44 protein-coding genes (2 of these 44 cut by a window edge) are annotated in these 57671 nt (G+C 51.7%); 18 read left to right on the forward strand and 26 right to left on the reverse strand.

Features of this window, described 5'->3' with window-relative positions:
* Nucleotides 1-875, forward strand: partial view of a DUF1559 domain-containing protein gene (locus tag Pan161_RS00445; protein ID WP_145223650.1) — the 3' portion only. It extends 40 nt beyond the left edge of the window; only the last 875 of its 915 coding nucleotides appear in the window; its start codon lies off the left edge, out of view; the stop codon is at nt 873-875.
* Here the strand turns inward: Pan161_RS00445 and xerD are convergent, their stop codons facing one another.
* The gene (gene xerD / locus Pan161_RS00450) at nt 876-1826 is read right to left on the reverse strand and encodes a site-specific tyrosine recombinase XerD (RefSeq protein ID WP_145223651.1); all 951 of its coding nucleotides are present in this window, start codon (nt 1824-1826) and stop codon (nt 876-878) included.
* Nucleotides 1827-1966: 140 nt separating this feature from the next.
* Entirely contained in the window at nt 1967-4234 is a 2268-nt protein-coding gene (locus Pan161_RS00455) for an ATP-dependent helicase (protein ID WP_145223652.1), read from the reverse strand.
* 667 nt (nt 4235-4901) lie between these two features.
* Between Pan161_RS00455 and Pan161_RS00460 the strand changes: the two genes are divergently transcribed.
* A complete protein-coding gene (locus Pan161_RS00460) occupies nt 4902-7229 on the forward strand; it encodes a coiled-coil domain-containing protein (RefSeq protein WP_145223653.1) in 2328 nt (775 codons plus the stop codon).
* Nucleotides 7230-7317: 88 nt separating this feature from the next.
* On the opposite strand, the gene Pan161_RS00465 is transcribed toward Pan161_RS00460, so the two are convergent.
* Both Pan161_RS00465 and Pan161_RS00470 read right to left on the reverse strand, forming a co-directional pair.
* Complete coding sequence (locus Pan161_RS00465) at nt 7318-9249, reverse strand: DNA gyrase/topoisomerase IV subunit B (RefSeq protein WP_145223654.1); 1932 nt, start codon at nt 9247-9249, stop codon at nt 7318-7320.
* Between the two features lie 93 nt (nt 9250-9342).
* Nucleotides 9343-11751 carry a DNA gyrase/topoisomerase IV subunit A gene (locus Pan161_RS00470; protein ID WP_145223655.1) on the reverse strand — a complete coding sequence of 803 codons (2409 nt, stop codon included), beginning with the start codon at nt 11749-11751 and terminating at the stop codon, nt 9343-9345.
* A 558-nt stretch (nt 11752-12309) separates the two neighbouring features.
* Here Pan161_RS00470 and Pan161_RS00475 point away from each other — a divergent pair.
* The 4 genes from Pan161_RS00475 to Pan161_RS00490 all read left to right on the forward strand — a co-directional run bounded on the left by Pan161_RS00475 (nt 12310) and on the right by Pan161_RS00490 (nt 18242).
* Nucleotides 12310-13083 (forward strand): hypothetical protein, encoded by a 774-nt coding sequence (locus tag Pan161_RS00475; protein ID WP_145223656.1) that lies wholly within the window; start codon nt 12310-12312, stop codon nt 13081-13083.
* An 87-nt stretch (nt 13084-13170) separates the two neighbouring features.
* Nucleotides 13171-13728: a hypothetical protein gene (locus Pan161_RS00480; protein ID WP_145223657.1), complete on the forward strand. Its 558-nt coding sequence runs from the start codon at nt 13171-13173 to the stop codon at nt 13726-13728.
* A gap of 42 nt (nt 13729-13770) precedes the next feature.
* Nucleotides 13771-14460 (forward strand): hypothetical protein, encoded by a 690-nt coding sequence (locus Pan161_RS00485; protein ID WP_145223658.1) that lies wholly within the window; start codon nt 13771-13773, stop codon nt 14458-14460.
* A gap of 749 nt (nt 14461-15209) precedes the next feature.
* Complete coding sequence (locus Pan161_RS00490) at nt 15210-18242, forward strand: hypothetical protein (RefSeq protein ID WP_145223659.1); 3033 nt, start codon at nt 15210-15212, stop codon at nt 18240-18242.
* A gap of 67 nt (nt 18243-18309) precedes the next feature.
* Here Pan161_RS00490 and Pan161_RS00495 read toward each other — a convergent pair whose 3' ends face one another.
* The gene (locus Pan161_RS00495; RefSeq protein ID WP_145223660.1) at nt 18310-19608 is read right to left on the reverse strand and encodes a glycosyltransferase family 87 protein; all 1299 of its coding nucleotides are present in this window, start codon (nt 19606-19608) and stop codon (nt 18310-18312) included.
* A 289-nt stretch (nt 19609-19897) separates the two neighbouring features.
* Here Pan161_RS00495 and Pan161_RS00500 point away from each other — a divergent pair, with 289 nt between their 5' ends.
* Nucleotides 19898-20308, forward strand: coding sequence for a hypothetical protein (locus tag Pan161_RS00500; RefSeq protein WP_145223661.1), 411 nt, complete (start codon nt 19898-19900; stop codon nt 20306-20308).
* A 6-nt stretch (nt 20309-20314) separates the two neighbouring features.
* On the opposite strand, the gene Pan161_RS00505 is transcribed toward Pan161_RS00500, so the two are convergent.
* Complete coding sequence (locus Pan161_RS00505; RefSeq protein ID WP_145223662.1) at nt 20315-20707, reverse strand: hypothetical protein; 393 nt, start codon at nt 20705-20707, stop codon at nt 20315-20317.
* Nucleotides 20708-21184: 477 nt separating this feature from the next.
* On the opposite strand from Pan161_RS00505, the gene Pan161_RS00510 reads away from it, so the two are divergent.
* Complete coding sequence (locus Pan161_RS00510) at nt 21185-23281, forward strand: hypothetical protein (RefSeq protein ID WP_145223663.1); 2097 nt, start codon at nt 21185-21187, stop codon at nt 23279-23281.
* 93 nt (nt 23282-23374) lie between these two features.
* Here Pan161_RS00510 and Pan161_RS00515 read toward each other — a convergent pair whose 3' ends face one another.
* From Pan161_RS00515 to Pan161_RS00550, 8 genes are all read right to left on the reverse strand, one after another.
* Entirely contained in the window at nt 23375-25774 is a 2400-nt protein-coding gene (locus tag Pan161_RS00515) for a DUF4159 domain-containing protein (RefSeq protein ID WP_145223664.1), read from the reverse strand.
* 288 nt (nt 25775-26062) lie between these two features.
* Complete coding sequence (locus Pan161_RS00520; protein ID WP_145223665.1) at nt 26063-26863, reverse strand: DUF4198 domain-containing protein; 801 nt, start codon at nt 26861-26863, stop codon at nt 26063-26065.
* A gap of 65 nt (nt 26864-26928) precedes the next feature.
* On the reverse strand, nt 26929-27927 hold the full coding sequence (locus Pan161_RS00525; RefSeq protein WP_145223666.1) for a DUF1559 domain-containing protein: 999 nt from the start codon (nt 27925-27927) through the stop codon (nt 26929-26931).
* Nucleotides 27928-28006: 79 nt separating this feature from the next.
* Nucleotides 28007-28504, reverse strand: coding sequence for a hypothetical protein (locus Pan161_RS00530; RefSeq protein ID WP_145223667.1), 498 nt, complete (start codon nt 28502-28504; stop codon nt 28007-28009).
* Nucleotides 28505-28671: 167 nt separating this feature from the next.
* A complete protein-coding gene (locus Pan161_RS00535; protein ID WP_145223668.1) occupies nt 28672-29082 on the reverse strand; it encodes a carboxypeptidase regulatory-like domain-containing protein in 411 nt (136 codons plus the stop codon).
* Between the two features lie 177 nt (nt 29083-29259).
* Nucleotides 29260-30195, reverse strand: a complete 936-nt coding sequence (locus tag Pan161_RS00540; protein ID WP_232103573.1) for a DUF1559 domain-containing protein — start codon at nt 30193-30195, stop codon at nt 29260-29262.
* Nucleotides 30196-30448: 253 nt separating this feature from the next.
* On the reverse strand, nt 30449-31831 hold the full coding sequence (locus Pan161_RS00545; protein ID WP_145223669.1) for a tetratricopeptide repeat protein: 1383 nt from the start codon (nt 31829-31831) through the stop codon (nt 30449-30451).
* On the reverse strand, nt 31828-33177 hold the full coding sequence (locus tag Pan161_RS00550; RefSeq protein WP_145223670.1) for an FG-GAP repeat domain-containing protein: 1350 nt from the start codon (nt 33175-33177) through the stop codon (nt 31828-31830). Before Pan161_RS00550 ends, Pan161_RS00545 begins: the two co-directional genes overlap by 4 nt.
* A 369-nt stretch (nt 33178-33546) precedes the next feature.
* Between Pan161_RS00550 and Pan161_RS00555 the strand changes: the two genes are divergently transcribed.
* From Pan161_RS00555 to Pan161_RS00565, 3 genes are read left to right on the forward strand one after another with little or no spacing between them, the layout of a single operon-like run.
* On the forward strand, nt 33547-34251 hold the full coding sequence (locus tag Pan161_RS00555) for a hypothetical protein (protein WP_145223671.1): 705 nt from the start codon (nt 33547-33549) through the stop codon (nt 34249-34251).
* Entirely contained in the window at nt 34241-35302 is a 1062-nt protein-coding gene (locus tag Pan161_RS00560) for a DUF1559 family PulG-like putative transporter (RefSeq protein ID WP_145223672.1), read from the forward strand. The genes Pan161_RS00555 and Pan161_RS00560 overlap by 11 nt, the downstream gene beginning before the upstream one ends.
* Nucleotides 35303-35330: 28 nt before the next feature.
* Nucleotides 35331-36419 (forward strand): DUF1559 domain-containing protein, encoded by a 1089-nt coding sequence (locus tag Pan161_RS00565; RefSeq protein ID WP_197995618.1) that lies wholly within the window; start codon nt 35331-35333, stop codon nt 36417-36419.
* Here the strand turns inward: Pan161_RS00565 and Pan161_RS00570 are convergent.
* Nucleotides 36416-36934, reverse strand: coding sequence for an SRPBCC family protein (locus Pan161_RS00570; protein ID WP_145223674.1), 519 nt, complete (start codon nt 36932-36934; stop codon nt 36416-36418). The genes Pan161_RS00565 and Pan161_RS00570 overlap by 4 nt on opposite strands.
* 171 nt (nt 36935-37105) lie before the next feature.
* Here Pan161_RS00570 and Pan161_RS00575 point away from each other — a divergent pair, with 171 nt between their 5' ends.
* Nucleotides 37106-37879 (forward strand): SDR family NAD(P)-dependent oxidoreductase, encoded by a 774-nt coding sequence (locus Pan161_RS00575; protein ID WP_145223675.1) that lies wholly within the window; start codon nt 37106-37108, stop codon nt 37877-37879.
* Nucleotides 37880-37883: 4 nt separating this feature from the next.
* Here Pan161_RS00575 and Pan161_RS00580 read toward each other — a convergent pair whose 3' ends face one another.
* The 6 genes from Pan161_RS00580 to Pan161_RS00605 form a co-directional block, all read right to left on the reverse strand.
* Entirely contained in the window at nt 37884-38591 is a 708-nt protein-coding gene (locus tag Pan161_RS00580) for a class I SAM-dependent methyltransferase (protein WP_145223676.1), read from the reverse strand.
* A 43-nt stretch (nt 38592-38634) separates the two neighbouring features.
* Nucleotides 38635-38979 (reverse strand): hypothetical protein, encoded by a 345-nt coding sequence (locus Pan161_RS00585; protein WP_145223677.1) that lies wholly within the window; start codon nt 38977-38979, stop codon nt 38635-38637.
* Between the two features lie 36 nt (nt 38980-39015).
* The gene (locus Pan161_RS00590; protein WP_145223678.1) at nt 39016-39225 is read right to left on the reverse strand and encodes a hypothetical protein; all 210 of its coding nucleotides are present in this window, start codon (nt 39223-39225) and stop codon (nt 39016-39018) included.
* Between the two features lie 198 nt (nt 39226-39423).
* On the reverse strand, nt 39424-42051 hold the full coding sequence (locus tag Pan161_RS00595; protein ID WP_145223679.1) for a tetratricopeptide repeat protein: 2628 nt from the start codon (nt 42049-42051) through the stop codon (nt 39424-39426).
* A 150-nt stretch (nt 42052-42201) separates the two neighbouring features.
* A complete protein-coding gene (locus tag Pan161_RS00600) occupies nt 42202-45177 on the reverse strand; it encodes a serine/threonine-protein kinase (protein ID WP_145223680.1) in 2976 nt (991 codons plus the stop codon).
* A gap of 493 nt (nt 45178-45670) precedes the next feature.
* Nucleotides 45671-46507 carry a FliM/FliN family flagellar motor switch protein gene (locus Pan161_RS00605; RefSeq protein ID WP_232103574.1) on the reverse strand — a complete coding sequence of 279 codons (837 nt, stop codon included), beginning with the start codon at nt 46505-46507 and terminating at the stop codon, nt 45671-45673.
* A gap of 419 nt (nt 46508-46926) precedes the next feature.
* On the opposite strand from Pan161_RS00605, the gene Pan161_RS00610 reads away from it, so the two are divergent.
* The 3 genes from Pan161_RS00610 to Pan161_RS00620 all read left to right on the forward strand — a co-directional run bounded on the left by Pan161_RS00610 (nt 46927) and on the right by Pan161_RS00620 (nt 49475).
* Nucleotides 46927-47715, forward strand: coding sequence for a TIGR00266 family protein (locus Pan161_RS00610; RefSeq protein ID WP_145223682.1), 789 nt, complete (start codon nt 46927-46929; stop codon nt 47713-47715).
* Nucleotides 47716-47772: 57 nt separating this feature from the next.
* Complete coding sequence (locus Pan161_RS00615) at nt 47773-48330, forward strand: DUF3592 domain-containing protein (RefSeq protein ID WP_197995619.1); 558 nt, start codon at nt 47773-47775, stop codon at nt 48328-48330.
* Nucleotides 48331-48434: 104 nt separating this feature from the next.
* Complete coding sequence (locus Pan161_RS00620) at nt 48435-49475, forward strand: hypothetical protein (RefSeq protein ID WP_145223684.1); 1041 nt, start codon at nt 48435-48437, stop codon at nt 49473-49475.
* 6 nt (nt 49476-49481) lie between these two features.
* Here the strand turns inward: Pan161_RS00620 and Pan161_RS00625 are convergent, their stop codons facing one another.
* A complete protein-coding gene (locus Pan161_RS00625) occupies nt 49482-49955 on the reverse strand; it encodes an RrF2 family transcriptional regulator (RefSeq protein ID WP_145223685.1) in 474 nt (157 codons plus the stop codon).
* 109 nt (nt 49956-50064) lie between these two features.
* Between Pan161_RS00625 and Pan161_RS00630 the strand changes: the two genes are divergently transcribed.
* Nucleotides 50065-50637 (forward strand): protoglobin family protein, encoded by a 573-nt coding sequence (locus Pan161_RS00630; RefSeq protein WP_145223686.1) that lies wholly within the window; start codon nt 50065-50067, stop codon nt 50635-50637.
* Here the strand turns inward: Pan161_RS00630 and Pan161_RS00635 are convergent, their stop codons facing one another.
* From Pan161_RS00635 to Pan161_RS00645, 3 genes are all read right to left on the reverse strand, one after another.
* Nucleotides 50638-51984: an outer membrane protein assembly factor BamB family protein gene (locus tag Pan161_RS00635; protein WP_145223687.1), complete on the reverse strand. Its 1347-nt coding sequence runs from the start codon at nt 51982-51984 to the stop codon at nt 50638-50640. It abuts the gene before it with no gap.
* Between the two features lie 45 nt (nt 51985-52029).
* Entirely contained in the window at nt 52030-53793 is a 1764-nt protein-coding gene (gene aspS, locus Pan161_RS00640) for an aspartate--tRNA ligase (RefSeq protein ID WP_145223688.1), read from the reverse strand.
* Between the two features lie 355 nt (nt 53794-54148).
* On the reverse strand, nt 54149-55297 hold the full coding sequence (locus Pan161_RS00645) for a DUF6807 domain-containing protein (protein WP_197995620.1): 1149 nt from the start codon (nt 55295-55297) through the stop codon (nt 54149-54151).
* A 225-nt stretch (nt 55298-55522) separates the two neighbouring features.
* Between Pan161_RS00645 and Pan161_RS00650 the strand changes: the two genes are divergently transcribed.
* Entirely contained in the window at nt 55523-56146 is a 624-nt protein-coding gene (locus tag Pan161_RS00650; protein ID WP_145223690.1) for a ClpP family protease, read from the forward strand.
* Nucleotides 56147-56299: 153 nt separating this feature from the next.
* Nucleotides 56300-57013 carry a hypothetical protein gene (locus tag Pan161_RS00655; protein ID WP_145223691.1) on the forward strand — a complete coding sequence of 238 codons (714 nt, stop codon included), beginning with the start codon at nt 56300-56302 and terminating at the stop codon, nt 57011-57013.
* A gap of 21 nt (nt 57014-57034) precedes the next feature.
* Here the strand turns inward: Pan161_RS00655 and Pan161_RS00660 are convergent, their stop codons facing one another.
* Nucleotides 57035-57671: the 3' portion of a thiazole synthase gene (locus Pan161_RS00660; RefSeq protein WP_145223692.1), read on the reverse strand. The gene runs 194 nt beyond the window's last position; only the last 637 of its 831 coding nucleotides appear in the window; its start codon lies beyond the right edge, outside the window; it ends in the stop codon at nt 57035-57037.

Genomic DNA, 57671 nt, shown 5'->3' on the forward strand with positions numbered 1-57671 from the left:
GTAGTGGTTTCACACTGATTGAACTACTGGTCGTGATTGCGATCATCGCGATTCTGATTGCACTCCTGCTGCCTGCAGTACAGCAGGCGCGCGAGGCGGCCCGACGTACGCAGTGCAAAAACAATCTGATGCAGATCAACCTCGCGCTGCAGAACTATGAAATGGCGTTCGAAGTCCTGCCTGCGGGTGTTTATAACCAGACCGGGCCGATCAAAAACGAACCCAAAGGTTATGACATGGGCTGGTTCGGCGGACTCACGCCGTTTGTGGATCAGGCGATTGTTTATCGGCATATTGACTTTAAACAAAGCGTATATGCCGAAGCCAATTATGAAGTGCGCAAAAGACCGATTTCGTTTCTAAGCTGCCCTTCTGATCCCAAAGAGGCTGTTCTAATGGTGCCCATCGACAATAATCTCTCCTTGTTTCAGACAAACTACGCGGCCTGTTATAACGCCAATGAAGCGCCGATTGACGCCAATAATTCCGGGGTCATGTTTTTAAACAGCAGTATCAGCTACGATCAAATCACAGATGGCAGCAGCAATACAATTTTTATCGGCGAGCATCTCTACGACGATACGAACCTGGGCTGGCTGTCTGGTACCCGCGCCACTTTGCGGAATACCGGTTCCATTAACCGAGATCTTCCAAAATTTACAGGTTCCTGGGGAAGCAATAATAATCCCGACCCTGTAGAAGAGCATCCCGTCGACCCGCTGTTAAACGTCGGCGGGTTTGGCAGCTACCATGTCGGAGGTGCCCACATCGGACTGGGCGATGGTTCCGTTCGCTTCCTTTCCGAGAATATCGATCCCGGCTTGCTTGAGCAATTGGGGAATCGCAGCGATGGCAAGCTGATGGACCCGTATTAATCAGCCACGCGGATGATACATCTGATGCACGGCTTTCAGGCGGCTGTGATCGACGTGCGTGTAAATTTGAGTCGTGCGGATATTTGCATGCCCCAGCAGTTCCTGCAACGCTCTGATCTCAGCTCCACCAGCCATCATGTGGGTCGCAAAGCTGTGACGCAGCGTATGCGGACTGACCTCTTTACTGCAGCCCACGCGGGCCGCATTTTTCTTGACGATGTTCCAGACCATGACCCGCGATAACTGCTTGCCTCCCCGGTTCAGAAATAACGCCTGTTCTGCGGTATTACGTCGCGTCATGTCGGGCCGTTCGTGTCGCAGGTAGGCTTCCACCGCGGCGACCGCGACCGGATTCAATGACACCATGCGTTCCTTGTTCCCTTTACCCACACAACGGGCATAGCCTTCCGTCAGCTTCACCGCATTCAAAGGCAGGGTCACAATCTCTGTCACGCGGCAGCCCGTCGCGTACATCATTGCCAGAATCGCCCGATCGCGGAGCGGATAACGATCCTGGCGGCAGGGAGCGGAGAGCAACTGGTTGACTTTTTCCGGGCTGAGGACTTTCGGTAGATATTTCCAGAGCTTGGGCGAATTCAACAGGTCGGCGATACTTTCTGCGAGCACGCCTTCCAGTACCAGGTAGCGGAAGAAGAGCTTGATCGTGACCAGATGCCGCGAAACAGTCGTCGCCGCCAGTTTGCGCCGATTGAGATGCTGCAGGTAGCCGGAGAGAAAAGCGAGATCCACTTCACTCAATGGAACCGGTTTCTGTGCGCGGTACCAGTCCAGAAACTGCACGATATCCGAGCGATACGCGGAAACGGTATTCGCTGCCATCCCGCATTCTGCTTCCAGATAATGCAGGAATGGCTCCAGATGCACACCAGGGTCCGCCGGTTTGCGGACCTGGAATCTGGAATTCGCCGGTGGTCGTTTACGTGGCGGCATGAGAGAACCCGAAGTCGGTTAAGTGAATCAGACCTGCTGAAAGACTGCGATACTACCAGTTTATTCTTCAGTAGAATTAATGGCAGGCGCCAATCAGTTTTATCGGCATGCAGCCATGATCCCCTTGAACCAGCGTCGGGTTATCGCAGTCCTAGCGGTTGCAGGGGGCAGTGCGCGGCGACAAAGGTTTGCGGTTCGTCTGCATCGTCAAACAGGACATTCACCATCCGTTTGCGGGCATAACCGCTGATACTCATCACCGTTCCTACGCCATAGCGCGGATGTCTGACCCGCATGCCGACCGAGAAACCCTGCGGAATCTCAGCGGCCTGTGGTGAATCCTTGAGGAGGTCCGCGCCGGTCATCAACAGAGGACGCTTTGGATTGGCTGCCTTCAAAGCGGCGGTGTCAATCTCGCCTCGCTTGACGGATTCCACAAATTCATCAAAGTGCGAGCGGGATTCAAACAGTTCATCAGTCGTCTGATCGTTGAGCTTTACATCGATTTCTTTGAGGAAGTCACTGGTGATGGTTCTCCACGGACGACCGCGCATTGAACGTTCACGTGTCTGGGTCAGATACAGGCACTGTTCCGCCCGGGTGATTCCCACAAAAAACAGGCGGCGTTCTTCTTCCAGTCCGTCGCGCAGTTCTTCACGCAGCACCCGTTCGTGCGGAATCAGGTTCTGTTCGACACCGATAATAAACACCACCGGATATTCCAGTCCTTTCGCCGCATGCAGCGTCATCAGGGTCACACGCCCCGCGTCCGCATCCAGCTGGTCCGTCGCGCTGGCCAGCGTACTGACTTCCAGAAAACCTTCCAGTGTCGTTTCTTCACCGTAGATGTCATCATACTTTTTGGCAGTGGAGAGCAGTTCGTTGACGTTCGCAATCCGTTGCTGATCATCTTCGTCCGGACTTTCTTTCCAGCTGTCGACCAACCGCGTACTATCGATGATATTTTCCATCAGATGCGCGACGGCTCCCGAATCGGCCATCGAAAATCCGTTGATCATCTTGGCAAACCGCGCCAGCATGGTCGCTGCCCGTTTGGAAAGTTTCGGGCAGTCTGCTGCCTGATGGGCGGCTTCCAGCAGACTGATCCCGCGCTCGTCGGCCCAGCGAATCAGTTTATTCTGCGTTGTTTTGCCGATGCCTCGGAGGGGCTTATTGACAATACGTGAGAACGCGATGCGATCGTCGGGGTTGTTGACCAGTTTCAAGTAGGAGAGCAGGTCTTTGACTTCCGTGCGTTCATAAAAGGCGACACTGCCCGCCAGCTGGTAGGGTATTTTATGCCGGGCCAGCGCCAGCTCCAGTTCACGCGAAAGCGAGTTGACCCGGTAAAAAATGGCGAAATCTGTGTATGCATGGTCTCCCTGATCGATGGCATTGCGAATGCGTCTCGCGATATCGTCTGCTTCGTGCCTTTCATCCTGAAAACAGAGCAGCTCGACCGGAGAACCGTCCTGGTTTTCCGTAAACAGCGACTTGGCTTTGCGGCGTTGATTGTGAGAAATCAGATCGTCGGCGACGCGGAGAATTTCTTTCGTACTGCGAAAATTCTGTTCGAGTCGAATCGTTTTACAGTCGGGAAAATCCCGTTCGAACTGTAGAATGTTTTCAATTTTCGCACCGCGCCAGCCATAAATTGACTGGTCCGGGTCACCAGTGACGCACAGGTTGCGCGTGTTGAGCGAGAGTCCCATTACGATCTGATACTGGGCCAGGTTCGTATCCTGATATTCATCTACGAGAATATATTGATAACGTTCATCGAGTGTCGCCCGTAACTCGGGGGAGCCTTTGAGCAGGCTGGCGACATGCAGTAATAAGTCGTCAAAGTCAACGGCATTGGATTCGAGCAGCAGTTTCTGATACATCGGATATACGCGGGCCGCGACGGCCTGCAGGTGATCGCCCACCGATTCCTGATAGATTTCGACGAATCGCTCAACGGTGATCAGGTCATTTTTGGCACGGCTGATCATTGATGCGATGGTCGATGGATTATAGGCCACGGTATCGATGTCTAATTCATTCAGTACGAAACGAATTAACTGATGTTGATCGGTCGTGTCAAAAATCGAGAAGTTACTGTCCAACCCCACGCCGCGTCCGTAACGTCTCAAGATTTTGACGCAGAACTTATGAAAGGTGGAAATCTCCACGCGCGAATCGGGAATCAGCTGCCTGACCCGTTCGCCCATTTCATCCGCCGCCTTGTTGGTGAAAGTAATTCCCAGAATCTGATGAGCGGGTACGTGCGCATGAATCAGCGAGGCGATCCGGTGGGTAATCACACGGGTTTTTCCTGAGCCCGGTCCCGCCAGGACCAGTAATGGTCCCTGGTGATGCGAGACGGCAGCGAATTGAGGTGGAGTCAGGACCTGCTGAAAATCCAAGTGAAAATCCTTTTAAACTGTGTCCAGTTTTACTGTAGCGGCTCCAGAGCCATTTGGACCGAGTATCATAGATTGAGTGACGCTATGGTTAAATGTGATGCGCTCTAAACATTGAAATGGATTTATTGTCTGAAACCACCAATGTACGTTCCCGCTCCCCAAATTCCAAATCGAACCCCGCGATTATTCAGCCCGAATCTGTATCTGAATCACTTAACAGAAACCAGCAGGGGATATCACAGGCAGCAACAGGGCGAAAAGCAGACTCAGGGCACTGTAATAGTGAACATTCGCATGTTTTGGTAATGTTGCGAATCCAAGCCGCTTTGGTTGATTGCACAATATTTGTGGGTCCACTAAACTGCGCAGAGATGATGTGATGATGTGCTTGAGAAATTGGCTGCCCGACTTTAACGATTTCGGGGCATGGGATGCCTGGCCAGAATCTCCAGCCCTGATTTTCGCCATCAAAAACAGTGGGAATTCTGCAATCTTAAAATATTGTTTTTGAAAGATCCCTGTGGACAGGGTTTTGCAGATATTGATGCTTGAATAGTTGATTGGGAGCAGGGATGTATGAATTCAACACACATTTCCTGCTGCTAAATGACGATAAATTATTTTACAACGGTAGTTTCCACCCCTACTACCATTAATGAGGGCCTTGGTGTCCCGCGTTCTTGTGAATGGTGGCGACCGTTATTCGAATCCCTTTGTCGACGGAGTGAGATCAGATATGCTTCTCAAGGAATCAAACCGAACCAGAAAGAACCAAAAATATTTTGGTGTGCTCGGCGTGGCAGTTTTAGGATTAGCCAGCCTGGCATTGGTTGTCACAACCACAATGGCTGTGGAAGACAAGAAGCCGGAAAAAGCAGACGTGGGTCTGCAGGGCATTTTACCACCCGAAGTTCCAGAAGATCTTTCCGAAGCACCGGAAGGACTTGAAGGCAAGTGGGCAACATGGGATCAGCAGGTGAGTGATCTGCTGGCCAAGCTCTACGAATCAGACCTGACTCTGAAACAGCAGAAGCAGACACTGGCAGCATTACAGACGAAGATCCAGGATGCACAAGGCCAGGCAGTTCTCGCTGATTACACCGGTCGTTTACAGCGTCGCGTGGAAATTGCGGATGCCGTTTTGAAAACACTGCAGGTCGATGTTGCTGCCGTCAAAGCAGCCCAGTTGAAAGCCCAGCAGAATAAATTGGCGAAGGCCACTGCTGCTCTTAAAAAATACCTGGCTACCATGGATAATGGAAACGGCTGGGTCGACTACCTGCAGTTGAATTCATTGCAGAAAGAATTGAAAAACAGCTATTCCGAAGTGGAACTGATGGATCTGCTGAAATCGCTCCAAAAGAAATTTGAAGAGCGGGGTGCTTTAACCGATGCAGAACAGCGAAAATTCTTCAACCGTCCTCAGTTCAAGAACCTGGAAAAATCAGTACGGGCGTTCCTGGCTGATTCGAAGCCAGGTGCGACCAAGATTGATGCTGGTAAAGTTCGCAAGCAGCTGACGACTCTGGTCAGTAACCTTGAAGAATATGAAGCATCAGAAAGCAACAAGAACTCATTTGAAGCACGTAAAGCATATGCTTTGTTGCGTCAGGAACTTTCAGGCGGCCTGGAACCACTGACCACAGCTCTGCGAAACAATTATTTCAACTATAACCTGCGTGTGATGGTTGCTGAAGACTTCATCAACCGTTTGATCAATGACAGTACCTGTGAAACCGGACCTGTCGTCGACTGCATCCTGGGTGCATATGTGACCGGAAATCAGGCCACCACTACAGAAATTGGCGTCGATTTCAAACCCAGCGATTCAACCCTGCGATTTGATTTAACCCTGAACGGTTTCACTAACAGCGAAACTTCCGGTACAACCAGCCAGGCCACGATTTACACATCAGGCCATCATCAGATCTGGGGTACCAAAGAAATTAACTTTGATGGCGATCTGTTCGAAACTCAGCCTGCCTGGGTCGAAGTCGCCGCCAATAACACCACCGTCGGTGCCAGCACCAAACTGGATCGTATTCCTCTGCTGGCTGGCATTGGTCGCAACATGGCTTACCGTCGCACTGCAGAACTGAAAGGCGAAGCAGAAGCGATCGCCGCACAACGCGTGCGAGATCGGGTTCGTCCCCGTTTCGATGAAGAAGTTGACGAACGCATCGGCCGCGCCAATGAAGAAGTCGATGGCAAGTTGAATAAGCGTCTGCGTGATAATGGTCTGTTTCCATCCGCCCGCAGCTACGCTTCGACTGATACCCATCTTTACATTCGAACCCGGTTGATGGATACCGGTGAACTGGCTGCCAATTCGCCACCACTGACCATCTCTGCCGACGAAAGCGTTGTCCTGCAGCTGCATGAATCGGTTATGAATAACAGCCTCTCCCGGATGAACCTGGAAGGCCGTAAAATTACCGATCAGGACCTGATCACCGAATTTGAAAAATCGATTGAAGATGTTCTGGGACGTAAATTTAAACTGGAACGACCTCCCGTTGATCCAGATAAAGGACCCAATATCCTGGCCTTCGATGATCACGATCCCATTCGCGTACAGATTACAGACAATACACTGAATCTGATCCTGCGTTGTGGATTTGAACAGCAGGGCGAAACCGCTGTGCCGACTCAGGTCATCACAGTTCCTCTGCACTTCAATGTCGACGGTGATAAAATTCATATCACCCGCGGAGATGTTAAATCATCGCCCGTCGTTCGACCAGAACGGATTGCTTCTCAGATTGCTCGTGCCGGCGTGGTTCGCAACAAAATGGAAAAAGCATTTCCAGATCGTGTTGAAGATTCACAGGTCAAAGCCAAACTGGAAAACCGCACCGTCTATCTGGACATCACTGGCATCAAAGCCAACGATGGCTGGTTGACGATCACCGTCGGTAACGACACGACAGTCGAAAAGAATGAAAGCAAGCTGCCTCTGCCACCCGAACCGGCAGAAACCGCTTCGGTGAAATAGTCAGACATTCCAGATCTGACCAGAAATAAAAAGAGGCGAATCGAATAGATTCGCCTCTTTTTTTACATAGACTGGGCTGTGGACGATATCAATAATCGATGTCGTCTGCTTCAATCGCTTCCTGCATGATCAGGTCGTAACGCAGGCTGGCATCTTTGCCGAACAGTTGTGCGAATGTGGCGTCCGCATCCAGTTGGCTGTCGATATCCACTTTCAGCAAGACGCGGTGTTTGGGGTCCAGCGTAGTCTCTTTGAGTTCGCTGGCCGTCATTTCACCCAGGCCTTTAAAGCGACCAATCTCGAACTTGCGGTTGGCCCCCAGCGATTCGACGATCTCTTCCTTCTGGACATCATCCTGAGCATAATGCTTCTCGCTGCCCACTTTGATGCAGTACAGAGGCGGCTGTGCCAGAAACAGCTTGCCCTGACGAATCAGTTCCCGCATATGCCGGAAGAAAAATGTCAGCAGCAGCGTGCTGATATGGTAACCATCGCTGTCGGCATCCATCAGCAGGATGATGCGGTTGTAGCGCAGATTCATAATCTCAAAGTTCGGGCCAATCCCGGTTCCCAGTGTTTCCACCAGATCCTTGATTTCCTGGTTCCCCATGATTTTGGAGATGGCCAGCGATTCGGTATTCAACACTTTACCTCGCAGTGGCAGCACAGCCTGAATGCGACTGTCGCGCCCCATCGCCGCGGTCCCACCCGCTGACAGACCTTCGACCAGAAACAGTTCTGATTCTTCCGGTTTATTGGAGCGGCAGTCCAGCAATTTGCCGGGCAGCGTCGATTTGCGGTTCGTGACCGATTTCCGCCGTACTTCTTTCTGGGCATCGCGACTGGCCATCCGCGCCCGTGCTGCCAGCACGATGCGACCTACGACGGCATCCGCAATGCTCGGGTTCTGATTCAACCAGGTTTCCAGCAACGGACGGACGATCCCTTCGACAAAGCCAGCGACTTCAGGGTTATTCAGCTTTTCTTTCGTCTGACCCTGAAACATCGGATCATTATGGAACACCGAAATCAGACAGAGCACGCCTTCGCGAATGTCATCGGTGGTAATCGCCAATCCTTTGTGCTTGATATTGTGCACGTCCATATAATTCTTGACCGCTTTGGCAATCCCCGAGCGCAGTCCGCTTTCGTGCGTTCCACCGGCATGAGTGCGGATCCCGTTCACATAACTGCGGATCTGCTCATCCGTGGCATCGGTCCATCTTAAGACGACTTCCACGCGGATGTTCTTATCTTCTTTCTCCGCGAAGAACAGCTGTTCGTGCACCGGTTTTTTCTGTTGTTCCTGGGTCAGTTTTTCCAGGTAGCCACGAATTCCTTCCGGATGCGAGAGTTCATGCGTCTCTTTTTTGACTTCATCGCGGAAGGTGATTTTCAAGCCGCCATGAATAAAGGCGACGTCTTCCAGGTGCTGGCGGATCGTGTCGGCGTTGAAATGCACGCGGCGGAAAATATCATCATCCGGTCGAAAATAAATTTCGGTTCCATGACCGCGGAATGGTTTCACTTTTTTAACGGGTGTCGTCGGTTTTCCTTTTTTATACCGTTGCATGTATTGGTGGCCATCGCGTACGACTGTCGCAATCATCTCGGAAGACAAAGCATTCACCACGGACGAGCCGACGCCGTGCAAACCACCGCTGCGGGCGTAGTTTTTATCGGAAAACTTACCGCCGGCATGCAGCGTGGTCAGAATCAGTTCCAGAGCAGACTTTTTGGTTTTGGAATGCTTGTCGACGGGAATTCCACGACCATTGTCTTTCACACTGCAGGATGCACCATCTTTATGCAGGGTGACAATGATGGTATCGGCTTCTTTGGCCAGATATTCGTCGACCGAGTTGTCAACAATTTCCCAGAGCAGATGATGCAGCCCTCGGATATCAACGCCACCGATATACATTGAAGGACGACGCCGGACCGCCTCCAGCCCTTCCAGGACTTCAATGTCATCAGCCGAATATTTTTTTGCGCCAGTTGTTTTTGCTGCAGTTGCCATAATACTTTTACTGATATTTCTCTATTGAAAATACGAACGAAAACGAGATTATAGGTGTTGTTCCAGAGATCCGTAAGTCGAGATACGATCAGTTTATGCTTCGTCGTCTCCCAGTTCGTCCCAGTCAACTACTTCGATGGGGGGATAGAGGATTTCTGCAAACCCGCTCCGCTGGCTGGTTTTCACACCTTTACCACCGCGTGAAGTCACACCATATTTCATTTGCCCAAAGGTCATTTTTTTGCCTGCCGTATTGACCACTCGCAGACAGTCGCTTGGACGGTTCAGCTGCAGAGCACCCATGACCTGGTCCCCTTTTTCCAGTCTGATGCCCTTAACCCCTTTGCCTGCATTGGAGAGCAGGGCGGCTTCTTCGATTTCACAATGCAGGACGCGGGCGTCTTTGGTGGCGATGAACATGGTTTCTGCTTCTTCTACCAGACCCGCATACACCACACGGTCATCCTTCCCCAGGCGACAGTATTTGCGGCCTGCTTTGGTCGAAGCCGTCCGGAACAGACTGAAAGAAATCCGCATGATCTGACCCTTTTCGGTGACGATCAATACGTGAGGTGTGGGAATGGGTTGCTTTTTGGTCGCTTTGTCCTCCGGCGTGAAGCGACTGTCTGTCGTTAAAGCCGCCACCAGAAATGCGCCATCGCTCATCCTGGCATGCTTCGACAGTGGCTCACCATAGCCGGAAGAAACAGGCACCTGTTCGATTGGCAGCGTGTAAGCCACACCATCGCTCGAGAAGAATACGACATGGTCCAGCGTGCTTCCCGGAGCGACTGCCAGTACACTGTCCCCTTCGCGGGTTCGGGTTTTGGCCAACTCCTGTGTGCCTTCTTTTGTCTTCAGGCGTCCCACGCGTTTAATCCAGCCTTCCCGCGAGACGACCACGTTCGTATTTTCGCGAACAATATAGGCCTGCGGATCGAATTCGGTAATCTCTTCCGAGGAGCCCAGTTTGGTCTGGCGTTTTTCCGGAAATTCGTCCGCCAGTTCCTTCAACTCATTTTCCACAACTTTCCAGAGTCGTTTATCCGATGCCAGAATCTTACGAATCTTTTCCGCTTCGGCTTCCTTCTCGGCCAGTTCTTCGCGAATCGTATTGATTTCCAGCTTCGAAATACGATAAAGCTGCAATTCAAGGATGGCCATCGTCTGGATCTCATCCAGAGGAAAATTGTCCATCAGCTTTTTGGCCGCATCCTGTTTTCCACTACTGGCACGGATCAGCTTGAGGGCTTTATCCAGATCATTAAAGATGATCTCAAAACCCTTCAGGATATGAATCCGCCGTTCGAGTAGCAGCAGCTGATATTCAAACCGCTTTCGGACCGAGACAAACCGGAAATCCAGAAAGTACTGCAGCATCTCCTTTAAATCACAACGGCGGGGCACGAGCACTTCCGATTCATCGGGTACCAGGCAGGTCATGTTGACCGAGAAGTTCTGCTCCAGATTCGTGTGTTTATACAAAAAGGCCATCACGGTTTCCGGGTCCGCGTCGGGCTTGATTTCCAGCACGACTTTCAAACCATTTTTATCATCGGTTTCATCAGCCACATCTACCAGTTGAGGGAGTTTTCTGGATTCAACAATTCCGCCGATCTCCGACAGCAGTGAACCCGTTTCCACACCATAGGGAACGGAATACACCACCAGCCGCTGCACGCCTTTCGTACTTGTGCCGGGTTCAGGTTTCCATTCACCACGCACTTTGACAGGGCCACGGCCTTCTTTATAGACCGCCGTGAGAGACTTTTTGTCTGTCACAATGCGGCCTCCCATCGGAAAGTCGGGACCTTTGATATGCTTCATTAACTGGGGAATGGTCGCATCGTCATGCTGGATCAGATGCACGCAGGCTTTGATGACTTCACCCAGATTATGAGGTGGAATACTGGTTGCCATCCCCACTGCGATCCCGTGAACTCCGTTGACCAGCAGGTTGGGAAACCGTGCCGGCAGTACGACCGGTTCGTCGCGTGTTCCATCATAATTGGGACGCATTTCCACGGTCTGATAACGCAGTTCGTTCATCAGATGTTCGGCGATTCCCGTTAACCGTGCTTCTGTATACCGGGCAGCCGCAGCGGGCAGGCCCATGATCGAACCGAAATTTCCCTGCCCATTGATCAACGGGCTTCTCAGGTTGAAATCCTGCGCCAGTCTGACCAGCGCATCATAGACTGAGGCATCGCCGTGCGGGTGATAATTGCCCGTCGTGTCCCCGCAGATCTTCGCACACTTACGTGGCTTCGCATTGGCCATCAGTCTTAAGTCGTGATACATCACATACAAAATACGACGTTGTACCGGCTTCAATCCGTCCCGCACATCGGGCAGCGCACGCGAGGTAATCACGGACATAGCATAGTTCAGATAACGACGACGCGTCACATCGCTGATCGGGACATATTCAATGCGGTCTGATTCGGTGCTCGGTTTTCCGTTACCTGCTGTGCCGTTATTGGCTGATTTTCGCTTAGCCAAGGGTCTCTCCAATTAATCTACTAAATGCCCTGAAAAAAACAGTCTGTCTTGGACTGTTTCCTGTCTTCTGAAGGCGGGGGCCATATTCAGAATTCGGGTCAATTCGCGTGGTAGCTTAAGAAAAATATGTCAAATTTATTGTTTATGAAAACATTGAGGATTGTATCTGTTAAAACGATTATTGAACAGATGAGGCCACTCGTAACCCGTTAAATAGACAATAATTCGGGAAAATAGGACGAATCGTCATTGTGCTTACAAAATGACTCATTCCGACGATTCCTGCCAGCCGAAATTTGGACTAGTGGCTTTCTTTTTGAGAGGGTCGCTATCTGGCGATTGAAACATACAAAAAGTACCGGATCTCTGAAAAGTGAAATTCCCAGAATTTCTACCTTTGCTTCGGTCTTTGTAGAGTGGCTTTGCCTCGTTGATGAACCACGACTGGTTCTGACAGAAGACAATTGATCATTATAATTGACTGACGGGGGTTGGACGAGCCTCTGACCTAGTCTCATTGGTGGAAACCCCACAATAAAAATCCAGGGAGGGATTGTTATGGCTCAGGCGAGTCTGAAGGTAACCCTGCTAACCGGACTGTTACCGGCCTTTTTACTGATGGCGCCGGCATTACAGGCTGCTGAACCGGGTGCGGTCAATAATGCGGTTGTCCGGCAGGAATCCGTTTCTAAGTCATCAAAGTATAATCCAATCAGCTGGTTCAAACGTAAGTTTACCAGTGCTGCTGACAAGCAGGACCGGATACAGCAGATCGGTCATACTCAGGAAACGGCTCAAGTGAGAGGCAGGCAGGTTCCTGTTCCCAGAAGGCCCACACTGGGACGTCGCAGTAGCGCTGCTCCTTACTACATCCACCAGGTTAGTAATCAGCCGAATATCATTACATCGACGCCCGCTCCCTTTGAAAACGCTCAGCAGGCACGCCCTATCAGCTATGCTCACGGGCACTTCAAAGATCACAAACAATACAAGGCGGCTCAGCCACTACCCGTGATGGACGGCATGAATGTTCTGCCTGGATATCCTCAGCTGCAGGCACCGCTGTACCCCAGTCCCAAACCGGGAATTCCCGACTATGTAGGACGGACGATTATCACCAACCAGGCACTGGCTCCTCAAGAAATGTTGTATGCCCATGAATACAACGCCATGTATGGTCCTTACTACTACAACGTCAAAGGGGGCTGGATCTGGACACCTTTCGGAATGCGATCTCACGAACGCTGGAAGCTCGAAGGGACACGGGTCAATGTGAAGTATAAAACAGACTTCGGATTCATCCCACGATTCATTCCGCCCCTGGTCAGATAATTAAAATCCAGAGAAACACTGTCTCAAACCCGAACACGTTTATCACACTGAGTCAGGTACTCAGAGAAACGATCAGGAAATATCAAAATGCAGAACTTCACTTATAAATTAGCAGGCCTCGTGGCAGTTGCCGGGATCATGACAGTCCTGTCTGCTTCACAACTGCAGGCTGGCGAACCGGGTAGTCTGAAACTGATTCAGAAACAAGCTTCTCCGATTCAGCAGACAGGATACATCCACGATAAATGTAACTGTAAACAGAATCATGTTTACTCATACTCGGATGGCGCTTCCTATGCCGGAGGAAATTGCCCCCACTGTCGTGCCGGTGGTGCAGGTGGCGGACACAGAACCTCAGCCGGAATCGGAAAACGGGGCTCGTTGCGAGACTTTTTCCGCTGCAAGTTTGGCTACTTCATCCCCACCGGATGTGGTGGAAAAGGTTGTGCTCCCATCGGACACTACAACATGACTTATGCCGTCGATCCTTATCAGTTCGATGCACGCGATGGTCGTCTGTATGGTGCTCAGGGTTATGGTGTTCCCATTGCAGTTCCCCTGGCTCCCAATGTGCGGCATACCTACAACTATGGTTGGGGCGTACCTTCAAGCCGTTTGACTCCGGTCTCTCGCATCGTTCAATAATCTAAAACACTAAAATCCTCAATCGGGTCCAGGAAGATTGATATGAGAATCTTAAACGTGCATATGCTGGCCATTCTCGCAGTGACCGGCGTCATGGCTCACACTGCTCTGATCGCCAGCGCAGATGAGAAAACGGTTGCCAGTGACGGTCAGATCCAGCAGGTCGGTCATCACGTGCGGGGCGGCGGCTACGAATACAACTGCCCTCCCGGATATTCCAACCGCTTTGACGGCGATGGCGTCTATCGCAATTATACATCACGTGAAGGAAGAGCTTTCTTACGAAAGTGTCACACTTCACCCGGACATGGCTGGTGCCCTCCTTCCGCACAGAGGATCCAAAGAACTCCCGTGCAGTACCAGCGGTACTACTCCAGTCAGTATATGGGACAGGCCGGACCTGCGGGACCTGCAAACTACCCGCAGGTTTATATGCCCACCGATACCACTCAACTGGGCTTTTACTACCAGGCGGTACCAACCTGGCAACCACGGGCAGGCATGCTGCCTCCTGCACCCGATCCAAGCATGTATCACACGCGTGACTGCAGTGCCTGCCGTGGACATGGCTGCAAACACTGCCGGGGCGGTCAGCAGTTCAGTGGACCTGTTTACTATTCTACCGGAAGTCCTGTCACGCCGGAGCCGGCAGTCGCACCACAGCCAGAAGAAGCAACACCCGCCGTGCCACCCGCTCCTTCCAAGCTGAACCAGGCTTCCTACGAAAAATAATTCGACTACTCCTCGATAAGATCGTTTCGCAATAACGATTGGTAATCTGACAGGGCCACCTCTGATCAAAGGGTGGCTCTGTTTTTTTATACCCGCTGCAAACGCACCCACCCGTCATTTGCTCTGTACTTTTCACTGATGATCCGCGACCGGTTCGGATTGTTCATCTTGACAAGCCAGCGCCCCTCGCGAAACTCCGTGTTATGCGTCGCGCGCGTGGGGAGAAATTAAGAGGGAACACTTCTCCTCCCCCTGTGAACAAGAGCACTACAAAAGGCTCTGGTTTCAAAGCGTTTTTCCAAAATGGGCCTCTTTGCCGTGTGTTAAGTCGACCTGTTTTGCACCGCATTGCACCCATAACCGCGCCTGTTTGCGCTCTGAATGAGACAACGGCAGGACAGTCTCGCGCTACACTGGAAAACACCCGTGGCGGGTTCCCTCTGAGCAAAACGAGCAGGAAGCCGATAAAATCAGTCATCAAAACCATCATATTGATAGATCACCTCCTCCAGAAAACCATGCCGGTTTTCCCCATGCCAGCACGAATTTTCATTTCAAAACAGAAAAAGTTTGAACCCCTGTATTCTATCCGATATGATCAACAGTGCCGGAGATGAACAGCAGGAAGTGTTTTCAATCACATCCCGATACTGCTCATTCCTCTCTGCAAACAGTTCTCCCAGGACAAGGCACACCTGGAGTCCGTCATCTGAGAAACACTCTTCATTTTTCTCGAAAGCACAGATTCCATGAACCAGCAACAATTCAAATCAAATCATCCGTCTGTCCATGGCAGGAAATGTGCTCGCAGATATTTTGATTACTTCTGTTTCAGCCTGTTGGCACTGAGTGCATTCGCTGTTACAAAAAATGTGCGTGCCGAAGATCCAGAGAAAAAAGAACAGATCACTCTCCAGGGCACGGTCGTCGATGAACAGGACCAACCGGCGCAAGGAGTGAAGGTGTTTGTCGAATGGCAGCATCCGAAACAGGATCGGGCCGAAACCAAAACCGATCAGGAGGGACGATTCACATTACGTGTACCAGCTCAAAGTGTACGGCATCAGGCGATCCTGGCTGTGGGAGATTCACCACAGCAAATGGCGCAGTACACACTCCCCTGGGTCATCAAGGATGAAGATCTGCCTCTGGATAAATTACGATTGCAGTTACAGCCTGCGCAGCGCGTGGAATTGCACGCGGTTGACGGTGCTGGCAAACCAATTGCTAATGCAAAAACCGGCATCATGGGCGATTACCGTGTCTGGGGAACCGACACCACCGATAAAAAAGGCCAGGTCGTCTATCACGTGCCTCACGATGTGAAAGTTCAATACGTGTTTGCAATCAGCGACGGGCATGGTGCAGACTATAAAGCCTTTACACTCTCACGCGAGCAGGTCGGTGACCAACTGGTTAAGCCTCCTGTTGTACCCGAGAGTCCCATTCGCCTGACTCTTGACGGAACGCAGCCGCTGAAGGTCAAAGTCGAAGAGGCCGATGGCACACCGCTGACCGGGTTCCATGTCGTACCCTGGTATCTCAAAAAAGAAGGTGAGCCCCGCGATCTGAATCTTTCTTACTTCTATAGCCTGGTTCAATCCCAAACGGACAAATCGGGAACAGCCAGTTTTGACTGGATTCCGCACTGGCAAAAAACAGCCCTCACCATCTGGCCTCACAATCAGGAATACGAGCATCAGCGTAGCACGTATGATCCGCAAAAGGGCCAGGGCACGCTGACAATGAAACTCGAAAAACTCGTTCCTGTGTCCGGCAAAGTCACCCTGCCCGATGGTTCACCCGCTAAAGGGATCCCGGTTGCCGCGGACGGGGCTGGCTATCAGTTCGATTCCTTTCATAAAACAGTTCAGACAGACGACCAGGGACGCTATTCGTTCAACGCGGAACCCAATCAGGTTTACCTGGTGATTGCCGGAAATGAGAAATGGAGCGCTGCGCCCCACACCGGCTTTGCCGTCTGGCCTGGCAAGCCGATTCAGAATCTGGATTTCAAACTTCAGCCTGCCACACGCATTCACGGTCGTATGACCGTCGGCTCACAAAATGAGCCTGTCGCCGACCAACGGATCATGGCTTTTATCAGAGGCCAGGATGCACATAATCAGAAGGATTTCAAACTGCCGAATCCGACCCACAGCAATCGCTGGGTGCAGCCGCAAATGGTATTTCGAGCTCAGACAGACAAGCAGGGTCACTATGAACTCTTCCTGGGACCCGGCACCTATTCGATTCGGGGCCCCTCCCAGACTCAGCCGCAAAAGTTTGAAATCACCAATGAAACGGAAAAGGAAATCAATTTCCACGCCAGTCGACCAGAAACAGGGGAGTTAACAGGCTCCGTGGTCGCGGGAGATCCACCAAAGCCTGTTCCCGCAGCGAAGATCTCAGGTATCTATCGCAAATCGCTTTCCGTCGGCGATTTAGCAGCCACAGCCGGAAAGCATGGTCAGTTTAAAGTCGAACGCCAGCGCCATCCCGTGGTGCTTTACGCCGAAAGCAAAGACAAAAAAATGGCGGGCGTCGTGGAGATTGGCCCCGATGCCAAAACCGTCACCATTCCTGTTCAACCCTTCGGCTCTGCCCGGGGACAGTTGATTGATGAAGTCACCGAGTCCCCTGTCGAAAATCGGGAACTCAGGTATGGCGTAAAAGTGCATATTGGCGATGACAACGCCCCCTGGCGCACCAGCTTTGGCGGGACCGCGTTTACCGATAAAACGGGTCACTTTGAAATGAAGAATCTGGTCGTGGGTCTGGAGTACGGCCTCTCTCTCGTTAATCGGCCTGAAGAAGGCAAACCCGGCCGTCTCTCCTGGCGCAATGTCAAAAAATTCACGCCGGAAAACAGCCAGCCGGTCGACCTGGGGCAAGTAGAAGCCCCGCGCCCTTCTAAGCCTTATGTCCCGCCCACCATTGATGAACGCATCGCAGCCGCGTTTGCCGTGAAAGGGACTCCCCTGGAACGGTTCGCCAAAGCACAGCAGATCGCCCGTCTGACGGTCCAGTATCCAACGATCCTCTTCGGCGATCCGAAATCTGATGCCGTGCGGGAACTGATGACATTCCGCTTTCAGGACAGCGATGTGCGCAAAGAATTGCCCTCTTTCCTGATCATGGCTATCGACAGTACGGAAGACAATCGCGCGGCTGCGCAGGCATTGGCGAAACAGTTGGGACTGGACTGGAATCCGAAAGAGGGCGCACTAGATCTGTTCGTTTTGGACACCACCGGAAAACAGCGCGCTCATGCTGATCTCGCGGCGCTCTCTAAGAGCGGCTCTGTTAATAAACAGTCATTGACCAAGTTCCTTAAGGCCAATCAGATTCCCCCCAAAGACGCCCGCGAACTGCTGGACGCCGCCCTCAAGCAGGCGAAGGAACAGCACAAACGAGTGATCGTGCAGGAAACGGCAACCTGGTGTGGCCCCTGTCGTTTGCTCTCTCAGTTTCTTGATCGGGAACGCGAACAATGGCAGCGCGATTATATCTGGATCAAAATGGATCATCGCTGGACTGGTGCCGACGAGATCATGAAAACGATGCGCGGCGGAGCACAAGGCGGCATTCCCTGGTGGGCCATTTTAGATCAGGATGGCAAAGTGATGGCCACTTCCAACAATGACGAAGGCGACAACATCGGCTTCCCCAGTACCCGCAGCGATCTCGCCCATGTCCGCAACATGCTGGAAAAAACCGCCATCCGCCTCAATCCGATGGAAATCAACACTCTGGTGGAAGCGTTGAAACAGAAGGAGTAAGACACCAGATACGCTTGATACCCGATCCGGGTGGCCTGGGAGATGCTACAGTCACTCCGGGAACAGGTTAAGTTTCAGGTGTCGACTGATTCTCTTTCAAAGCTTCCCTCCGTGTTACATTTTCGTGACGCTTCAGTAGAAAAAAGATGATGCCGAGAAAGAGAAACGTCGCGATGTGATACGTGCTCATCACCTCACTGTAAAACTTGCCGATAAACGTGCGGTTTAAAATCAGGATCAGAAACACAAACAGCCCGATCCCGAGTTTCAAAGGCTGTGTAAAGTTCTGACGACTGGTGGCACAACGGATCAGCAGGTACACACCCGGAAAAATTCCGACACAATGCTGTCCCCAGGTGACGGGAGAATACAGCAGAATCATAATCGAGATGATGGCGCACTCCCATAGAATGCGTTCGTCGTCACGGTCTTCGTAATGCCTGCGAAATTTCCACCCTATAAAGATCAGGAAACAGAGCAGCATAACTTTAATGACTCGACCTGTGGTTTGTGGCGAAAGATCCAGGAAATCAATATACAGGGGAGAATCCAGACGGGCTTCGTGCCCCTCGGGAAAATGCATCAGATAACGGGACAGTGAGGGTTTGAACGACATGTTGGCCAGTGGAATCTCTCCCCCCATCCAGCGGGAAGGATCGGATTCTTCCATGCTTTTCGCGACGGTATTCCCCCAGTACTCAAATGATTTACGAAACTCTGTATAACCCAGTTTGAACATGGGGGAGAGTGTGAAAAAAGCAGCCGCCAGAAAGGTGTAGCTGGCCATCTTCCATTCCCGTTTGAGAATGAAATAGACCCAGAACAGGCTAGGCGTGCACTTGAGCGCCATGGCAAAGCCCAGTGGGAGACTGCCCCACAATTCTTTTTTCCTGCTCCAGAAGTAAACACCCAGCCACGAGAGCGCGACTAAGGCCAGGTTCACCCCACATTCCAGCATGTCCCTGATCAGGTAGCGGCTACACAGAAAAATTGCCGCGGTGACGACCCAGAACAGGTGGTTCCGCATTAGAGGAAAATGAGTTTCGCTCAAGCGATTTAACACCCAGATCAACAGAAACAAAGAGATAAAAAAAATCGGGTAGATCAGCAGATAAGCCGTCTGCATCGAGAAGCTGGCCAGCGGCGCATGCACGAATCCCCAGAAGGGAGGGTAGGGATAATTGTGATTATTGAGATAGACAAACTGCTCTGTCGCAATCAGTTCACCCGAGCGCCAGTGTAAATGAAAATCACCCGGATTTTTTTTCGCAATCTGGACAAACTGAATGATCGCAATGACGACTCCCAGCGTAATCACCACGCTTTGCCAGAAGCGATTCTTATCAGCCAGCAGCGATTTCAGCACGACGACTCCATTCCGTCACGATCAAACGGTCCATGAAAAGGGAACAGCCAAATCTCCCCGGGCCGCCAATTGTAGCAGAATCCCTTCAAAATACAGTATCTATTTAACATGACGTCATAACTGAATCTCGAATTTTCGATCGTTTTCCGTAATTGATCTGAGCGAGCTTTTCAAATTTTTTCAGATTTCTGAAATATTGGTATAAATTTACCGTGATATATTCTGCATCGCGACGCCTCTCAGTCAGGTAAGCCGTTTTTCTCACTCCTGAAGATAGAAAGTCAGCGCCATGCACGAGACATCTACGACCGTTACGGAAGCCGCTAAAACCACATCGGACCGGAAAACGCTGATTCTGCCTCTGCTCATTATTGGTATTGGTGCAGGCTGGCTGTTGACGACACTCGGCATCGTGCCCGGTATCAACTGGATCTGGACGCTGGGTCTGGCAGTCATTGGGATTCTGTCATTTGCCGTCTCTGGCATTGATAAATCAACGGTCTTGATTGGTCCCTTTTTCATCATCGCCAGTTGTCTGTCTGTCCTGCGTCAGACGGGGCGTATTACGCTGGATATCGAAGTGCCGATTCTGGTGATCGTGATTGGCATCCTGTTACTGGTCGCCCGCAGCAAAGCGATTCCGCTGCCCGACTGGATGGTTCTGGAAGAAAAGCAGCAACCTGCGGAACAAAAACGCTGATCACCTTCAGAGTAGATCGGCGAAGCGCAAAGCATGCAGGAACGTCATGGCGGCAGCAAAGTTGGCCGCATAAACGAAAAAACAGAGCCACGACTCTCCCACGGGGTATTGATGTGTGCCAAACAGCAGCAGAAACGCCACGCCAAAACAGACCGAGATCACCGGCGCCAGGGACAGAAACTGCACCCAGTAATACATGGCCTGATGAGTCTGCAGAACAGGAATGAGGGTTCGAAAACCGACGTGCACCAGGCTAAATAACAGGACGGTAAACAGACACTGCGCGTAAATCACGAGGCGTAACTGCGTCGCCGGACGTGAGAAAAAAGCCTTTGCCGTCCTGAGAACAACCGGCAGGTCGATCTCAAAAAAACGCCTGCGTGTCAGGTTAGTTTGCATAGAATTATCCAGATGAAGTGAAGCCCGCTCTATAATATTCTAACACGGTTATCCGGATGTTCCAATCCTGGTTTTCAAACACGACTGATGTAGTTGCGGATCTCATTCTTTCTGGCTGAATGATCTCAACTTCGCCAGCCATATCGCCTTCACGGTGTCTCTCTGAACGCTATCAGCTTGGTGATTATCAAAATATTATTCTGAAATCTGAAATGCAATTTCTCTTAAAACTTTCACTGATGCTATAATAACAGTATCTACCATTCAAGTTGGTGCTAAGTTCAAGGAGGGACGATGTCTCATATATTCACACGATTATTTGGCTCAATAGTCCTTCCAATCCTCTATTTCACCAGCCCCGTTCTGGGAGAAGTAATTCACAGAGATAACAGTTTTGTTATTGATGGAATCAGGATTCCAATCAGCAGCGAAATCGAAATTGTCGGTCCATTAATTTCTTCAGGCAGCAGACTCAGAATGAGTTCCGGTCTGGCGGCGGTCCATGGTTTATGGATTGAAGGCAGGGTGAATGAGGATAAAATTTTCTTTCATCTTTGCTCAGATATTCTAACGGGAAAACCTGCATTTAAAGAATTCAAGGCACTCGAGCGAGGAGAATATTATAGAGTGCAGGGCCGGATCATTGATGGTCGGATTTGCGAGTCTGAAAAGGCCATTACACTGGTGGTTAATAAAATAGAGCTTGTTCCCGATCGGGCGATTCAGTTTTCAGATCTGGTCGATCGAATTTCAACATTCTCTGGGACTGCTGCTCCACAAGGCATGCTCCTGACAGATCAGCAGCAGCGTGCCTTTGTCGAAGGGATCTCTAAATGGCCAGAGTCGGTTGCCGGTAAACCGATTGTTGTGCGTGGGACTTTCCGCCAGCGATCTGATGGTTTTCGAATTGAGCAGGCGACCTGGCATCCATTGGAACTGAAAGCAATGCTGGGACAGAGAGTCTCTCTCGAAGGTGTGCTGTGGGGTGACAAAAATATCAGATTTATGGAATACGAGAAGCAGTTTCTGTATCTGGCATATCCAGCAACGAGAGAGACCATGTTTCTGCAGAAATATGAGGGAAAGCGTGTGCCTGTACGCGTCACCGGGACGCTGGTGCGCGAAGAACGTCCTGTGCTCAAATGGAGCGGACCAGACCTCGAAGTTCCTTTTCAAAGCTGTTATGTCATTCGGGATGCGAGTCTGGAATATCTGCTTCCTGTTGATTTTCATTACGATCGGTACAAGCCAATTTATTCCAGTCTGCCTCGTGTTAGTGAAGGCGTACCGGAACTCATCGCAGAATATCCTCCTCCTGCTAATCAGCAATTCAACCCTGCCCCTGCGAGGATGTATGCGAGGCGTAATGAGGGCACGATCAAGTCAATCATTGCAGAGGCAACTCCTGATGTCTGTAACATACTGGCAAAACGGATGCAGGATTCCAGGCAAAATTCAGCAATATGTAAAATCTATGCCGCAATGCTGGCTCATCTGAATGACCAACGTGGAAGATCATATCTGATTGATAGTTTACAGAATTCTGGCCAGGACCAGTTTCCTGACACTCTGTTTTGTCTGGGAGAATTTCCGTTTATGGGAACTGAAAAGACCGGGAAACAGACAGATGTGAACTGGGTAGAAGACACACTGATTCAGTTGATGAAAAGTGAGGCGCATGTCGATGTTTCAAGATTCTATGGAGCTCCTGCCGGAAAGTATCATGTCACAAAAGCAGATGCTGCAATGTTATATTCTCGTATTTATTTACTTTTGATTCAGATCAATTCTCGAGCGACTCACAAGATCTTGATGGATTATGTACTGACTCAGTCTCCTGCTTTTAAACACTCTTTTTGTGGTAACATCCTCGTCAGTGAGTGGCTTGATTCGAATGCAACATTTTCGGTAGATGATCTTTTACTGCTGGAGACCATACCTGACATGTCGCTGGATAAGACAGCCGAACGGCGCAAGCTTTACGCCAAATATTTACAGGAAAAGCATTATCAGGTAGTGGAAAGAATTCTCCAGCAGAAAGATCCCTATCAGTTTTACTCCGTACTGCGAAATAATCTGACTCCTGAAGTGGTTGAAGAGTTACGAAATCAGATCAAAAGTCTACAGGGGGACGCCAAAGATATGGTGGAGCAGCTCCTGATATTGAGTGATCCTGATCCAGTTCCTTTGCTCATCAAGAAACTGGAAACCTCAGCCTGGAAGAAAAATCATATCGCGTTGTACGAGCTGAAACAATCAGGGGACCGTCGTGCTGTGAAACCAGTGATTCAATTGCTGCGAACAGCACCGCGCGAATTCTTTGATTTGGGACCGGGATATATTTGTGATCTGCCATTACAACGTGCCTTAGAAGTCATCGAAATTGCTGATCGCCCACAACAGGTCCACGAATACATCGAATTGTTATCTGTTGATCTTGCCCGATCAGATTCATGCCTTTCACGTGAGTACTATCAAAGAGAGATCGCCCTGCGTTTAATTTTGCTGACGGGTGAATCCTATGGTGTAGACCAGACTGCCTGGCGCGCCTGGGAGCAGTCTCCCGGTAATTGAAAGAGACTCTGTTTTCAGGCGGATTCGATTTCATGTTACGGATCCAATTAATGCTCACGATCCGAAGACAATTTTGAGAATACGGTCTGTCGATTAATGCAGCAGAGAATACCAGACGATATTCAGGCCCAGGCGAATCGCGTCGGCTTGTGTGTAGCCTTCGCAGGCGATTTTGTCGCCATGTTCAATCACACAGCTCAGATCGTGTGGGCTGTAGAGGATTACATAGCGGTCATCGACTTTGATTCCTTCGACCACAGGCTCTGTGAGCTGTACGCGTTCCTTAGTCGAGCGGGTTTGCAGATCAAGCGGTTTTCGAAAATGAACCTGTCGCAGGTCGTAACCGGTTTTCGTGGAAAACAGTTCATGGTCAGCGGGAATCCGTTCCAGCTTTTGAGTCGGGAACAGTTGCTCTGTCAGTCGGCGAAAGCTGGCATCAAAATCGTCAGCACCACAGCAGGCATCCGCGAACAGCACCCCTCCCTGCAGCAGGTGGGTTTTTAATACTCGTTGATCTTCCGGACTGAGCACGAACCCAGAGCGACCATGCAGATACAGCAGCGGATGTTTGAACAGCCGGGGATCGGAAAGCAGGACATTGCTGGGGTTCGTCGCGAATTGACCGCCGGAAACTTTGTTCATGGCACGTAGCAGTTTTCGTAAGGCATGCGGGGCGGCATCCCATTCTGCCGAAGCACGAATTTTAGCGATATTTAACAGCCGATGCTCAACCTGCTCTGCAGTCGATGCTGTCTCTGCTGAGTTTTCTGGTCCCAGTTCCTTAATCAGCACGCGTCCCGTCGCGAGCGCTACGACATTTACACCCACGTGCAGTGCACGGGTAATGCGGGCATCCAGTTCTGACGAACGGTCAGGCAGGGTCAGCGTCGTCCATTGATCCCACAGGCAGCTCAGATCGTCGGGCGAAAACAGAATCGAGGTGCGACAACCGGTCTCAGCTCCCCACAGTTCTACCAGCGGATCACCGGTTTTCAAGTCCAGTAGCCGAAACTCGCTGCGGTAGACCGGATGAGTTCGCTCCAGTTTACGGAGTTTGACTTCGCCTGCGGGATACAGTTTTGAAATCAATTGTTGCATGGCCACATCAGGCGAGGCACTCTGGCAGCCTCCCAACGCAAACAGGCAGCCGCCATCCTGCAGATACGTTTTCAGGAGCGCAGTCTGATCGGGTGTAAAACGTCGGACGTCAGCCACATCCAGAATCAGCACTGGGCATAGATTGAGATCAGCGGCATCCGCGCGATTCATATCGACTGCTTGCCAGCTGAGTTGTCGCGGCCAGTCTTTCAGTCGGCTGGTATAGCGCGACAGGTTCCAGACATCCTGCGGCGTATAGTCGACCGAATGATTTGCCGCATCAGGACCACCATTCCACTGCAGCTTGCCGGCCAACACAGGTGTCAGTCCCCGAGACAGAAAATGCAAAGCATAGTCGGTGGCGAGAACCGGACAGTCTTCCAGCAATGCCGGTGCGCCGACCCAGGCACCCGTAATGGGATTCTGATGCGCGATCAGATACTGCGCGCCTTCGCGATACCAGTCGAATCGTTTGCCGGACTGACTGGTGAAGTAACGCCGTCCTGTCAATCGCCCGACGCGCTCCAGACAATACAGATAATAAAGGTAACCGATCGATCCATCGGAATTGGCATCGGTGCTCGGGTTGTGTGTGACCGTGAAGTGATTTCCCAGCCAGCGACATCCTGCAGCGACCGCTTCGTCTTCGAACGCATTACCACAACAACGGGGTGAACCATCTGCGTTCACGTCGATTCGTTGGCTGCGGAGCAGGTTTTCGGTTGTGACCAGGTAAGCGATTCCCGCCGCCGTGATACCACCCCGGCTGAAGCCCGTTCCCTGCGATCCCCAGCCTCCATCCCGGTTCTGTCGGCCCAGCCAGTGAGTCCGCGCCCGCTGCCAGGTCTCTGTTTGAACGGGCACTCCCTGTTGGGCGACTTCGTAAAGTCCTAACGCTGCAAAATGAGCATAATTGGGGACGTCGTCTGCGCCAAAACTCCAGGCACCGTCATTGGTCCCGCTGGACTTTCCTGCTTCCAGCTTCTGCGTCAATCGTTTCATCAACGGAATGTCTCGCTCCCCATCGCGGGCGGCTGCCAGCGTTTCGAGCATCAATGAAATTTCGTGGGTCTTGTCCGGATCCTGTTTACGGAGCCACAGTAGCCCGTTTTGTATTTCTGCATCATTCGCCGTCATGCCTGCATGGAGCAGGGTGTGCAGCGTGAAGCTGGTCAGCACGACCGTCTGTTCGGGATGACCGGCCAGCTGCCAGGTTCCATCGGGCTGCTGTTGTTTCAAAAGAAAGTGCTTTGCTTTTTCGATCGAGGACAGTACATCCGCACGCGTGATGTGCTCCGCCTGCAGCGTCGGTGAGAATACGATGATTCCCGCCGCCACCGTCCAGCAGAACAATACGCTGCGAAAAAATCGGGCTGTCGGACTTCGATTCTGCATGCTCACACCGTTTCAAAATGCTGCCTCGGTTGATGCGTCCCGTTCCAGCAATTCACGCTCTGGTCAGTCTGCTCCGTTGATCGAGAAGTACCGCATCCTAATTTTGCCGTCAAACTACGTCAATGTGCGTTTAAATCATGTGAATCCAGTGAAACGCCCTCGTAGTAAGTGATGAGTCTGGTTGGCTTTATTGTTTAAGAAATGATCAGTTCGAATAAAAAACGCGGCGGGAATCTCAGTGTACTCCGCCGCGTGTATTGAATCCGCTTCAATTGGAAAGTACTCCCCTCAGTCTCCGCAGCAGGGGCAGATTTCCGGCACAAAGACCGTCAGCGTGGCGGCATACGCCGTCTCCTGGTAATCGGCCGACGATTCGTCTTCCGCCAGATGATGGGCGACCACCAGATACTGATTGCCTGTCTTAGGTGTGAACGAAACGAAGCCTGCGGCATCAGTCTTGCGCTCGTATCGTTCATCAAAGCCTTCTTTCAGTGTTTCACCCTGTGGAACAAACGAGACAACCGTGTTCGCCAGTGGTTTGCCTTTGAAATCCAAGCGGACTTTCAGCGGCTTACCCGGACCCATGGGAGTCACAGGATTCAGCACGGGCACCAGTTCCAGCGGATGTCCCAGCGCGCGGTCAAAGCCGGGATTTTCTAAAGGCGTCTGATCCAGACGGGCGCTGACGACGAAGCAGGTTTTTGCACTTTTAATCGCCCGGACTGGTTTACCATGATTGACCACCCGGTCCAGTGAATGCGACACCGTGTAGAGCCCCGGCTTCACAGGTACAAACTTGCCTCGCCAGAAACCTTCCTTGGGGGCATAGCCGGTATCCGTCAGTTCGCTGATCAGATCGTAGGTTTTTCCTGCAGGATCGATGACATTCAGACTGCAGCCTTCCAGGTCAATCTTGCTGGCGATTTTAAAATCACGGTGGTGATTTCCATGGTTCCCCAGCTTCAGGTTGATGTAAACCGCGTCCCGCGCCCGGATCAGATTCGTATTCGTTTCCACCCACGTATCATGGGCTGCCGCGGAAGTGACTGTCAGACAGACTGTCAGCAGCGAGTAAAGTAATATTTTCATGATGAATTCCTCAAAGAAAAGTCATCCGGGCCAACCCGTGGTCGACCCGGATGAACTGAGACCGTTTAATATTCGCCAATGATTTCACCGCCGGCACGGGTTGCCAGCGCACGCCAGAGATCGGTATTGATATTCTCACCAACAAAACGACAGCTGCCATCCACCAGTGCCACCTGCACACCGCCGACATGGGCACTGCGGGCGCTGACCAGCGCATAGTTGTGATAGCCGTTCTGGCAGTCGGGGTTTGAAGAGTTCGGACCGTACCAGTGGTTATACATCGTGTCTGCCAGATGGCCGTTCACCCACTTGGCACCCCGTTGACCGGACCAGGCCGGCGCGGAAGCGGCAGTACAGGCGGCAGGTGTGGTCTGTGTTCCCGCCGAGAGCTCCACCACGCGGAAGCGATAATTTCCGGTGGGAGGCGCACTGTTTTGCCCGTCTCCCATTAACTGTTCGCCAAATGCAACCGTATTGCTGGCTCCGTCAGTCACATCGCGGAACCGGATCTGAGACTGTGAAAATACGACGCCGTCCGCATTGCTGATCGACCCATCATCGGTCGTTCCCGAGCCATTCAGACCCGAGCCGGCACAGGCAGGATAGCTGATACCGGAATAGTCCGAGCCGGGGACGGCATCTTTATCGCTGGGGCAGACCATCAGTGACAGCCGCACGCGTGCAGCAGCGTCATTATTCCCAACCTCAGTCGCATCAAAACTCCCCGAGTTGAATGCGTTGAGTGGGGGGACATCGTAGTTAAACTGGTTCTGCAGATTCGCCTGATCCACAAAAGGGAGCAGGTGGGCATGAGCCGACCAGACATACGGATATCCCAGACCGCCGGGCGGGAAAACCCGATGTGTCGATTCATAGTTATGCAGTGCCAGACCCAGCTGTTTAAGGTTATTCTTACACTGACTCCGCCGTGCTGCTTCGCGCGCCTGTTGAACGGCAGGCAGCAGTAGAGCAATCAGAATGGCGATGATGGCGATGACCACCAAAAGTTCGATCAAGGTGAAGCCGCGCACGCGTTTTGCGCAGCACTCTTTGGTTGGTTTCATTTTGAAACTCCGGAAAATAAATGGAAATGTGCGCAGGCTGACCTAAGGTCGGTCTGCAGAATGCATCTGGAATGAAGATTCAGAGGCAGCACATCTCCGGAGGGGGAGTTTCAGGCGCGAGACAATCTTCGGGAAGAACACGGGAAACCTGTGGACAGCAGAATTCCAGGGGAGTGGAACTGAGAATCAAAGTCGGCTGAGCGGGGAGGCGAGGATCATCATTGACCAGCAAACCAGGTACCGGGCCGTGACTACAACCACAGGCCGAAACCAGGGCCGTTTTGGATGCTTGATCTGTTTCTTGTTTTGATTTTCCCGTGCAGCATGATCTGGTCTGCTTTTTCGCACAACAGGAGCGCGGTTGACTTTCGCATTTTGGGGAAGTCTGCGCGAGAGAACAGCAGCAGCCTCCTGAACTTTGCAGTTCGTGACCACACTGACAGCCCGCTTGCGGCGTTCCCACCGGTTCCAGCGGAAATCCCACTGAAGTCGTGAAAAAACAGAATACCGTCACCAGACCGGTCAGAGACTGTCGGCTACAAATCTGTTTCACGGGGGGGAATACGGGTGGGAACATCAATGATGTCACTATAAAAAGGCACTCAGCGGGCGTTCCGGCGGTGCCGAAACCTTCAAAGTTACCTGATTATAAGGATCATCATGACGAAAACGCCACTCAATTCGGCAGAAAATCCAGACCAGACAGCCAAGCTTCCGCCAGGCAATGAGTTCTATTTATTAACATTATTTGGTCAGCTCGAAATCAATCGTGTTGTCGCCTTCGGTGACGTTCGCTTCCAGCGTCGTTTTCTTATTATATTTGTCGGGAACGGTTTCACTCCCCTGATCGCCGAAAGGATCGTTCTCTTCGTCGAGTGTGGAAATTTTGACGGTGTGTTTTCCCAGAACCGCCCCCATTTCATCCCGGATAAAGACCAGTTCGTATTTCCCTTCCTCGTCCGTTTTTGCTGCAGAAGCGCGGCCTGAAGTGGGATAGAACCGCACAAAAGCGTCTGCCAGCGGGGCGTCATCCATTGTGACCGTACCACTGACTGGTGCCAGTTTAGGTTGATCATCGGGAGTACCACCACAGGCGGTTAGCATGCAAGAAAGGACAAGACAGAACAATAAAGTGAAGCAGCGTTTGGTCATCATACTGGTTATTCTCTGGACTATGGAATTTAAAGAAATGATTCGCTGACTCGTTCTGAATTGACGACAGCGGAAAAGTATTCACTGAATTGAAACACACAACAGCCATGAATCAGGCTGCTGTGCAGTTTCAAGTATCGATTATCCCGGTTTGTTGCCAGGAATACGCAGGCAGCGGTATTAGAATTCGCCCAGTACCTTACCGTCGTTTTCATCGTTCAACCATTTGTAAGTGTTGACGTCGATGTTTTCGGAAAGGAATCGGACGGAACCATCGGCGAGGAGTACGTGAACTCCGCCCACATGCATACTGGAAAGCGCGAAGCGGTCTGCGACGGTTCGCGCACCACCATTGATGAAGTCATCAGGGACATTGTAACCAATGAAGTAGACGTCTTCTGCCTGCAGTCCACGTTCCCAACTCCAGGAAGCGGTGCGGGCTCCAATCCACAGTTTGCCGGTGAATTCATCACAGGGAGCGCCGCCACAGCTGCCGGTCGTTCCGGTTTCATCTCCCGTTCGCACTTCGCCAACCAGAATCGTATTGGTAGTTCCATCTGTGATATCACGCATTCGCAGCGCTTTGTTGACACCCAACACGAGGCGTTCGGTGGCGTAGTTGGATTTTCCGAAGCTCCCCTTATCAGTATTAATGCCCCCCATGGGATCGGAAGGACAATTGAAAATGGGGATGATGGTCTTAGATGAAGGAATGAAGGTTGAACCCGTATAGCCAAGCTGCCAGTTCATGGTGAAGTTATTGGTTTCGGTACCGACCTGATTGTAAAGATTGGCTTGATCGATGTAAGGCAGGATCATGGTTCCCCAACCCAGACCGTTTTTGTTGGCTTCCTCGGTGGCAACGCCATAAGCCTGGTCGCCGTCAATCCAGCCGGGAGGGAAGGCACGGGCGGTATCGTGATAATTATGAAAGGCAACGCCGATCTGTTTCAAGCTGTTTTTGCAGGTGCTGCGTCGGGCCGCTTCACGGGCCTGCTGGACTGCCGGTAACAGCAATGCGATCAGAATCGCGATGATGGCAATCACCACCAGAAGTTCGATTAACGTAAATCCTCGGAACAGATTTGTTTCCGTGTTGCGCTTTGTCATTTTCATCTTTTACGCCATCCCAAATAATTTAAAAGTAAATATTCTTAATATACGAATCAATGAACGCTTCTTTATTAAATAATAGTATCTTATGAATATTTAGATAATCAATAATAAAGTTGAGATAAGGTTCTATTTAGCTGGGAATACGAGAATATGCTTCGCTAATTCCGCATAAAACCAGTGAGGTTATGGTCATATGTCGTCAATGTGTCGGAGTGACAGCTGGCAGACGTTTCATTGGGACACAAAAGAGTGGTCAGGAGTCGGGATGCTCAACTGCCAGTTTCTGACGGGCGCGACCATGCAGGGGGGCGCGTTTGAGACATTCCTGGAAGTCAGATATGGATGCTTTTACCTCACCACTGGCTTCCTGAATCAGGCCGCGATCATACCAGCACTGGGGATCAGCGGGGTTGAGTTTGATCGCGCGTTCGATCTTGTTGAGCGCTTCTGCCAGTTGGTCAGCGCGATAATATTCCATCGCTTCCAGCCGGTATGTGAGTGCCTGTTCCAATCGGCTTTCGTCAGTTTGTCCTGCCTGCTGCAAAATATCTGCCAGCCGCTGATGCAGGTCTGCAGCTTTCGACATTGATCCGGCACGCTGTCCCAGAACCGCCGCCTGATTCCAGTCTCCCAGGATCCCTGTCGCTTCAGCCCGATACATCAACACGTCCGCATTGTTGATTCCCATGTTGTTTAATTTCAGAATGGTCTCCAGCATTTTGCGCGGCAGTTGCTGCTGGTGCTGCACTTCCAGTAACCGCATTAGAAAGATCTGGCGATGCGTCGACGGATAACCTTCCAGCCGGTCGATCAGTTTGACCAGTTTCGCCTCTAATTCCGGCAGCGGAACTTTTCCAATTTGAGTATTGAATTCTTCCACGTGTCGGTCAATGCCGTACTGCAGCCGGAACGGTTCTATGAAACTCGATCCCGGATGCAGGGGGACTGTATGCTGTGCGCGTTCCAGCAGCTGTGCGGTCTGCTCAGCCTGTTTCAGATCGCCGGTCTGCAGAAAGGCGCGGTGTTGCAATTCCAGAAATTTCAGTGAACCGGGGATCTGCTGTAGCGATTCGTTTATTACAGGCAACGCTTCCTGCGCGCGTTTGGTTCTGATCAGCAGTTTGGCCAGCTGATAGCGGGCCGGTAGAAAGCCCAGGTTCTGGCGAAACAGTTTCTCTGACTCCTCCATTTGTTCTTCGCGGAGTGCATTCCGGCCGATCTCATACAGGGCCTGCATCTGCTCTCGTTTTGCTTCGCGTGAAAGGTCCGCGCTGCGATTCAGTTCCCGATAGAGTTCGCTACTTTGTTCTGTCCGCCCCGTCCGCTCCAGGCAATACGCGATGCGGCTCTCCGCCAGTCTGCTGTCAGGTATCAGGTCTGCAACCTGCCGAAAACAGAGTTCCGCATGACTGTAATATCCCTGTCCCAGCAACGCTTCGCCCAGTCGCATCCAGTCGTATGCGTTGTTGGTCTGCGTCACCTGCTCTACGAGGGGCTGGATGTCCTCTGCAAACAAGGGATTCATCAGAGTTTTATCAGGCAGCATTGGCGCAGGGCGGGCCGCCCGTTGTATGAACAGGTAGGCACACGCGAACAGTTCCATCACCAGGATCAAGGCGATCGCGCGCAAGATCATTGCGGTGCTCCTTTCTTCGCTCTTTGAATCCAGAACGGAACGGCCTGAATTCGGTCAAAAGGTTTCCGCATGTTGAGCGAACCGGCGGCGATATCGGGCAAGCCATCCTGATTCAAATCTCCCACCGCGACAGTCACCAGGTGAATCGGCTGATTGTCGATCTGCCAGGTTTTGAAGTTCTGCTGACCGTCATTCTCCAGCCAGACCAGGCTGGCATGCTCGGGCGCGTACCAGTCGTTGGTCATACTCGCCAGTACAACATCCAGATCGCTGTCTCCGTCCAGATCGGCGATTGCGGCGGCATAAGTGCCTCCCAGATCAGAAATTCGCTGCTTCTCGAAATTCCAGTCACCCTTGTTTTCAAACCACAGGCAGCCATGATAAGGCTGCGGGTAGGCGTCGAAGTCTTCCAGGTTGTCGCCGGCGGGCAGAATCAGATCTTCGTCACCATCCTGATCCAGGTCGGCGTGAATCAAACCGGCACTTCCCAGATCCATATTCGGCGTCAACCAGAGCGACCGCGTCTTGAATTTGCCACCTCCCAGATTTTCAAAGGCGACCAGTTCTTCTTCTTCCTGGGAAATGATGGTGGCGATATCCAGATCGCCGTCCCCGTCAAAGTCAGCCACAGGAACATGAATCGCGCCGGGTGCATGATACAGGTGATGATCCAGAAACTGAAATTGACCGCGATTCTCCAGCCAGAGGACTTCTCCCCGGTTGTATCCAAACACGGCGACCGCCAGATCGAGATCGCCGTCTCCATCGAAGTCACCGGGTTGCACATCCGCCACGCGCCGTACATCATCCAGGATCACATGCTTCACAAAACCTTCAGGAGTTTGTTCATACAGTTCGACCCGACCGACCACGCCATCGTCTGGTTGTATATTGCCCAGCACGGAAACCACAATATCCAGATCGCCATCGTCGTCGATATCCACGGGCGTCGCATGCGCCGGTGCCGCGACATCTGCGATCAGAGTCTGATCAGTCTCACGATCATTCTCATTTAACTTACGCAGCACGACCCGATTGTGGCCCGCATCGCAGTACAGGATGTCGTTTTTGCCGTCGCCGTCAAAATCCAGTATTTGCACGTTGGTAATCAGGGGCAGTTCGACTCCTGTCTGCAGCGCGCCTTCGCGCACGAACAGAAGTTTCGAAGCCGGGTACGATGTACCTCCCGAGTAGAGTTGATGCAGTCGGCCCAGCGCGGGAATGGAGGGCAGAAAGAACCAGGTGGCCAGAGGCAGTAGAATGACTGCGACGAGCAGAATAATCGTCAGCCACGGTGTTCGAGGAGGGAGAGGTCCCGTAGTTTGAGGACTTTCAGTTAACGACATTGCAGGTGAGCACTCCCGGTGGTGGGCAGGTATCAAATTAGAAGTTCATTTCGGCAGGATGACGGTTTCAGAGAAACACCCCAAGTGTTGTGGTTTCGCGCAATTCAGCGCGACAACCGCAGCCCACACTCGACCCACACAGCGCTTTTACTCGAGACGCGCCCCAGAGAGCAAGGGGAGACGCCTTGTTTTCATCCTATACCTCGCTGGAAATCGTGTCAACTACGGACAGGGCTCTCCGATCACAGCCATATTCTCTGGACGCAGGTAAATCTGGAGTGCGCGGATAGAATAGACTCGCGTATCGTGTGGACTTGTGTATTATAAAGTAAGGTCCTGTCTGTTTTCACTTCTGCGGAGTCGTTCGCCATGCCGGTTCGAATTATTCTGATCTGTCCGTTGATGCTCTGTTTATTCAGCAGTGTTGCAGAGGCGGGTATGCCTGGTGCGTCAATCGACCTGACGGAAATTGCGCAACTGCGACTGCAATCAATCTCGTTTTTCCTGCTGCTGTTTCTGCTGAGTGCCTGGGGGCTGAAAAAGCTCTGGAACATGCTGGCCCGTGATTTTCCGAAACTGCCAGTGATCACCTTCAAGGCGGCGCTGGCGGGAACCTTTCTCTGGGGATTGATGTTTCTGTTTGTGCTGACGATGATCTCCGGTGCGCGGGAACTGCTGACCCCCGGTGCCTGGGAAAAGGACGGACGCACTTATCGCCTGACGGACAGTGAGTCGGAACAGGAAACCAAAGCGGCCGCGGCCGCGTTGCTCAAAGAGCGTCGCTCGAAACTGGCGGAACTGCGTTCGGCCCTGTTCATGCATGTCGCCACGCATGATGGAAGCTATCCAGCAAAAATAGAAGACGCTTCTTTCGCCGACGAATTCTGGATGCAGCCCGGCGATGTGAATGTGAAGTACGGCTATGTGCCCGGCGAAAAGAAAAGCGACGAGGTTCGGCCTCTCGCGTTTGAACAGGCGGTCTACGGCGATGAGCAGCAGTTGATTCTGTTCACCGACGGGGCGATCAAGCAGGTTTCCCTCACAGCAGCACGGGAGACGCTCAATGAAAAATGAAACGGTAGAACCGACAAGAAAACGCAGAGTTAGCTATCTCGTGTTGTTTGTGATTGGTGTCAGCATTTTTATTTATCTGGTAGATTCCAGAATCTTTTTTCCCTTGCAAAGTCTGTTTTATCTCGTCGCGGGGTGGATTCTGTTTTTACGACGTGTCATCCCACAAGTCACTGTGCCCGTCTCCGGTCTGGTGACAGCCCTGGTCGTCGCTGCGATCATGGCGTTACTGATTCAACTGCTGGGCGGCATTATTCTGCGTCGTCTGCAGCAGCAAAATTCGATCCCGGTTCCGAACAAGTGGAAAATACGCTGGACGTTCGCTTTGATTGTCTTCCTGGTGATCTCTTTTACCGGCGGCTTTGCCGTGGTGGGATTGACGCATCAGGGGCTCTGGCTGGCAGCCAGTGAAAAAATAGTCGATTACAATATTTCAGCTATATCGAAACGCAGTCAATCAAAAAATAATCTCAAGCAGATTGGTCTGGCACTCTACAATTATCAAGAGGCAACGCAGGTCCTGCCCGGCGGAGGTTACTTCAACAGCGCGGGGAAACCCCAGCATGGCTGGGTAGCACAACTGTTGCCTTATCTGGATCAGCAGGCTTTGTATCAGACCATTGATTTTCATGAGCCTTGGACTGCAGACATCAACCGGGAACCTTATCAGACGGCACTTCCTTTGCTGATTAATCCGGGTCTCAGACGACAAGACCACCCCACAGGTTACCAGCCCGTCGACTACGCGGCCAATAATCACATATTCAATGTGAATACCAGTATGAAGCTGGATATGATGAAAGAGGGGGCTTCGAATACAATTCTGGCAGGTGAAGTCAATACGGGGATCAAAGCCTGGGGTGATCCCACCAACTTTCGTGATCCCAATTTGGGAATCAACGCCAGCCCGCAGGGCTTTGGCAGCCCTTATTTCGGGGGGGCCCATTTTCTGCTGGGCGACGGTAGCGTCAGGTTTATTTCGGAAAACATCGATCCGCGAACTTTGAAAGCTCTGGCCACTCCCGATGGAAACGAACCAGTCGGCGAATATTAAATCGCCTGGAGACAGACAGGAACCAGTCATGGAGTCCGAACAGAACGATAAAGCAGAGGTAACTCCGGCCGAGCGCTGGATTGCGATCAGCATTTCCATATTGTTCGTATCGTTCTTCTTGATCCTGATGGGATTGATCTCTCCGTTTCGAATTGTTTTTCTGCTGTGTGTGGGCTGGACTTCATTCATTCTGCGAACGTTGTCCCGGCTGACGATTTCACCGTCTCTGACACTCATGTTTCTGTCATCCCTGCTGCTGTTTGCCGTTGGCTTTCATTTCTATTGTCGCCGCATCAAAGGCAAGGTGACTGCTGAGTCGGCTGGAGTCACGTCGTGGCAGAAACGCTGGAGCTTCTCGCTGGTGACGATGTTTCTGCTGCTGGCCGTCAGTGGCATTTGTGTGATCAGCGTCACGCATCAGCTGTTCTGGATGGCAACAACACAAGACAGGATCTTTATAAGGTTACACATGGGAGGCGCAGGCGAAGCCGCCAGGCGGAGTACGTCCAAAAATAATCTCAAGCAGATCGGTCTGGCGATGCATAATTACCACGAATCTGCTCGCCGGTTTCCTATGGGTGGCACCTTCGATAAGACAGGGCAGCCGCAACACAGCTGGATCACACAGCTGTTACCTTATCTGGATCATAAATCTCTGTATGATCAGATTGACTTTAATCAGAGTTGGACGGCCGCCGATAACAGAGAGCCGTTTGAAACCAATTTCATCCTGCTGCAAAGCCCGGGGATGCCTTATGATTTTACCGAAGAAGAGGGGGATGCGGCAGGATACAAACCCGCGCACTATGCTGCCAACAGCCGTGTCTTATCCGCTAATTCAGGCATGGATTTACGTAAAATAAAAGATGGCAGTTCCAATACGATTCTGGCTGGCGAAGTCAGATCGGGCATCAAAGCCTGGGGCGATCCCACCAACTTTCGCGATCCGACAGAGGGCATCAATCGCAGTCCGCGTGGCTTCGGCAGTAAGTTTAAAGGGGGTACTCACGTACTGCTGAGTGACGGCATGGTACGCTTCGTTTCTGAAGACATCGACCCCAGTGTCTTGAAAGCCCTCAGCACACCCAACGGCGGCGAACCGGTGGGCGAGTTTTAACGGGCCGTGATTTCACTGGATGCCGGTTTGAAATTGCGCAGTTGATCCCGGCGATAGCGAAAGATGCGTGCAACATCTTTCTGTACGAACAGCCGATTGACCAGTGCGCCTCCCAGTACAGCATAGCGGACATCGTCTGTGACCAGCGTACCCTCTTCACATTCGGCGAAAGTGTGCTCATGCCGCCAGAGTCGATACGGGCCTTTCAACTGTCGATCAACAAACCGGTAAGGGGGTTCCCAGTCGCTGATTTCCGTTTTCCATTTGACGGGAATGCCGTGCAGTTTGAGCCGATATTCAATGAGTGTACCAGGACGCATTTCGATGGGACCTGGAGTCGTGATTTGAAAGTTCAGCCAGGGCGGGGTCAGCGCTTCGAGATTTTCCGGTTCGGCAAAAAATGCAAAGACTTCCTCCAACGCACAGGGAATCACGGTCTCGGTGTGCAGATGATAAATGCCATCAGGCGCGCGTTTGATCTGGACTGTTTCTTCCTGGATGTGTGTCGTCGACATCTGTTTCTGTTCCATCAAATTTGAAAAGTCGTGGTTGAAATCGGGGTGCTGTCGTCTATGAATCTTCAGGAACCGATCACAGGATTCCGGGAGATTATGGTCGTGAGCTGCGAAATGGGAATTACTTTTTCGTACAGATTTTGAAAATCGATTTGGTAGAAGAGCAGTAAGATGACTCACAGTGTTGCAGAAACAAATGCATGTAAACTGGTTGTTCTGGGCGCCACCGGCGCGGTTGGTTCGTCTCTAAGCCGACGTCTCAAGGCAGCAGGGCATGAAGTGTTTCTGGCAGGCCGCAATCCACAGGTGCTGCGCGATCTGTCTGATGAACTGGCTGCACCCTCGCTGAGTCTGGACGTCCTTGAGCCGGGCTCCATTGAACGAACGATCCAGTCTGCCCGTGAGACTTACGATCACATTGATGGTGTCGTGAATTGCATCGGGTCGGTCCTTTTAAAGCCGGCTCACCTGACTTCGGATGAAGAATGGTCCGAGGTACTGGCCGTCAATCTGACCTCTGCCTTTGAGACGGTTCGCAGTGCCGCAAAAGTGATGGGCAAACAGGGGGGCTCGGTGGTTTTGATTTCATCTGCAGCGGCACGGGTGGGGCTGGCCAATCACGAGGCAATTGCGGCAGCCAAAGCAGGGGTGATCGGCCTGACACTCTCGGCGGCGGCTTCGTACGCCGGACGCGGAATTCGCGTGAATGCAGTGGCCCCCGGTCTGGTCAAATCCAACATGACCCGGCATCTGTGGGAGTCAGAGGCAGCCGAGTCGATGTCCAGCAGCATGCACGCTTTGAATCGTCTGGGTGAACCCGAACAGGTCGCCTCGATGATCGAATGGCTGTTGCAACCTGCCAATGACTGGGTCACCGGTCAGGTGTTCGGCGTTGATGGCGGTCTGGCGACGATCGTTCCCCGACCGCGACAGAAAAGCCGTTGAAAGTTTATTCCCGGTCTGAATCATCCAATAATTCATATACAGAATGGACGGCTGGCTGTCCGGTGAAATTGGGTCCCGCCTGATCAGAGGCACCCAGATAGCGACAGGGAAATTCGATTGTTTGATATCCCTGACAAGTCAGTGTGTGCCGACGTGGATTATAATCCAGTTGGTATCGTTGCAGGAATACGCGTTTCTCGCGGTCACTCCAGTTGCTGGTGCTGCTTTGGAGATTAGCCAGATCCAGATGAGTAATGCACGTTCCATCGGCTTTCAACCAGCTGGCTGCGTCAGCGATCAACTTCAGTTTGTCACCGACATAATGGAGTCCGTGCACGCAGGTAATCAGATCGTATTTCTTGCTGGTGGTCCAGTCATGCAGGGAAGCCGTCTCCAGTTTTAGGGTGGATGTTGAGTCTTCGACAGGTTGAAACAGATCGACGAGATCAATGCCCAGGATTTGAATAGACTGCTGTTGTGCGCGAAAATATTCATCCGCCTGAATCAGTGCCCGACCAGATCCGCAGCACAAATCGAGCCAGCGGACGGTGGAATGTGTTCTGGCACGTGTCATTAAAAAATCGAGCGGGTTGAGTTTCAGGTCAGCGGTATAGCTGTTCGTACCTGTGATTTCCCGCTCGCGATTCATGCGAGAGTTCGCTGCCACGTCCGACCATTCCAGTTCTGAGTTTGTCAGGAGAGGGTGTTTCATTTCTTAATGATCATGTATCTGAAAGTAGTGGAGATTGAGATATTTAAGCGATCACCTTCACAACGACGGATGTTGCTATGATAGACAGACTGCAGGAATCCGCATTGTTTATAAAGACATATTCCTGATAGGGATGTGTTGTGGGGACGCTTTCATACATGTTGTTGAGCGCGGAAGCCAGTAAATCTGTCTGGGTAGTTTCCACACAAACATCTGCGATATCACCGATCCCTTGATCTAACAGTTGGATGACATCCTGAAAGACAAGCTCAATCTTCATATGATTCCAAGCGACGATGATGACCTTCAGTTGGGAATACTCTTTGACATACTGATCAAATTCGGCGTCTGCAAAGCCGACATCACATGACAAAGATCTAAGGCTCATACTTTATTTCCTGCCTCTGAATTTCTTGTGCAACCACTAACGAGAGCGGAAAAACAGTCTGTGTTGAATCGCCCATAATAAGCCGTATTTCAAGAGTCCCAGCAGTCCGCCGATCCCGCCGACCACCAGACTGTTGGTGAGACTGAGGCTCATTAAATGAATTCCAATCAAGATGCCAGTTGCTAAGCTGACACCCAGACAAAGCAGTAATGTGGCAAAACTAAACAGGTACTGCTTTGCAGACAACAGCTGGCCTCCTGCAGGGGCAAACAGGAAGCACCCTGTTATGGTACTGATTCCACGGCCTATACTGTCAGTGATTACAAGGCAACCAATGAACCACGTGAATAGCAGGGCTATTGTGCCAGCACAGAAAAACATGGTTTTGTTAAATAGAGGGTTCGATTGATTCATGATTCACCAATGGAACAGAAATCGATATTACTACTGAATGCGTTGTTGCAGTTCCTGGAATCGTTGTTTTAATTCTGCATTGCCCAGATCGGGGTAGAGCAGCTTCGTTACGCCAAGCAGTTTTTTGGCTTCGGCTTCATTGCCGGAACCGAAGGTGGTCTGAATGAGATGCAGGCGGGCGTCAAGCCAGGGAATGCTGCCTGGTTTTTCTGCTGATTCCAGCTGTCGCCATTTCTGGGCTGCTTCCCGCAGACAGGCTTTTGTGCCACAGCGTTCCAGGAGTGTGGCGACCTGTTTGACCAGTGCGCTGTCGCGGGGCGCCTGTTTCAACAGTTCCTGGTAATACTCCAACGCACGGATATGCTGATTCGTTGCCAGGTACGCTTCCGCCAGACAGAGATCCAGTTGCTGTCGTTGCCGGGGAGTTAATTCTTCGCGGCGGCTGATCAGTTTCTCAGCCGATTTCAACTGCAGTAATCCCAGTTCGTAGCGTGTCTCGACGGACAGATCGAGGTTGATCTGCGAGACGCCATTCAGGACTGACAGCAGCTCGTTTGTTCCCGCGTTCTCCAGATTCTCCACCAGCGATCGTGCTGCGGTCGGATTCCCCTGGCCTGCCAGTGTGATGATCTCCAGACGCCGCGCCTGATTGGCGATGTCATTCCAGCGTTGAATCAGTTTCGCCGTCTGTGCGACGCTGGCTTCTGCATGTTCATTATTGCGTTTGAGTTCTGCGATACTACGTGACGCGCTACTGATAATTAATTTCAATAGCCGATCGGCTTTCGTGTAGAGAGGGGGAGCGTCATTCAGATAAATCCGCGTGAGTCGTAATGCGATGTCAGCCTGGGACTGCAGGATCAAGGGATCTGATTCAGTGGGGAAGTGGGCCAGGTATTTTTCCAGGACATCAATGGCTTCCTGTCGCCAGGCTTTAGTGGGCTTGCCCAGAGAAGTCAGCCGTTGCAGGATCTGTTCGTAGCAGCGGGCAATTCCGAGATGCGCGTCAGCCGCCCGGGGATGATCGTCGGGAACTTCCGCATACAGCACAAGTGCCTTGGAAAATTGCAAACGTGCTTCTTCCAGTCGCGCCAGCATCCAGCCAGCTTCATAGTCATTCTTACTGTCGGGAAACTGCTTCTGTACTTCTTCCAGTGCAGCGGTGTAAGCCAGCCTGCGAGATTTGGTGCGACTTTGTGTATAGAGCTGACCCAGGCACCAGGCAGCCAGCAGGCTGGCGTCGGCAGCGCGGGGGGCGGTACTGTATTTTCGTGACAGCGACTGAAACTGCTCAGCCGCTGCTTTATATTGCTTGGCCTGCAACTGAAGTGAAGCACTGGTGAAGGCGAGTTCAAATGCCAGATCGCCGTTGCCCTGGTCGGTCGCCTGTTGTGCTGTTTTCAGATAGGCTTCGATGGCCTGTTCAATCTTACCTTGCGCGTACAGGAGTTGAGCCTGTTTCAGACTTTGAGAAAGCTGGCTGCCGTACTGATCGATCTGGTGCTGTTGGTCGACGAGCATCCAGGCCCGCTGTGACCAGTAACCCGGCTGTGTCTGTTTGAGAAACTGGGAACGCGTTTCAACCTGCTGCCAGATTTCTTCAGCCAGTGCATCCTGTTTTTTCTCAAGGGCGAATTTTCTGAGCTGGATTAATGCCGCGATTTCCAGGTAGCCCAGTTCGCTGGAAATGCTCCCGTGATCCTGTCGATACTGGATGATCTGTGACGCCGCCTGTTGCGCTTTCCCTTCCTGCAATAGAATGCGCATCGATTCCAAGAAGAGTGGTTCATTCAGATAAGCCGGCGGTTTCTCTTTGAGCAGCGCCTGGATGCCTCGCGCTGCGCCGGCGGTATCCTCGCTGATCCGCTCACATTGAATCAGCGCCAGTTTGCTGAGCCAGGTCAACTTCAGTGTGGTTGCCCGCCGGGACAGTGGTTCCAGCCATTTTTTTGCAGCATCCAGGGCTGCTTTGCGCTGCGGGCTATTCTCGTCATACAAATCCCCGAGTTTCATTCCCGTCGTACCAATCAGGAGTTGAAAGTCAAGCAGGGTGTCGCGGATGGTGGCTGTCTTGAGAACGGTAAATTTCTTGAAGGCACCTGATTTTTTCAATAGTTGGCTGAGGCGGGTTTCCGCCTGAATCAGTTGAGTGACCGCCTGTGTCAACTGCCTGATGGCTGCCTCTCTGAGTGGTCGATTTTGCGGGGCTGCTTTGACCTGCCAATATGCGATTTCGGCTTTGAGAGCCGTTATGTGTGCCCGTTCAGCTTCGAACACGTTTGTATCAGACCAGTCGGAATGCTCGCGGCAGAACTCTGCGATGGTCTCTTCTGCCCGCTTCCAGAGTTCCTCCTGTTCCTGACCCTGCGTGGTCATCGCATGTGCTGCCAGTGTGCGTGCCAGTTCCAGCGTGTAACGTGCCTGATCGGTGTCGGTGAGCCGAGGTTGTGCCAGACGATTTAAACAATAGCCTTCCGCAATTCCGAACAGATGCCGTTGACGCAGTCCTTCAAAATAAGAGTGTGTCGGGTCATCGGCCGAACTGATCGCAGGTGAGAACAGGAACAGAGCCAGAATGCAGACGCGAACCCGCCACGCAGATTGTCCGTAAACGATCGCTGTTGTTGTAAATCCAGAATGGGGAGTGCGACATAACATGAATACAAAATGAGCAGCCGAGAGAAGCAGGAATGACAGTGAGTTCTTACAAAAACAGGCTACGGGCCTCTGCCATCATACACAGTTTTGCAGAGATCAGACAGACCTGATTTCCCGACTCAACCCCTGATTCGAGGAGAAAAGCGGCGTTTATTCGGTTCGGGGTGCTTTAATGACCCGGGGCAGTTCGGGCAGTGTCACCAGGTCGGCGCCGGCATTCGTGCGATCGATGGCTGTGATCGTCGGGCTGCCATCGGTGGGCTGAGTAAACTGCAACTGTGACGGCTGCAGTTCCGAACATAACGCGGTGATCAGTTTCTGGCGGTCTGCGACCCAGGGGATTTCCATCTGGTAACTGTTGACATCGGCAGAAAGCCCCCAGATATCTTTCCAGTCGAGGGCATCCATGGAGAGCGCTCCGGTGGTTCCCTGTTGAGACTGAATGGTCCAGAAGGTTCCGAAGCGATCAAAATAGTTATTGGATCCGCGCCAGGTCAGCAGTTTCTGGCGGAAATCATTTTCGTTGGTGTTGCCCTTCATCATCACAAACGGGGCATTGCTGCGTGAGAAGAACACATTATTGCGTGCCGAGACGTTTAGAGGAATCAGCTCACGCGGAATCGCGCCACTGTCCATCACAGACAGTCCTTTACCCAGAATAAACGTGGAATGATTCAATACCAGTTCCAGATGATCACCCTCCATCGGTTTGTTGTTGCAGCCTGTCAGTTCAATCAGTGACTGGGCAATCATTAAAGCGGAGTTGGTAATTTCCAGGCGTGTGGGGGCGGTTTCACGTATCGAGAACGCATGGCCGTCACAGCGAAGTACGGAGTTGACGATTTCCACAAACGTCGATTCTTTGACCTGACGTTTTCCCATCATGGAGTCGTCATTGAGACCCTGGTTGATGGGCTCGTTCATTTCGAAGATGGAAACCTGCTGGCTGGTTGTATTGGCACAGGTGACGGTCACCTGATGCAGCCGGATGTCGTGTGCATTTTTCAAGGAGAAGATCGCCCAGGAATCCGAGTTGAGATCTTTGACGTCGACGATAATTCCCAATTCGAACAGTTCCAGAGAACCATTGGCAATCTGAATCATATGAGTCTGGAAACCTTCGGCTGGTTCTTCGACCGATTCAAACAGCAGTATCGGTTTTCGATCTTTGGCAGCACGAATCCGGACACGTTTGTTATTGATGTGAATGGGGGCTTCTTTACGAATGCCAGTGAAGCCGAGTTCGATGATACTACCGTCGTCGGCGGCAGCACAGGCGGCATCCAGCGTTTTGAAGTCCTGGCCGGCAGTGCCATCCGGATTGATAATGGTAATCGCGGGGATTTCGATCTTGCGAAACTCGTTTTCACTTTTCTTCGGGAACGGGTCAGGTTCTGTTTCTACCGGAACTTCGGTATCAGGAGCCAGTGGAACCATGGATTTGTTCTGGCTGCTTTCAGACAGGGCCAGCTTCGTATCGGTCTTGTTATCACGCAGCACTTTATTACCTGAATCAGAACTGGTACCGGGCAGGTTTCCGGCGTCCAGGAGTTCGCTGATCGTTCTTTTTGTTGACAGGAGGGGCACGTTGTCGAAAATTTCGTTCAGAGGCTTATTGTCCTCTTCCAGATTCATTTTCGCCAAACGGTTTTCTTCGATGCTCTCGCTGGCAGTAGTACTTTCCTCTGGAGTTACCGTCTTCGTGATCGTTTTTGTACTTTCCTTTTCGGGCGAATCCAGCGAACCGAGTATTTCTTTACTCGCGATGGTCGGCGAAATGGGAGTGTCCGATGTCGCAATGGCGAGATCAGTGTCCTGATTTTTCTGTGGGGTTTTTTGCGATGCTGGTTTGGGAGAGTCCGTCTTCTGACTATTATTTTGGGTCACATTCACCGAGGCAGGGTTGAACGTTGGATAACGGTCCAGCAGCACAACAATGATGAGCAGGACGGCCGCAGTGGCGATCCAGCCGATGTATTTTTCCAGAAAACCAAGTCGGGTGTTTGTGGGGGAAGTCCAGACCAGACCTTCGGGATTCACGCCGCGCAGGTCCAGTTGCCCGGCGACCTGCATCAATTGATACATCAACTCTTCGGGAGTCTGATACCGATCATCCGGATCACTGGCCATCATTTTCTGGACGATGAGTGAAAGTTCTCGTGGCAGTTGTTTATTAATGGTTGCCGGATCGGGAACATTTTTTCCGGAATGATCCAGCAGTTTCTGCAGTACGGTGCCTTCGCCGTAGGGAGGCTCTCCGGTCAGCATGTGATACAGGGTGCAGCCCAGTGAATAGATATCACTACGAACATCTACGTTACGCGGGTCTTTTGCCTGCTCGGGAGAAATATAATCGAACGTTCCCAAAGTGGTGCCGGCTGTCGTCAGGTCGGCGGATGCGTTATCGCTTTCCTTACGGGCCAGTCCCAGGTCAACCAGTTTGGCGCGGCCACCAGGGGTAATAATGATGTTGGATGGTTTGATATCACGGTGCACCACACCCGCTTTGTTGATGTGCTTCAAAGCCGAGGCTATCTGCAAAGCATAGTTGACGGCTTCTGCTGCCGGCAGGATGCCACGCGACTGAATGATCTCGCGAACGTTGGTCCCTTTGACATATTCAAAGGCGATGAAGTTCAGCCCCTGGTCTTCACCGATATAAAATACGCGGGAGATATTTTCGTGATCGAGTCGCGCTGCCGCCTTGGCTTCGTTCTGGAATCGTTTCACCGATCCTACATCACGCGATTGACCGGGGCTTAATACTTTCAGCGCCACAACACGATCCAGGCGGGTATCGATGGCACGGAAGACGGCACCCATGCCTCCTCGGCCGATGCGCTCCCGGATGACAAAGTGTTCCAGCTTCATGCCGGAAGGACTGGTTGTATCTTCCGGAGTTTCCGCATCGTCTGTGGTGGGCGGGAACAGTCGGTTCCAGACGGAGGATCGGGCAAAATTCGCCTGGGCGCTGTCTTTTTCACGATTCGAGTCTGGTGCGGGAATGGGCTCCAGGGGGCTGATGATGGTTTCCGGGCCCTCCGCATCAGGAACGGGCCGCGCAAAAAACTCGGGCAGAGATTCCTGTTCCGTCATCGATCGTTCAGATTTTGACTCGGAGCCCATGGTCTAAAGTTCACTTAAAAGTAGCGATGATTCAATGTGTGAAATGATATCGAACGTTTTATCGGGCAGGCAACACCGCAATACAAATTCACCTGGATTGGTGCAAAGTTATGCCGGGTCGTTGCGTGTCGTAGGCCCTGTGCAAGATTCGCTTGAGCACTTTATCATTATTTATGATCCTAAACCTTTTTGAAGTGACTGTTTAGGAGTTTCCTGTTGCCTTGGAATTCAAGCGGTCTGAATCAGGTTGAAGATGTGATAAATGATCTCAGACTGGAATTCGTTTATATAAATAAGGAACTACTACTATAATACGTCTTTTGGTCGTAGTTCGTTCTGAGAAAATTTCAATTTCAGCGAATATTCATCCAATTAATCCGCTACCGGAACTGCTGATTTGTCACTGTTTCTGCCGTTGAGTCCTGGAATATTCGAGAGATCTGGAACAGCAACATCACGAAGCAGATGAGTCCCGGAGCCGTTACGCACAAGTTTAAAACTCGATGATCTTGGGTTCGTACTCTTTTTTGAAACCGACGTGATCAATTTTCAACCCAAAGTTTTCACCGATCTTGACTGCTTCTCCCTGACAATAAACCTGATTGTTGATATACAGTTCCAGGGGATCTTCACAGGGTTTATCAAAGGTGATCAGAGAACCGGGACAGATGGAAAGTAACTGGTTCATTTCAATTTTTTTGGATGCCAGTTTCACGATTGCCTGCACCGGCAGTTTATTGAGCCGATTCAGCGGATTGAGCGGGTTCTGGTTAGCAGGAATTGCCTGGGCCATCTGTGGCGTCGCTTGAGAAGCAGAGGAAGAGGACGGCTGCGGTGCTGGATCTGCTTCGGGTTCTTCAGCAGATTCTGTAACTGGCAGTTTCGTCAGTGGCCAAATTACAGGGATCACAGCACTCGGGCTCTGGCCGTCGCTCTCTTCTTCTGAGGAAAATAAATTGATACGCAATAATGCCGCCCATTCACTGGGAGCACATGCTGACACTTCGCTTGCTAAATTGTCTACGTAATAGGTTTTGAATTCGTCAACGTCACCCAGATCCATCGGGATCAGATTCATTGACCATTCCAAAGCCAGTGTCTGCAGACGCGATGTCTGTGAGTCACCCGGTTCTGAGTACCAGTCAGGTAAAGGCAGATCCGCAGGGAACAGACCAACCATTGCCTCGTCACCAAATCGAAACAGGGCAACCAGACCAGGACCCTGGAAAGATTCCCCCAGTTCTTCAGGCGACCAGACACCAGACTCCCCCATTTCCAGTCGATATTGATAATCGAAACACTGGTTGAAAGATTCTGTAATTGCAGGCATACTCTCACCCGCCTGGGTGAAAATGGATTCTACATTTTCCTGGCTGAAGCCCGACATTTCTTGTTAATTAGATCCTTAAAATGTTTTTTTGTTCATTATCTCAGAGACTGTCGTTGTCGTCTGAAATGCAGAAACCTTAATTCATACAATCGACCAGTTGAAATTTAGTTCTTCACATAAAATCGGCAATCTTCGCTTATTCGGAAAAGATTGACATTATTTGAGGGCTACACCTGCATTATTTTAAACCATGCTAACGGTCAGACCGTTCTGATTCAGAGAGGGACCATCAAGCGGGACTGTGTCCAGTTTTACTGTAGCGTCTCCAGGGCCATTTAGACCGAGTATATTAGATTGAGAGACGTTATAGTTATCTGTGATGCGTTCTAGCTTAGCACCTGAAGGAAGAGGAGAATCTGATGCGCTGTCATGAAGTGGACTACGAAATATTTGGTTCGGATCTGCAGATTGTGGAGATCATTCTGGATCCGGGAGAATCGGTGGTTGCTGAAGCCGGCTCCATGAACTACATGGAAGAGGGAATCCGTTTTGAAGCACGGATGGGGGATGGGTCTCAACCCAATGACGGCTTTTTTGGAAAAATATTCAAAGCGGGAAAACGCATGCTGTCGGGTGAGTCACTGTTTATGACACACTTTACGAACGAGGGATCGCGGCAGCAGCGCGTGGCGTTTGCGGCTCCCTACCCGGGAAAAATAATCGCCATCGATATGGATAAAGTGGGCGGTGCCATTACCTGCCAGAAAGATTCGTTTCTGTGTGCCGCTTTAGGCACGGAAGTCACCATGGCGTTTAACAAACGACTGGGATCAGGGTTCTTTGGCGGAGAGGGTTTTATTCTCCAGGAACTGCGGGGTGACGGGATGGCGTTTGTCCATGCGGGGGGAACCGTCATCAAAAAGAAACTCAACGGAGAAACGCTCCGTGTGGATACAGGCTGTATTGTCGCGTTTACCGGAGACATCGACTACAGCATCGAAAAAGCCGGCAATTTGAAGTCGATGGTTCTGGGAGGAGAAGGTCTGTTTCTGGCAACCCTGCGCGGACACGGGACCGTGCTGTTGCAGAGTCTGCCTTTTTCCCGGCTGGCTGATCGCGTTCTGGCACACGCGCCGGCTGCCGGCGGATCTTCCGCAGGGGAAGGCTCCGTGCTGGGAGGACTGGGAGACATGTTTGGCGACCGCTGAGCTGCGATTCAACCGGAATGAATGTCAAAACCACACTGGAGCGAGAGGAGCCTGGAAATGATTGTCAAACGGGACCGCATGCAAAAAGTCGGGCGCAGGCTGATCATGTTTCTGGGATTCATTTTTCTGCTGGTCGGCTATGTGATGGCTTATCAAAAAGGGCTACCCCTCATCGAACAGGCCCGCGCCAGCACAGGCTGGCCTGTAACGACCGGTGAGGTCCTCGAATCAGATGTGAAATCGCATCGCAGCAGTAATTCGAAATCCTCTACCTATTCTGCGCACGTCGTTTATCGCTACCAGATCGAAGACAAAAACTATGAAGCGCAAACGGTCTGGTTTGGCAGCGATATTTCGACTTCTGACAAATCACTGGCAGAGAACACCGTCAAAAAATATCCCGTCAATCAGAGTGTGACCGTGTATTACGATCCTCAGCATCCGGTAGCAGCAGTGCTGGAGCCAGGCGTCTTCATGACCACCTGGTTTTACTACCTGTTTGGCTGGGCATTTCTGGGAGCGGGCATCCTGATGACGGGGATTCCACTGTTTAGATCATTTTTTCGACTGTTTATCAGCAGGGGATCGCAGAATTCGGCAAATATTGCTGAATGAATACCTGAAATTGCGCCATCCAGAAATCGGGCTTGTTTCAAAAAGCAACCTTTGATACAGAACACCCACCTCTCTCACAAACTCCATTTCCGGGCTGTCTTATCATGTTTTTTTTACGGCGAAATTCTGCGCAAAAAGCCTTCTGGCTGATGCTCAGTGTCTGTCTGCTTTGTGCTTCGATCTCAGGCTGCGCTACCACTCCTTATGTCTATCAGCCTGCTTTGATCGAATCTCCCGAGCCTTTACTCGCAGCAGGAGAGCCCCAGATTGTGCGAGGCAAACGCAGACCTGTCATCGATGGCATCGGCTGGGTCGTCGGGGTTCCCGGTAAAGTGCTGCTCTGGAACCGGCGGGTTGATAACCACAATGTTTCTCCGGAAACCGAAGCAGCGATCGCTGCCTACCTGGAAAAGAACGGGCTGGAACAGGTGAAGGTGCGCGTCAATGAATACGATCCCCTGGGAGAATGGAAGCGACTGCGAAAAAATAAAGCCGTTGGCTGGGGCTGGCGCTATACTGCAGGAACCTTGACGGCTCTGTCCTACACGCTGCTGCCCGGACGAATTATTGGGGGCGACAACTACAATCCGTTTACCAATACGATCAGCCTCTATTCTGATCTTCCCGCAGTGGCTTTGCATGAAGGGGGGCACGCGAAAGATTTTGGTACCCGCAAATATAAAGGCACCTATGCGGTCGCCGGCGCACTGCCCGTTGTGTCACTCTGGCCGGAAGCGATTGCCACCAATGACGCATTAGGTTATTTACGCGCGGAAGAAGATTTTGAGACGGAGGAAGAAGCGTATCGGGTACTTTATCCCGCCTACGCGACCTATATCGCAGGGGCGGCAACTCCTTTCCTGCCTTATGCTGATCTGGCTGTGAAAGCAGGAACGGTGATCCCGGCCCATCTGGTGGGGCGCTGGAAAGCACGCGAGGTAAAACAGGAACAGCTCGCGCGATATGCCAGATCAGAACTGCAGCAGGTTTCTGCGACTCAGACGGAGCAGCTTCCAGAACAGGAGGACCAGAAGCATCAGCAAATTCAGCAGGCCTACTTCGAACAGGCAGCATCCACTGACGAACCGAAGGGGCAGACGGACCAGTTTGTAAAACCTGTGAATTTCAATCAGGCGGATGAGTGATCAGAATCAGCTGGCAGGAGAGGTCGTAGTGCCGCCCAACTGGGGCAACCGCTCGTGAGGTTCATTGCATAGAGGGTAGCTGCTGGTAGAAGACGAGAGGATCTGTGCCAGCGTGGTTTCTGCAAAAGCGGTTTCTGTTTCACGCATGGCATCGTCGAGTTTGCGATGCAGCGGACATAAATTGGCACCATGTCCTTTTAAACCCAGTGGGCAGGTTTTGATGCGGCAGATGGGATCGACGGCATTGACCACTTCCAGCAGATTCAGTTCCTCGGGTGTCTTGACCAGAGAGATGCCGCCACCAATTCCCCGCTGAGAATGCACAATGCTTGACTGCCGTAAACTCTGGAGCACTTTCGAAAGATAGGCCTGAGGTACTTTGGTGGCTTTTGCGATTTGCTCAGTGGTACAGGGGTTGGGAGCCTGATCCGCCAAATGAACAATTGCTCGAAGTGCGTATTCAACAGTCTGGGAAAACATAGGAAAGTCCTTGAAAACGATAATTGGACATCGATGTCAATTATTGCGTTTGTTATACTTCAATTCAACTTAAAAGATTATAGTCGCTCAAGTCGGGGAGAAATCAAAAATGAGGCAGATTGATGAAGAAAAACTGGAATCCGATCTGACCTATCGATTTCAGTATCTGGTTGATTTTATTGGAATTACGGCAGACGACTTAGAGACGATTCATGCAACTGCAGCCGCGCTTGCCCCCCTGGTTCCTTCCCTGGTCGATGCGGTGTATGATCAATTGTTCCGATATGATTGCACGAAACGCCATTTTGTGCCACGCCAACATGGTTACGAAGGCGAAACTCCTGAAAGTATCGAGACCCTGACTCTGGATCATGAAATGATTCAGTTTCGCAAACAGCATCTGGGCCGTTATCTGGAAGCGCTGGTCACCCGAGACTATGACGAAAAAATGGTGCAGTATCTGGATCTGGTGGGTAAAATTCATACTCCCCAAGCAGGTAGTCCGACTCTGGACGTGCCTCTCGTACAGATGAACGCCTTGATGGGATTTGTCTCAACCGCGTTGATTAATACAATCCTTGGTCTGAACCTGGATCGCGCAACAGAAATCAAAACATTAACGGCGTTCAACAAACTGCTCTGGGTTCAGAATGATTTGATCAACCGTCACTACCAGGCTTGACTACTGATCCGGCGCTGGCTGGCGGACATCTACGCAGGCGATATTCCCAGAGGAGTCGCGGCAGTAGATGCGCCCGCCACAGAGCAGGGGAACTGTCCAGCATTGATCATCGAGTACCTTGAAACGGGAAATTTCCTGATAGGCTTCAGGAGACGCTTTCGCGGTGACGAGGGTTCCTTCATCAGAGAGGATGATCAGCTTACCATCTGAAATCAAGACCGAGCCGCAGCCAAAACCCGCTTCACGCCATTTGATTTTACCCGTCTGCTGGTCCAGGCAGTTCAGTCGCACGATGCGGCCCAGATTGGAATTCCCATCCATGCCATAATAGTGCTTCTGAAACAGCACGCTATTGTTGAAGTGGTTCTTCATGTCTTTATTCGTGTAGCGGGCGGTGAGTTTCTTATTATCAAATTCGAGTAGAGCACAACCCTTATGGTAACCCGATGAGATAAAAATCGTATTGCCGTCGATGATCGGTGTGGTGGAATTCGTATCAAAGGGGGAAGGCCAGTTGAAGGTGGTGACTTCGACACCATCCGAGGCGCGGGCAATTGTGAGGCAGTCGTTATTCAGCAGGGCCAGATACTTTTTTCCATCCAGTTCGAAGGGAGCCGGCGTTCCATAGCCGGGCATGTGAGGCGTGGATTTCCAGAGTTCTTTTCCCGTACGTTTCTCCAGCGCGACCAGGCGTCCGGCTTCGATCAGCAGTTTTTCACCCTGAATCAGTGGCGAACAGGTAAAGCCCCACTCGGGGACCTCCATCTCATAGGCTTCGGTTAATTTCTTCTCCCAGACGATCTTGCCCGTTTTGATTTCAAAGCAGATCAACCTGCCGTCGCGGCTGTTGGTAAACAGAAATTCGCCATCAATGGTCGGCGTGGCTCCGGGGCCTCCCGCATTCAGATGATTGACCAGCTCTGCCGGATAACTCTGCTCCCAGATAATTTCGCCGGTCTCTGCATCCAGACAGTACACACTTTCATTGCCTTCGTTGTGGCCCATCGTATACAGGCGACCGTCGGCAGCAGAAATCGAACTGTAACCGGTTCCCACATTCCTGCGCCAGCTGACCTGTGGTGGTTTGTCGGTCCAGTCTGATCGCCAGGTGGTTTCGCTCGAAATACCATCGTAGTTCGGACCCAGCCAGTGTGGCCAGAAACCCGGCTGTGGAACAGGTGCAGACTTTGTACGGGCATTTTTGAATGAGACTTCTGCAATCACAGGCGGCAGCGACTTCGGTGGCGCAGTGGATTCGCCGGCTGCAACGGTTTCAGGTGACGCTTCACTGCAGGCCATCAGGAGCAGGCAGGCAAGCGAACACAGAAACGGGGTGACAAATTTCATTCCGTTCTCCTTAAGGGGTGTCACCTTATTATGCCCGCAGATCCCTTACTTGGGAATGTCAACTTTGATCCGTAGATCGCGGAGCTGGTGTGGATCGACTTCTGAGGGAGCACCACTCAGCAGGTCGGCTGCTTTCTGAGTTTTGGGGAACGCGATGACGTCACGGATATTATCGTTTCCGCAGAGCAGCATCACCAGGCGATCCAGGCCCAGGGCAGCGCCGGCGTGTGGTGGCGCGCCATACCGCAGCGCCTGCAGCAGGAAGCCGAACCGTTCTTCTGCTTCTTCAGCCGAGATCCCCAGTAAATCAAAGATCGTCTGCTGCACTTTCTGATCGTGCACACGAACACTGCCACTGGCTAATTCATAACCGTTCATTACCAGGTCGTAAGATTGTGCCCGCACTTTAGCCGGGTCACTTTCAAAGTACTGCACATCTTCCTCGACGGGCTGGCAGAAGGGATGATGCTCGGCGTCCCAGCGTTTTTCATCTTCGTTGTAGGAGAGCAAGGGGAAATTGACGACCCAGCAGCACTCGAAGTCATCTACGCCGTATAGTTCCAGCTCTTTACCCAGGCGGTTTCTCAAAGCAGCCAGAGCCGCTGAAGTCACAGAGCACTGGTCGGCCACGAAGAACAGCAGGTCGCCTACTTCCGCCTGCATGGCTTCCATGATCTTCTGCTTGTCTTCATCGGAGAAGAATTTCGCAATCGGGGAGTGCAGTCCCTCCTCGGTGACTTTGAAGAAGGCCAGCCCTTTGGCCCCGTATTCGCCGACAAAAGCGGTCAGACCGTCAATGTCTTTACGGCTGTAGCGGTCGGCGGCGGCTTTGGCATTCAAACCTCTGACACGGCCGCCGGTCTCCATGGTTTTCTTGAAGACGGCGAAGTCACAGCTGGCTGCAATCTCACCCACGTCGATCAGTTCCAGGCCAAATCGCAGATCCGGTTTATCGGAACCGTATTTTTCCATGACATCATGATAGTCAAAACGGGGGAGTGGCTCTGTGATTTCGATGTTCCGCAAATCTTTGAGAATGCGGGCGATCAGGCCATCGACTAAAGTCAGGATGTCTTCCTGTTCGACAAATGCCATCTCGATGTCGATCTGGGTGAATTCCGGCTGACGATCGGCTCGCAGGTCTTCATCACGGAAGCAGCGTGCAATCTGCATGTAGCGGTCATAGCCGCCAATCATCAGGATCTGTTTGTAAATTTGTGGCGATTGAGGCAATGCATAAAAGCTGCCTTCATGGACGCGACTGGGAACCAGGTAGTCGCGGGCGCCTTCCGGTGTGCTGCGTCCCAAAATCGGTGTTTCGATTTCCAGGAACTGATGCTCGTCGAAATAGTCGCGGGTCAGTTTGGTCAGACGATGTCGAACGATTAACGCTTCCTGCAGACGTTCGCTGCGCAGATCCAGGAAACGATAGGTCAACCGCAGTTCTTCGTTCGGTAGTTCGCTTGTGCCCGGTTCAAACGGAGGCGTTTTACTTTTGTTGAGTACTTTGAGTTCGTGGGCGCGGATCTCAATTTTTCCGGTCGCCAGTTTTTCGTTTTCCCGGTCATCCCGCAGCACCACTTCGCCGGAGACCTGAATCACATCTTCCGCACGCAGTGAGCGGGCCAGCTCGTGCATATCAGCGTCACGATCGGGGTTGAACACAATCTGAGTCACTCCGTAGCGATCGCGCAGGTCGATGAATGCCAGGCCGCCATGGTCGCGACCGCGGATCACCCAGCCCGCCAGTGTGACTGTCTGCCCGACATGATCTGTTCTTAATTCGCCACAGGTATGTGTTCGTAACACCTTAGTATGTCCTTGGTTAAGAAAGCTGCAGTACCGAAATAACGTTTGTGTGGATCCCGCGCGGCCAGGAGTAGATTCGGTCCACTTGAGCCAGACTCAACAGACCGGACGAGAGCCGCTGACTGCTCATCGATCCTGACGTATCCTGCAGGGTATGATCCGCGCTAAGGAGCCGGGGTTCGCCTGAATGCTCCTCAAGGCAAAAACAATGAAGCTGATCTTATTCAAGCAGGCTACTGCCCGCAATGAATAGCACGCGCTTAGCCAGACACAGACTGTGATCTTTTAACGGAATCTCCGATTATTCAGACCACAGACGGATCTGGCTGGCTGCTGTGTGTTCCGGTGTACACCTTTAGCGGTTGCGTCGCAGTCGAAACAGTCCACGACGTCGCTGCACGGGAGCGGGAGCCGGACAGCAGTTGCAGTCCGGATTGGAAATGGCTTCTGTCTCGGGGATCGGTTTTACCGGGGCGCTCTTTTCTTCATAGGGAGCCGCAGCGACCTTCTTAGCAGGAGCCGCTGGTTTTTTCGGGGCAGCTGAGACTTTCTTTGCTTTGGGCTGTGGTTTGGCTGTCTGTTTTTTATTCGCTGGTTTGGTGCCGGTCACTTTCAGAAACTGCTGATAGGCGGCAGCGACTTTACCCTGCTGGGTATTGCCTTCATGAATATACAGACCGTACTTCAGATTGAACGTTTCCCCTGCTTTCAGGTGTTTGGGGTCAGCCGGTGATTTCTTGTTCGTGTAAGAGTGATCGCCAAAGGGGCTGATGGTAAACAGGCCGTAGTTGCGAACGTGGTAACGTGATTTTTTGAAGTTCTGGGGAGAGTCCATCAGGGTTACACCATACAGTTTGCCGTGTAGTGGACCGTAGTAGTCGATCCATTCGGTTGGTTTGCCCCAGTTGTCTTTGGTGCCTTTGATTCCCGTGTTATTCTCAACGCTGCCCTCTTCTTTTTCCCGCATACCGTTGGGGAGACGAATTCCAAACAAGCCTTCTTTGGTGTCTTCAAAGACGACCGGTTTGTCACCCGCTTTGAAGGTAATGTCATAAGTTAAGAGCCGGTTGGCGTAGATTGAGATCACTGTGGTTTCGGTGACGATTGGTTTTCCATCTGCGCCCAGCCACTGATTAGTCACCTGCATGACGGCGGGATTGCCGGCGGCTTTGGTGACTTTCACTTTGCTGTTTTTGATCTTGCCTTTTTCTGCCCAGAAGTCGACTTCATTGACTTCATCGACGGCCACCCAGATGCCTTTGTGGTGCGGGTGATCTTCAGGATCGACCAGCGAGCGTGTGATAATTGTGCCATCCGCGGCACGTACGGGAGAGAAAAACGGCTTAGGCAGATCGCTGCCCGTGTGATAAGTGGCGAATGGTTTTCCAGCGATGTTCACATTCACTTTCGTACCGTTTTTGGTGATTTGAACGGGCGCATCTTTCGCATCGGCAACGGAGCTGAAGCCAACAAACAGGCAGAGTATACTTAACAAGATTTTCACAGCGAAAATTCCTCAAAAGGCAGTTGGTCGTAATGGGTTAGTTAATTACTATCGGTTATTGTGTGCTGAACGGCATTGCTGCGCCAAGTCGCACAGGCAATTTCAATGACTTTTTCTGCAACTGAACCGGAACTCAGTTTGCGAAATGACCTTTTATTCTGTTATCCTAAGTAGCTTGAGAAAAATAGATCGCCTGGCTCTTATCTGAAGACATATCTGAAAACAATGAATACGAAACGACGGCCGCGGACTCTGTCCCCTTTAAAATCATATCCCGGGAAATCGTCTGGTTTGCGAAATCAGGGATCACGGGATCGAGAACCGGCGTGGGAGATCGCTTTATCCGGCGATCTGGGTGATAAAGAGTCCGATCTGGTGTCGCGGATTGTTGATTTACCGCGGGGCAGTCGAGGCACCATTTTCTTCGATTCACCCGGCGGTTCCGTCTATGCTGGTCTGACGCTTGCGAGCCTGATACGTTTACGCAAATTAAATGTGGCCGGCGTGGCATTGGGCGAATGCTCGTCTGCAGCAATTCTGCCTTTTGCGGCTTGTAAACATCGATTTGTGACCACTTATACGACGCTGCTGTTTCACCCGATCCGCTGGCAGAGTGAAGATGATGTTCGCTTTGAAGAAGCAGCCGAATGGGCGCGGCACTTCAAAATCATGGAGTCCGATTTCGACAGGTTGCAGGCACAGCTTTTTGGCTGTGAACAGAGTGTGCTGGATCAATGGACGCGGCCCGGCAAGTTCGTCTCTGGTCAGGAACTGGTTGACGCCGGCCTGGCACACCTGATCGATCCCTTCGCGGAGGAAGATCAGTGGCAGATGATTGAGGCAAGATAGAGAGCTTATCAGGGACTGTCGGCCTGGCATTACGGCTCAATGTCGATTTCCCGGAACTGATGCGTCTTCAAATGAGTCTTGAATACAGTCAGGCAGCATGCGCTGGTACCTGACATAGAAATCATGTGTCTTAACACTATCTAAGGGTGTCCCATGAATGAGTTCAAACAGAGCGTCTGTGCTTTACTGATTTTGATTCTGGCAAACTGTTATCTCAACTCCCTATACGCTGCTAACCCCCCGGCGGAACCAGAGACCGTCAAAAAGATTAAGCAGGTGGCTATCCAGGTCCTGGCAACGAATCCCCCCCAGTTGTTTGTTGCGGTGAGCGGAGAAGTTCCCAGTGGCGGGTTTACCGATGTGACACTGACACGCGTGAGCTACAGCAAACCGCCCGAAGATGGCATTCAGGACTATTATCTGAAAGCGCTGCCACCCACGCAGCCCGCTATTGCCGTCATCTCTGAAGTCAAGGCCAGAGACCGCTGGATAGGGATGCCATCCTGGGTCAAGGGGATTCGTGTGCATGGCGTGGAGGAGGGTGTGAAAGAGAAGCTCTTCAAAGACGTACAGCAGAGAGCCCGCCCGCGCGTGCGAAGATTTAAAGGGATATCCAACAGCGGATCATATGATGAAGCCATTAAAGCAGCGCTCGCGAAACTGAATAAAGCATTAGCCGATGACGGTGTTCGCGATGCGACGGCAACGTGGAAAGTGAGCTCGGTTCAAGGCGAAGTCGGAGGCATCACCGGATTAAATCAACTCAGCGTGATCATTATCGCGAACCGTCAGCCTGCCTGGAAGACGCAGCCAGATTCTGCAAAGACTCCGCCGACAGCAGAGCAGAAACAGGAAAAGTCTGAATAGCAGTTGAGCAGCGATTGACTGTCACTTGGGGGCGATCACGCCGGTTTCCGGACTGGAAGCAGTCGCATACAGTTTCTTCGGGATGCGACCGGCGAGATAGGCGTCGCGCCCTGCTTCGATGCCGTGTTTCATCGCCCGCGCCATGCGGACCGGATCCTGAGCACCGGCGATGCCTGTATTGAGCAGCACGCCATCGCAGCCCAGTTCCATGGCGATGGTCACATCGCTGGCAGTCCCGACACCGGCATCGACGATCACCGGATAATCGGGGTCGTCTTCTTTCAGGTATTCCAGACAGATGCGAATGTTGTTCGGGTTCAGAATTCCCTGGCCACTGCCAATCGGACTGCCTGCGGGCATCACCGATGTGGCACCCGCCTCTTTGAGACGCTTCGCGGTAATGGGATCGTCGGTTGAATAACAGAGTACGGAAAAGCCTTCGTCGACCAGTTGCTTTGTGGCTTCCAGTGTGGCGACCGGATCGGGGAGCAGGGTTTTGGTATCGCCGAGCACTTCAATCTTGACCCAGTCCGCACCAGGATTTTCCAGTCCTCTTAGAATTTCGCGGCCCATGCGTGCGACACGGACGGCATCTTCTGCAGAGAAACAGCCGGCAGTGTTGGGGAGAATCGTGTATTTATCCAGATCGATAAAGTCG

Source organism: Gimesia algae (assembly GCF_007746795.1).
Taxonomy (GTDB): Bacteria; Planctomycetota; Planctomycetia; order Planctomycetales; family Planctomycetaceae; genus Gimesia; species Gimesia algae.

Coding starts and splice junctions, on each gene's coding strand:
- xerD (WP_145223651.1), bottom strand. CDS start 1,826: ATGCCGCCACGTAAACGACCACCGGCGAATTCCAGATTCCAGGTCCGC.
- Pan161_RS00465 (WP_145223654.1), bottom strand. CDS start 9,249: ATGGCAACTGCAGCAAAAACAACTGGCGCAAAAAAATATTCGGCTGAT.
- Pan161_RS00475 (WP_145223656.1), top strand. CDS start 12,310: ATGGCTCAGGCGAGTCTGAAGGTAACCCTGCTAACCGGACTGTTACCG.
- Pan161_RS00480 (WP_145223657.1), top strand. CDS start 13,171: ATGCAGAACTTCACTTATAAATTAGCAGGCCTCGTGGCAGTTGCCGGG.
- Pan161_RS00485 (WP_145223658.1), top strand. CDS start 13,771: ATGAGAATCTTAAACGTGCATATGCTGGCCATTCTCGCAGTGACCGGC.
- Pan161_RS00490 (WP_145223659.1), top strand. CDS start 15,210: ATGAACCAGCAACAATTCAAATCAAATCATCCGTCTGTCCATGGCAGG.
- Pan161_RS00500 (WP_145223661.1), top strand. CDS start 19,898: ATGCACGAGACATCTACGACCGTTACGGAAGCCGCTAAAACCACATCG.
- Pan161_RS00505 (WP_145223662.1), bottom strand. CDS start 20,707: ATGCAAACTAACCTGACACGCAGGCGTTTTTTTGAGATCGACCTGCCG.
- Pan161_RS00510 (WP_145223663.1), top strand. CDS start 21,185: ATGAGTTCCGGTCTGGCGGCGGTCCATGGTTTATGGATTGAAGGCAGG.
- Pan161_RS00515 (WP_145223664.1), bottom strand. CDS start 25,774: ATGCAGAATCGAAGTCCGACAGCCCGATTTTTTCGCAGCGTATTGTTC.
- Pan161_RS00520 (WP_145223665.1), bottom strand. CDS start 26,863: ATGAAAATATTACTTTACTCGCTGCTGACAGTCTGTCTGACAGTCACT.
- Pan161_RS00525 (WP_145223666.1), bottom strand. CDS start 27,927: ATGAAACCAACCAAAGAGTGCTGCGCAAAACGCGTGCGCGGCTTCACC.
- Pan161_RS00530 (WP_145223667.1), bottom strand. CDS start 28,504: ATGTTCCCACCCGTATTCCCCCCCGTGAAACAGATTTGTAGCCGACAG.
- Pan161_RS00535 (WP_145223668.1), bottom strand. CDS start 29,082: ATGATGACCAAACGCTGCTTCACTTTATTGTTCTGTCTTGTCCTTTCT.
- Pan161_RS00540 (WP_232103573.1), bottom strand. CDS start 30,195: ATGAAAATGACAAAGCGCAACACGGAAACAAATCTGTTCCGAGGATTT.
- Pan161_RS00545 (WP_145223669.1), bottom strand. CDS start 31,831: ATGATCTTGCGCGCGATCGCCTTGATCCTGGTGATGGAACTGTTCGCG.
- Pan161_RS00550 (WP_145223670.1), bottom strand. CDS start 33,177: ATGTCGTTAACTGAAAGTCCTCAAACTACGGGACCTCTCCCTCCTCGA.
- Pan161_RS00555 (WP_145223671.1), top strand. CDS start 33,547: ATGCCGGTTCGAATTATTCTGATCTGTCCGTTGATGCTCTGTTTATTC.
- Pan161_RS00560 (WP_145223672.1), top strand. CDS start 34,241: ATGAAAAATGAAACGGTAGAACCGACAAGAAAACGCAGAGTTAGCTAT.
- Pan161_RS00565 (WP_197995618.1), top strand. CDS start 35,331: ATGGAGTCCGAACAGAACGATAAAGCAGAGGTAACTCCGGCCGAGCGC.
- Pan161_RS00570 (WP_145223674.1), bottom strand. CDS start 36,934: ATGTCGACGACACACATCCAGGAAGAAACAGTCCAGATCAAACGCGCG.
- Pan161_RS00575 (WP_145223675.1), top strand. CDS start 37,106: ATGACTCACAGTGTTGCAGAAACAAATGCATGTAAACTGGTTGTTCTG.
- Pan161_RS00580 (WP_145223676.1), bottom strand. CDS start 38,591: ATGAAACACCCTCTCCTGACAAACTCAGAACTGGAATGGTCGGACGTG.
- Pan161_RS00585 (WP_145223677.1), bottom strand. CDS start 38,979: ATGAGCCTTAGATCTTTGTCATGTGATGTCGGCTTTGCAGACGCCGAA.
- Pan161_RS00595 (WP_145223679.1), bottom strand. CDS start 42,051: ATGTTATGTCGCACTCCCCATTCTGGATTTACAACAACAGCGATCGTT.
- Pan161_RS00600 (WP_145223680.1), bottom strand. CDS start 45,177: ATGGGCTCCGAGTCAAAATCTGAACGATCGATGACGGAACAGGAATCT.
- Pan161_RS00605 (WP_232103574.1), bottom strand. CDS start 46,507: ATGCCTGCAATTACAGAATCTTTCAACCAGTGTTTCGATTATCAATAT.
- Pan161_RS00610 (WP_145223682.1), top strand. CDS start 46,927: ATGCGCTGTCATGAAGTGGACTACGAAATATTTGGTTCGGATCTGCAG.
- Pan161_RS00615 (WP_197995619.1), top strand. CDS start 47,773: ATGATTGTCAAACGGGACCGCATGCAAAAAGTCGGGCGCAGGCTGATC.
- Pan161_RS00620 (WP_145223684.1), top strand. CDS start 48,435: ATGTTTTTTTTACGGCGAAATTCTGCGCAAAAAGCCTTCTGGCTGATG.
- Pan161_RS00625 (WP_145223685.1), bottom strand. CDS start 49,955: ATGTTTTCCCAGACTGTTGAATACGCACTTCGAGCAATTGTTCATTTG.
- Pan161_RS00630 (WP_145223686.1), top strand. CDS start 50,065: ATGAGGCAGATTGATGAAGAAAAACTGGAATCCGATCTGACCTATCGA.
- Pan161_RS00635 (WP_145223687.1), bottom strand. CDS start 51,984: ATGAAATTTGTCACCCCGTTTCTGTGTTCGCTTGCCTGCCTGCTCCTG.
- Pan161_RS00650 (WP_145223690.1), top strand. CDS start 55,523: ATGAATACGAAACGACGGCCGCGGACTCTGTCCCCTTTAAAATCATAT.
- Pan161_RS00655 (WP_145223691.1), top strand. CDS start 56,300: ATGAATGAGTTCAAACAGAGCGTCTGTGCTTTACTGATTTTGATTCTG.